At 72.3% G+C, this 43,343-nt stretch carries 35 protein-coding genes and 4 pseudogenes; 25 read left to right on the top strand and 14 right to left on the bottom strand.

Annotated elements, in window-relative coordinates; genetic code table 11:
* Positions 1-1,201, top strand: a pseudogene (locus C3486_RS25580) (AAA family ATPase); the annotation flags it as partial.
* 232 nt (positions 1,202-1,433) lie between these two features.
* A complete protein-coding gene (locus C3486_RS25575; protein ID WP_103835116.1) occupies positions 1,434-2,852 on the top strand; it encodes a sugar porter family MFS transporter in 1,419 nt (472 codons plus the stop codon).
* A gap of 93 nt (positions 2,853-2,945) precedes the next feature.
* Here the strand turns inward: C3486_RS25575 and C3486_RS25570 are convergent, their stop codons facing one another.
* The 3 genes from C3486_RS25570 to C3486_RS25560 form a co-directional block, all read right to left on the bottom strand.
* Positions 2,946-3,941 carry an LLM class flavin-dependent oxidoreductase gene (locus C3486_RS25570; RefSeq protein WP_103835115.1) on the bottom strand — a complete coding sequence of 332 codons (996 nt, stop codon included), beginning with the start codon at positions 3,939-3,941 and terminating at the stop codon, positions 2,946-2,948.
* 85 nt (positions 3,942-4,026) lie between these two features.
* The gene (locus C3486_RS25565) at positions 4,027-5,490 is read right to left on the bottom strand and encodes a cytosine permease (RefSeq protein ID WP_103835114.1); all 1,464 of its coding nucleotides are present in this window, start codon (positions 5,488-5,490) and stop codon (positions 4,027-4,029) included.
* A 278-nt stretch (positions 5,491-5,768) separates the two neighbouring features.
* The gene (locus C3486_RS25560) at positions 5,769-6,992 is read right to left on the bottom strand and encodes an NAD(P)/FAD-dependent oxidoreductase (RefSeq protein WP_103835113.1); all 1,224 of its coding nucleotides are present in this window, start codon (positions 6,990-6,992) and stop codon (positions 5,769-5,771) included.
* A gap of 174 nt (positions 6,993-7,166) precedes the next feature.
* Between C3486_RS25560 and ftsY the strand changes: the two genes are divergently transcribed.
* Positions 7,167-8,396, top strand: a complete 1,230-nt coding sequence (gene ftsY, locus C3486_RS25555; RefSeq protein ID WP_103835112.1) for a signal recognition particle-docking protein FtsY — start codon at positions 7,167-7,169, stop codon at positions 8,394-8,396.
* A gap of 276 nt (positions 8,397-8,672) precedes the next feature.
* Here ftsY and C3486_RS25550 read toward each other — a convergent pair whose 3' ends face one another.
* Positions 8,673-9,350 carry a bifunctional DNA primase/polymerase gene (locus C3486_RS25550; protein ID WP_103835111.1) on the bottom strand — a complete coding sequence of 226 codons (678 nt, stop codon included), beginning with the start codon at positions 9,348-9,350 and terminating at the stop codon, positions 8,673-8,675.
* A 442-nt stretch (positions 9,351-9,792) separates the two neighbouring features.
* Between C3486_RS25550 and C3486_RS25545 the strand changes: the two are divergent.
* The 5 genes and pseudogenes from C3486_RS25545 (at position 9,793) to ffh (ending at position 18,625) form a co-directional block, all read left to right on the top strand.
* Positions 9,793-11,281: pseudogene (locus C3486_RS25545) on the top strand (hypothetical protein).
* A gap of 311 nt (positions 11,282-11,592) precedes the next feature.
* A complete protein-coding gene (locus C3486_RS25540; RefSeq protein WP_103835110.1) occupies positions 11,593-13,050 on the top strand; it encodes an ammonium transporter in 1,458 nt (485 codons plus the stop codon).
* Positions 13,047-13,385, top strand: coding sequence for a P-II family nitrogen regulator (locus C3486_RS25535; RefSeq protein ID WP_030267115.1), 339 nt, complete (start codon positions 13,047-13,049; stop codon positions 13,383-13,385). The genes C3486_RS25540 and C3486_RS25535 overlap by 4 nt, the downstream gene beginning before the upstream one ends.
* 376 nt (positions 13,386-13,761) lie before the next feature.
* Positions 13,762-16,779, top strand: coding sequence for a [protein-PII] uridylyltransferase (locus C3486_RS25525; protein ID WP_308461265.1), 3,018 nt, complete (start codon positions 13,762-13,764; stop codon positions 16,777-16,779).
* Positions 16,780-17,065: 286 nt separating this feature from the next.
* On the top strand, positions 17,066-18,625 hold the full coding sequence (ffh, locus tag C3486_RS25515) for a signal recognition particle protein (protein WP_103835108.1): 1,560 nt from the start codon (positions 17,066-17,068) through the stop codon (positions 18,623-18,625).
* Between the two features lie 183 nt (positions 18,626-18,808).
* Here ffh and C3486_RS25510 read toward each other — a convergent pair whose 3' ends face one another.
* The 10 genes and pseudogenes from C3486_RS25510 to C3486_RS25465 form a co-directional block, all read right to left on the bottom strand.
* Positions 18,809-20,107 carry a phosphopentomutase gene (locus tag C3486_RS25510; protein WP_103835107.1) on the bottom strand — a complete coding sequence of 433 codons (1,299 nt, stop codon included), beginning with the start codon at positions 20,105-20,107 and terminating at the stop codon, positions 18,809-18,811.
* Between the two features lie 72 nt (positions 20,108-20,179).
* Positions 20,180-20,821 (bottom strand): annotated as a pseudogene (locus C3486_RS25505) (YhfX family PLP-dependent enzyme); the annotation flags it as partial.
* Between the two features lie 486 nt (positions 20,822-21,307).
* Positions 21,308-21,652, bottom strand: a pseudogene (locus C3486_RS25500) (alanine racemase); the annotation flags it as partial.
* 98 nt (positions 21,653-21,750) lie between these two features.
* Entirely contained in the window at positions 21,751-22,872 is a 1,122-nt protein-coding gene (locus C3486_RS25495; RefSeq protein WP_103835106.1) for an aminotransferase class V-fold PLP-dependent enzyme, read from the bottom strand.
* A 1-nt stretch (position 22,873) separates the two neighbouring features.
* Positions 22,874-23,815, bottom strand: a complete 942-nt coding sequence (locus C3486_RS25490) for a phosphotriesterase (RefSeq protein WP_103835105.1) — start codon at positions 23,813-23,815, stop codon at positions 22,874-22,876.
* A 140-nt stretch (positions 23,816-23,955) separates the two neighbouring features.
* On the bottom strand, positions 23,956-25,323 hold the full coding sequence (locus C3486_RS25485; protein ID WP_258052987.1) for a YhfT family protein: 1,368 nt from the start codon (positions 25,321-25,323) through the stop codon (positions 23,956-23,958).
* Between the two features lie 26 nt (positions 25,324-25,349).
* Positions 25,350-25,709 (bottom strand): DUF2620 domain-containing protein, encoded by a 360-nt coding sequence (locus C3486_RS25480; RefSeq protein WP_103835104.1) that lies wholly within the window; start codon positions 25,707-25,709, stop codon positions 25,350-25,352.
* Entirely contained in the window at positions 25,706-26,092 is a 387-nt protein-coding gene (locus C3486_RS25475; protein ID WP_103835103.1) for a PRD domain-containing protein, read from the bottom strand. Before C3486_RS25475 ends, C3486_RS25480 begins: the two co-directional genes overlap by 4 nt.
* A 233-nt stretch (positions 26,093-26,325) precedes the next feature.
* A complete protein-coding gene (yhfZ, locus tag C3486_RS25470) occupies positions 26,326-27,264 on the bottom strand; it encodes a GntR family transcriptional regulator YhfZ (RefSeq protein ID WP_103835102.1) in 939 nt (312 codons plus the stop codon).
* A gap of 286 nt (positions 27,265-27,550) precedes the next feature.
* Positions 27,551-28,453 (bottom strand): class I SAM-dependent methyltransferase, encoded by a 903-nt coding sequence (locus tag C3486_RS25465; protein ID WP_103835101.1) that lies wholly within the window; start codon positions 28,451-28,453, stop codon positions 27,551-27,553.
* 599 nt (positions 28,454-29,052) lie between these two features.
* Here C3486_RS25465 and C3486_RS25460 point away from each other — a divergent pair.
* The 17 genes from C3486_RS25460 (at position 29,053) to C3486_RS25380 (ending at position 43,299) form a co-directional block, all read left to right on the top strand.
* Positions 29,053-29,640 (top strand): hypothetical protein, encoded by a 588-nt coding sequence (locus C3486_RS25460; protein ID WP_103835100.1) that lies wholly within the window; start codon positions 29,053-29,055, stop codon positions 29,638-29,640.
* A 266-nt stretch (positions 29,641-29,906) separates the two neighbouring features.
* Entirely contained in the window at positions 29,907-30,350 is a 444-nt protein-coding gene (gene rpsP / locus C3486_RS25455; protein WP_103835099.1) for a 30S ribosomal protein S16, read from the top strand.
* Between the two features lie 2 nt (positions 30,351-30,352).
* Positions 30,353-30,592, top strand: a complete 240-nt coding sequence (locus C3486_RS25450) for an RNA-binding protein (RefSeq protein ID WP_030267150.1) — start codon at positions 30,353-30,355, stop codon at positions 30,590-30,592.
* A 168-nt stretch (positions 30,593-30,760) separates the two neighbouring features.
* Positions 30,761-31,417 carry a ribosome maturation factor RimM gene (gene rimM / locus C3486_RS25445; protein WP_103835098.1) on the top strand — a complete coding sequence of 219 codons (657 nt, stop codon included), beginning with the start codon at positions 30,761-30,763 and terminating at the stop codon, positions 31,415-31,417.
* A 1-nt stretch (position 31,418) separates the two neighbouring features.
* Complete coding sequence (gene trmD, locus C3486_RS25440; RefSeq protein WP_103835097.1) at positions 31,419-32,234, top strand: tRNA (guanosine(37)-N1)-methyltransferase TrmD; 816 nt, start codon at positions 31,419-31,421, stop codon at positions 32,232-32,234.
* A 151-nt stretch (positions 32,235-32,385) separates the two neighbouring features.
* Positions 32,386-32,733 carry a 50S ribosomal protein L19 gene (gene rplS / locus C3486_RS25435; RefSeq protein WP_103835096.1) on the top strand — a complete coding sequence of 116 codons (348 nt, stop codon included), beginning with the start codon at positions 32,386-32,388 and terminating at the stop codon, positions 32,731-32,733.
* Positions 32,734-32,781: 48 nt separating this feature from the next.
* Positions 32,782-33,630, top strand: a complete 849-nt coding sequence (gene lepB / locus C3486_RS25430; RefSeq protein ID WP_103835095.1) for a signal peptidase I — start codon at positions 32,782-32,784, stop codon at positions 33,628-33,630.
* Positions 33,623-34,744, top strand: coding sequence for a signal peptidase I (lepB, locus tag C3486_RS25425; RefSeq protein WP_258052986.1), 1,122 nt, complete (start codon positions 33,623-33,625; stop codon positions 34,742-34,744). Before lepB (C3486_RS25430) ends, lepB (C3486_RS25425) begins: the two co-directional genes overlap by 8 nt.
* Positions 34,677-35,633, top strand: coding sequence for a signal peptidase I (gene lepB / locus C3486_RS25420; protein ID WP_374936915.1), 957 nt, complete (start codon positions 34,677-34,679; stop codon positions 35,631-35,633). Before lepB (C3486_RS25425) ends, lepB (C3486_RS25420) begins: the two co-directional genes overlap by 68 nt.
* Before the next feature lie 191 nt (positions 35,634-35,824).
* Complete coding sequence (gene lepB, locus C3486_RS25415) at positions 35,825-36,553, top strand: signal peptidase I (protein ID WP_103835092.1); 729 nt, start codon at positions 35,825-35,827, stop codon at positions 36,551-36,553.
* Positions 36,546-37,079 (top strand): NUDIX hydrolase, encoded by a 534-nt coding sequence (locus C3486_RS25410; protein ID WP_103835091.1) that lies wholly within the window; start codon positions 36,546-36,548, stop codon positions 37,077-37,079. The genes lepB (C3486_RS25415) and C3486_RS25410 overlap by 8 nt, the downstream gene beginning before the upstream one ends.
* A 38-nt stretch (positions 37,080-37,117) precedes the next feature.
* The gene (locus C3486_RS25405) at positions 37,118-37,426 is read left to right on the top strand and encodes a DUF2469 domain-containing protein (protein ID WP_003965949.1); all 309 of its coding nucleotides are present in this window, start codon (positions 37,118-37,120) and stop codon (positions 37,424-37,426) included.
* Between the two features lie 351 nt (positions 37,427-37,777).
* Positions 37,778-38,227, top strand: a complete 450-nt coding sequence (locus tag C3486_RS25400; protein ID WP_103835119.1) for a YraN family protein — start codon at positions 37,778-37,780, stop codon at positions 38,225-38,227.
* The gene (locus tag C3486_RS25395) at positions 38,227-39,837 is read left to right on the top strand and encodes a YifB family Mg chelatase-like AAA ATPase (protein WP_103835090.1); all 1,611 of its coding nucleotides are present in this window, start codon (positions 38,227-38,229) and stop codon (positions 39,835-39,837) included. Before C3486_RS25400 ends, C3486_RS25395 begins: the two co-directional genes overlap by 1 nt.
* A complete protein-coding gene (gene dprA, locus C3486_RS25390) occupies positions 39,834-41,063 on the top strand; it encodes a DNA-processing protein DprA (protein WP_181138690.1) in 1,230 nt (409 codons plus the stop codon). The genes C3486_RS25395 and dprA overlap by 4 nt, the downstream gene beginning before the upstream one ends.
* Positions 41,064-41,323: 260 nt before the next feature.
* Complete coding sequence (gene whiG, locus C3486_RS25385) at positions 41,324-42,160, top strand: RNA polymerase sigma factor WhiG (RefSeq protein ID WP_103835089.1); 837 nt, start codon at positions 41,324-41,326, stop codon at positions 42,158-42,160.
* A gap of 599 nt (positions 42,161-42,759) precedes the next feature.
* Positions 42,760-43,299, top strand: coding sequence for a TetR/AcrR family transcriptional regulator (locus C3486_RS25380; protein WP_103835117.1), 540 nt, complete (start codon positions 42,760-42,762; stop codon positions 43,297-43,299).
* The last annotated feature ends 44 nt before the right edge of the window (positions 43,300-43,343 follow it).

Genomic DNA, 43,343 nt, shown 5'->3' with positions numbered 1-43,343 from the left:
GCGCGGCAGACCGAGATGGAGGCGCGCCTCCAGGTCCGTACGCACGAGGAGCGGGTGAAGGGGCTTGCGGGCCGGGCGGACGGGCTGGACCGCGCGGCGCGTGCCGAGCGGGAAGCGCGGGCGCGGGCCGAGCAGCGGCGCGACCCGGCTGCGCCACGAGGCGCGGGTCGCGTCGGCGGTCGCGGACGGCGCGCGGCAGCTGCTCGCGCACATCGAGGTCTCGCTGGTCCGGGCCGAGGAGGAGCGCGCTGCGGCCGAGGCGGCCAAGGCCGAGCGGGAGCAGGCGCTGGTCGCCGAGCGGGAGCGGGGCCGTGAGCTGAAGGACGCGCTGGACAAGCTGACGGACTCGGTGCACCGGGGCGAGGTGCTGGGCGCCGAGAAGCGCATGAAGATCGAGCAGCTGGAGACCAAGGCGCTGGAGGAGCTGGGCGTGGAGCCGGCCGGGCTGGTCGCCGAGTACGGCCCCGACCAGCTCGTGCCGCCGTCGCCGCCGGCCGAGGGCGAGGAGCTGCCGGCCGATCCGGAGCACCCGCGGAACCAGCCGGTGCCGTTCGTGCGGGCCGAGCAGGAGAAGCGGCTGAAGGCAGCCGAGCGGGCGTATCAGCAGCTCGGGAAGGTGAACCCGCTTGCGCTGGAGGAGTTCGCCGCGCTGGAGGAGCGGCACAAGTTCCTCAGTGAGCAGCTTGAAGACTTGAAGAAGACCCGCGCGGATCTGCTCCAGGTGGTGAAGGAGGTCGACGAGCGCGTCGAGCAGGTGTTCACCGAGGCGTTCTGGGACACCGCGCGTGAGTTCGAGGGCGTCTTCGCGCGGCTCTTCCCGGGCGGCGAGGGGCGCCTGGTGCTGACCGACCCGGACAACATGCTGACCACCGGCGTGGACGTCGAGGCGCGGCCGCCGGGCAAGAAGGTCAAGCGGCTGTCGCTGCTCTCGGGCGGCGAGCGGTCGCTGACCGCCGTTGCCCTGCTGGTGTCGATCTTCAAGGCGCGGCCGAGCCCGTTCTACGTCATGGACGAGGTCGAGGCGGCGCTGGACGACACCAACCTGCAGCGGCTCATCCGGATCATGGAAGAGCTGCAGGAGAGCTCCCAGCTGATCGTCATCACGCACCAGAAGCGGACGATGGAGGTCGCCGACGCGCTGTACGGCGTGTCCATGCAGGGAGACGGGGTATCCAAGGTCATCAGTCAGCGACTGCACTGAGCCGACTGCGGAGGTGATCAAGGCACCTACCTGCGATTGTTCACAACCTGAACTCAGCTCCCCAGAGTGACCGCTCAGATCACTTCAGTGCCCCCTATTGACTTAGAAACTTGAAGGCATAGTCTCTGCAACGTTGCTTTTACCTTCAAGTGGTGGGTGCCGTGTTCGTATGCGCCACTGGAAGAGCCAGCCCCCTACGCCCGGCAGCGCAGCCGGGCCACTGGAGTACACGTTGACCAGCACCGCGCAGCCGGCGGTCCCCGAGGGCCGCAAGGCCCATCCGGACCATCTCGGCCATGTCATCTTCATCACCGCGGCTGCCGCGATGGGCGGCTTCCTGTTCGGTTACGACAGCTCCGTGATCAACGGTGCCGTCGAGGCGATCCGGCACCGGTACGACGTCGGTTCCGCCGGCCTCGCCCAGGTGATCGCCATCGCCCTGATCGGCTGCGCCATCGGCGCCGCCACCGCGGGCCGGATCGCCGACCGCATCGGCCGCATCCGCGTCATGCAGATCGCGTCCGTGCTGTTCACGGTCAGCGCCATCGGCTCCGCGCTGCCCTTCGCGATCTGGGACCTGGCCATCTGGCGCGTCGTCGGCGGCTTCGCCATCGGCATGGCCTCGGTCATCGGCCCCGCCTACATCGCCGAGGTCGCGCCGCCCGCGTACCGCGGCCGGCTGGGCTCCTTCCAGCAGGGTGCGATCGTCATCGGCATCGCCATCTCCCAGCTGGTCAACTGGGGCATCCTGAACCTCGCCGACGGCGACCAGCGCGGCAAGCTCGCCGGCCTGGAGGCCTGGCAGTGGATGCTCGGCGTCATGGTCGTCCCGGCCGTCCTCTACGGCCTGCTCTCCTTCGCCATCCCCGAGTCGCCCCGCTTCCTGATCAGCGTCGGCCGCCGTGACAAGGCCAAGGAGGTGCTCGCCGAGGTCGAGGGCACGAGCGTGGACCTCGACGTCCGGGTGGACGAGATCGAGCAGGCGATGCGCCGCGAGCACAAGTCCACCTTCAAGGACCTGCTCGGCAGCAGGGCGGGCTTCCTGCCCATCGTCTGGGTCGGCATCGGCCTGTCGGTCTTCCAGCAGCTGGTCGGCATCAACGTCGCGTTCTACTACTCCTCGACGCTGTGGCAGTCGGTGGGCATCAACCCCGAGAGCTCGTTCTTCTACAGCTTCACCACGTCGATCATCAACATCATCGGCACCGTGATCGCGATGGTCTTCGTCGACAAGATCGGCCGCCGCCCGCTGGCGCTGATCGGCTCCGCCGGCATGGCGGTCGCGCTGGCCCTGGAGGCATGGGCCTTCGCGTCCAAGACCGCGGCCGGCACCCTGCCGTCCACCGAGGGCACCGTCGCCCTGATCGCCGCGCACTTCTTCGTGCTCTTCTTCGCCCTCTCCTGGGGCGTGGTGGTCTGGGTCTTCCTCGGCGAGATGTTCCCGAACAAGATCCGTGCCGCGGCGCTCGGTGTCGCCGCCTCGGCCCAGTGGATCGCCAACTGGGCGATCACGGCCAGCTTCCCGAGCCTGTCGGACTGGAACCTCTCCGGCACGTACGTGATCTACATGATCTTCGCCCTGCTCTCCATCCCCTTCGTGCTCAAGTTCGTGAAGGAGACGAAGGGCAAGGCGTTGGAGGAGATGGGCTAACCCCCCCGCCAGCCTTTCTCCTCGCCACGGATCTGCCCCGGCTCCCCGATGGAGCCGGGGCAGCCGCATGCCCGGGCCCGGACGCGCGGGCCCTCAGCCGGCCGTGCCGAGCGCCGGCAGCACCCGCTCCGCGAACAGGTGCAGCGACCGCCACCCCTCGTCCACCGGCATCCCGCCGCACAGGGGGTGCAGGACCAGCGGGTCCGAGGCCTCCGCCTTCCCCGCGTACGCCACGCACTCCTCGGGCGTGAGCACCCGGTACACGCCCTCCTCGCGCAGCGCCGCCACGTCGTCCGTGGCCCGTGAGCGCACCGCCGAGCGGATGTCCGCCGACTGCCAGCCCGCGTAGGTGCGCGCCTCGTACAGGAAGTGCTCGCCGTAGCGCTCCCAGGCCCGGTCCGGGTCCTCCGCGACGTGCAGCAGCGCGGTGGTGGCCGGCGGGTCCATCACCCAGCCCTCGTGCCCGTGCGCGGCGCACTGCTCGTGGTAGTACGCGACGAGCTCCGGCAGGTGGGCGCTGGGGAAGAACGGCAGGCCGAGCCGGGCGGCCCGGCGCGCGGCCGGGCGCGAGCCGCCGCCCACCAGGAGGAGCGGGTGCGGCTGCGTGGCCGGGCGCGGCGTGACGCGTACCGTGCGCCCCCGGTACGTGAACGGCTCGCCGGTCCATGCCCGCAGCAGCGTCTCCAGCGCCTCGTCCTGCAGCGCGCCGCGCCGCTCCCACGCCACGCCGTGCGCCGCGTACTCCTCGGGCCGGTAGCCGATGCCCGCGACGGTCACCAGCCGGCCGCCGCCGAGCAGGTCCAGTACGGCGAGGTCCTCGGCCAGCCGCAGCGGGTCGTGCAGCGGGGTGATCAGCGCGGAGACCGTGACGGTGATCCGCCGGGTGGCGCCGAGCACGGCTCCGGCGAAGGTGAGCGGTGAGGGCATCCAGCCGTTGCCGGTGGCGTGGTGCTCCTCGGTCTGGACCGTGCTGAGGCCCATGTCGTCGGCGTACCGGGCCATCGCGACGGCCGCCCGGTAGCGCGCTCTCAGGCCCTCCGGGGTGGGCGCGGGGTCGACCAGGTTGAAGCGCAGGACCGTGACGGGCATGAGAACGTCCCCTTCGCCGGGAGGTGGCGAAGGGGACGTTAGCTGATGCTGTGTCAGTTGTGGAGAGGGCGGGCGCCCGCCGCGGCTACCGCCCGGCCGGTATCGGCTGCGGCGCCGCGTCACCCTTCGCGGGGGCGTTCTCGCGCGGCGTGGGCAGCACCGCGAAGACCACGGCGGCGACCACGATGGTGACGGCCCAGCCCAGCCCGTGCGTGCCGAGCCAGGTGCCGGCCAGCGGGCCGGTGAACCACTGGACCTTGGTCAGGCAGAGCCCGATGGCCAGGGCCACGCCCCAGGCGGTCAGCGCCTGCCAGCAGAAGCCGCCGGCGTACCAGTAGCGGCCGGTGCGGGTGGTGTCCATCAGGGCCTCGGCGTCGTACCGGACGGTGCGCCGGGCGCGGCGCGCCATGTCGATGGCGTACACCCCGACCCAGGCGGAGAAGGAGACCGCGAGCAGCGTCAGGAAGGCGATGAACTGGCTGATGAAGCTGGACGCCACCAGCATCATGAAGGCGCCGCCGACCAGGCTGATGACGGCGTTGATGCTGACCGCCAGCGGGCGCGGCAGCTTCACGCCCATGGTCTGCGCGGTGAAGCCCGCCGAGTACATCGACAGGCTGTTGATCAGCAGCATGCCGACCAGCGCGGTGATCAGGTACGGCACGGCCAGCCAGGCGGGCAGCACGTCGCCGAGGAACGCGACCGGGTCGCTGGCCTTGGCCAGGTCGGGCGTGCGGGAGGACATCACGCCGCCCATCAGCACCATCGGCACCATGACCAGCCCTGCGCCCGACATGGTGGTGACGACGATCTTCTTGCCGGACGCGGCGTGCGGGAGGTACCGGGTGAAGTCCGGGCCCGACGGGATCCAGCTGATGCCGCCGGCCGCTATCGTGCCGATGCCCGCGATCATCATCGCCGTGGAACCGGCCTTCTGGGCGAAGACCTGGTGCCAGTCCATCTTGGCGATCAGGTAGACCAGCACCATCACGCTGAAGATGCCGAAGAGGTACGTCGACCACTTGTTGCAGACGTTCAGCGCCTTCCGGCCGAGACCGGAGACCAGGAACGTGGTCGCCACGAAGGCGAACAGGGTGAGCACGGTCAGGAAGTCGTTGCTCTGGATGCCGAAGAGCAGCTTCAGGACCGTGAGCAGCGCGAACGCGCCGGTGACCGCGTTGATCGTCTCCCAGCCGAAGCGGGCGACCCACAGGATCATGCCGGGGAAGTAGTTGCCCCGTACGCCGAAGGTGGCGCGCGAGAGCATCAGGCCGGGCGCGCCGCCCCACTTGCCGGTGACGGACAGCAGGCCGGTGAGGCCGAAGGAGACCGCGGCGGCGATCAGCGCGACGACGAGCACCTGCCAGAAGTTCAGGCCGTTGAAGACCACCAGCGAGGCGCCCATGGTCAGGAGCAGCACGCTGATGTTGGCGGCGACCCAGGTGGGGAAGAGCTCGCGGACGCGGCCGCGGCGTTCGTCGTCGGGGACCGGTTCGATGCCTCGGGTCTCGACGGTTCCTTCGGTCTCGGGGGAGGCCGTGGTGTCCATGGTGCAGGTGTCTCTCGTGCGCTGGGGCAAGGGCACCCCCACAGGGGGCAGTCGGCAGCGGCGGTGGTGCCTGGCTGCGGGGCGCGGTGGCCGACGAGGACTCTACGCGCGTTGCGCGGCCGTCCACCATCGTACTTTGCACCAACTTCCTGCCGTAAGACCCGTTGGACCCTCCGACGAGTCGGGCGCGTCACATTTCTCGTCGGAGGGTCCAGCCGGGTCCCGGAGCCGCTGGCCGGCCGGTGGCTTTCCGGCCGGTATGCGCCCGGAGGCGCCGGTCAGCCCGCGGGCGCCGGCACCGGCCGGCGCTGGCTCACCCGGTGGTCGGCGGCGCGCAGGATCTCCTCGGCGTCGTCCACCGGGGGGTAGATCCAGCTCTCGTTGATCGCCCGCTTCCTGGCCTTGGCCTCCGCGGCCGGCAGGTCGTTCAGCACCCGGTCGAAGCCCTTGGTCAGCACCGCGCCCGCGCCGCCGAGGTCGAGACAGGTGACGTACGGGTCGGGCGCGAACGGCGCCCGGTCCAGCCCGAGCAGGTCGGCCGCCGCGTTGTGCCCGGCGGTCTTCCCCAGCGGCGTCGCGTGCTGGCAGGACTGCGTCACCGTGTGGCCGTCCTCGGCGGGCGCGGCCGCCGTGTCCCCGGCCGCGTACACCTCCGGCACCCCGCGCACCCGCAGCCACTCGTCGACCGCCAGCCGCCCCAGCTCATCGCGCGCGGCCGGGACCTGCGCCGTGAGGCCGTCGGCGCGCACCCCGGCCGTCCAGACGGCCGTACGGGCCGGTATCGCGGTGCCGTCGGAGAGGTGCACGGCTCCCTCGTCCACGCGCGTCACCGTGATGCCCAGCCGCCGCGCCACGCCCAGCTCGTCCAGCGCCCCCTCGATCACCGGGCGCGCGGCCTCGCCGAGCCCGCGCCCGACGGCCTCGTCCCGCTCCACCAGGACGACCTCGACCTCGTCGGCGCGCCCGTGCGGCGCGGCGACGGCGCGCAGCCGGCCCGCCAGCTCCGCCGCGATCTCCAGCCCGGTGAACCCGGCGCCGATCACGACCGCCGTGAACCGTCCCGGCCCCTCCGGTGCCTCCGGCAGCGCGTGGAGGTGCTCCTCCAGGGCGACGGCCGCTTCCATCGTGTCGACGTCGTGCAGCAGGCCGGCGCCGGGGAGGTCCGGGCGGACCAGCACGCTGCCGGTGGCCAGCACCAGCCGCTCGTACGGGTACTCGGCGCGGCCCCCGGGGCCGTCGGCGACGACGCGCCGGCGGGTGGTGTCGATGCCGGTCGCCGAGGCCGCGATGCGCCGCACCCCGATGGGGCCGAGGACGCGGTCCAGCGGGACCCGGTACGCCGCCGGGTCCGCCTGGTACAGCCGGGGGCGGATCACCAGGTCCTGGCCGGGGGTGAGCAGGGCGACGGTGTGCGCGGCGCCGTGGGCGCGCAGCAGGCGGGCGGCGCCGGCGGCGGCCCAGGTCCCGGCGAAACCGCCGCCCACAATCAGGATGTCAGGCATCCAGATTCTCCTTCCAGCGCCCCGCGGTCCGTTTCCGCGGGGAGTGAACCCGGATAGTACACATCCAGATTCAATTCTGGATAGCCCGCATCCTGATTATCGGCCGGGCGGTGCGCTTGCGGAATCTGTGCCGTGCGGCCCCGCGGGCGGTGCGTGCCCGATACTGAGGGGGTTATGGAAATCGTCATCCTTGCTGTAGTCATCGCTGTGGTCGCGCTCGGCGCGATCAGCGGGCTCGTCGTCAGCAGCCGCCGCAAGAAGCAGCTGCCGCCGCCCCCGCCGACCACCCCGTCCGTCACCGCGCCCCCTGCGGAACCGCAGGTCGGTGAGGACGCCGAGACCCCCCGCGACGAGGAACGTCGCACCATCGAAGAGGTCGGGCTGCCGGACTCCGGCGCCACCCTCGTCGAGGAACCGCCCGTCGCCGAGCCCGAGGCGCCCGCCGCGCCCGAGGTCGAGGTGCCGGAGCCGACCGCAGGCCGGCTCGTCCGGCTGCGCGCCCGGCTCTCCCGCTCGCAGAACTCCCTGGGCAAGGGCCTGCTCACGCTGCTCTCCCGGGAACACCTGGACGAGGACACCTGGGAGGAGATCGAGGACACCCTGCTCACCGCCGACGTCGGTGTGCAGCCCACCCAGGAGCTGGTCGAGCGGCTGCGCGAGCGCGTGAAGGTGCTCGGTACCCGCACCCCCGAAGAGCTGCGCGGCCTGCTCCGCGAGGAGCTGGTCAAGCTCATCGGCACCGAGGCCGACCGCTCCGTGAACACCGCGAACGCCCTCGGCGCGAACGGTCAGGAGATCCCCGGCGTCGTCATGGTCGTCGGCGTCAACGGCACCGGCAAGACCACCACCACCGGCAAGCTCGCCCGCGTACTGGTCGCCGACGGCAAGTCCGTCGTGCTGGGCGCTGCCGACACCTTCCGCGCCGCCGCAGCCGACCAGCTGCAGACCTGGGGCGAGCGGGTCGGCGCCCGTACGGTGCGCGGCCCCGAGGGCGGCGACCCCGCCTCGGTCGCCTTCGACGCGGTGAAGGAAGGTATCTCCGAGGGCGCGGACGTCGTCCTCATCGACACCGCCGGCCGGCTGCACACCAAGACCGGCCTCATGGACGAGCTGGGCAAGGTCAAGCGGGTCGTGGAGAAGCACGGTCCGGTCGGCGAGGTGCTGCTCGTCCTGGACGCCACCACCGGCCAGAACGGCCTGGTGCAGGCCCGGGTCTTCGCCGAGGTCGTGGACATCACCGGCGTGGTCCTGACCAAGCTGGACGGCACGGCCAAGGGCGGCATCATCGTCGCCGTCCAGCGCGAGCTGGGCGTCCCGGTGAAGCTCGTGGGCCTGGGCGAAGGCGCTGACGACCTCGCGCCCTTCGAGCCCGAGGCGTTCGTCGACGCACTGATCGGCGACTGACCGGAGCGTGAACGGGTTAACCCGGGCACCGGCACCCCTACCGATACACCGAGCCCCGCCGCACACGGAGTGCGGCGGGGCTCGGCGCGTGCGCCCGGCGGCACGGCGCGGGGATGACGCGCCCGGCGGCCGGGCGCGGGGGATGGATTTCGGGCGGGTGCGCGCGGGGGCGGCGCGCTCCCGCGGCCGGAACGCGGCGCGCGGCCGGGGCACGGTGTCGTACGGACGGATCGCGGCGCGCGGCCGGGGGCGTGGCGCACGGCCGGGGCGCGCGGGTCAGGCGCACACCCGGTGGCAGACGTACGCCAGCGTGCCGAGCAGCAGCTTCGCCTCCGGGGGGTGACCCGCGCTGTCCAGCGTCGGCGGCCGCAGCCAGCGCATCGGGCCCAGGCCCGCCAGGTCGCACGGCGGCGCGACGACGTGGTCGCCGGGGCCCAGGCATCGCAGGTCCAGCGAGGCGTCGTCCCAGCCCATGCGGTACAGCAGCGTCGGCAGCCCGGCGGCGGCGCCCGGCGCCACGAAGAACAGCGCCCGCCCGGTCGGGGTGGCGGCCACGGGCCCGAGGGGCAGGCCCATCCGTTCGAGCCGGACCAGGGCCGTACGGCCCGCAGCGACCGGTACGTCGAGGACGTCGAAGCTGCGTCCGACCGGCAGCAGCACCGCGGCGCCCGGCGTCTCGGCCCAGGCGGCGGCCGCCTTCTCCAGCGTGGTGCCGGCGGGCAGGGTGCCGGCGAAGGCGAGGGGGTGGGCGCCGGGTGCCGGGCAGTCGTCGGCGCCGCAGGAGCAGACGGTGCGGCCGTCGCCGCCCCGTGCCGCGCGGGCGCCGGGCACGACGTCCCAGCCCCACAGCCCGGTGTACTCCGCCACCGCGGACCCCTCGGCGGGGCGGACGCGCTTCCTGGTGCCGTGGCGGATGTCCCGGAACTCCCGGATGCCGCCGATCGTGAAGCCCATGCCCCCTCCAACGGGTCCTGCGTGCCAGTGGTTACGTGCCGGAGTTTTACCGTGACTCTCCGTCGAGAGTCGTCGCCGCCGACGGTGTGACGTAGTGCTCGGGGTTGCGCGGCGTGGCAGGTGCGCCCTCAAGTGCTCCTCTCCGCCCAACCCTTCGCGACCTGTGTCAAGTCAAGCGCGCTGAGCCGCGGAGGAGTTCATTCAAAGGGGTGGCGAATGGTGGCGTTTCCTGGACCGGCCTCGCGGGAGGCGTGATCGTAGGATTACTTTCGGTGCACGAACCGGGAGGGGTATCCGCCACGCGGGTATGCCAACGGCAAGCAGAGTGACCGTCCGGCGGCTTTCCGGCGGCCGGAATCCGTGGTCGGCTGGGGTCACTCCAGGACAGGCGCCGCGAAGGAGCGGCATCCTGTCGGGGTTCGTGACAGAGAGACAGATCCGGATGGGGGCGTTCGAGTTGGGCGGCAACGGCGGCACGTGCGCTGACAAGCGCCCGAACGAGCAACTGGGCTCGTGGTTCGTGCGCAGCGGCTGGTCCAAGGGCGAACTCGCCCGACAGGTCAACCGCCGCGCCAGGCAGCTGGGCGCGCACCACATCAGTACGGACACCTCACGGGTCCGCCGCTGGCTGGACGGCGAGCAGCCCCGGGAGCCGATCCCGCGGATCCTGTCCGAGCTGTTCTCCGAGCGCTTCGGGTGCGTCGTGGGCGTGGAGGACCTGGGCCTGCGCAGCGCGCACCAGTCCCCGTCGGTCTCCGGCGTCGACCTCCCCTGGGCCGGGCCCCAGACGGTCTCGCTCATCGGCGAGTTCTCGCGCAGCGACCTGATGCTGGCGCGGCGCGGCTTCCTCGGGACGTCACTGGCGCTGGCGGCGGGTCCCGCCCTCATCGAACCGATGCAGCGCTGGCTCGTGCCCACCCCCGCCGGCGCGGCGGACGAGGCGCGGGCCGAGGGCGGGCGCCGCCGCAGCGGCCGGCTCTCGCAGCCCGAGCTGGAGCTGCTGGAGTCCACGACCATGATGTTCCGGCAGTGGGACGCCCAGTGCGGCGGCGGACTGCGCCGCAAGGCCGTCGTCGGGCAGCTCCACGAGGTCACCGACCTGCTCCAGGAGGCGCACCCCGAGGCGGTCTCCAAGCGGCTGTTCAAGGTCGCCGCCGAGCTGGCCGAGCTGGCGGGCTGGATGAGCTACGACATCGGCCTGCAGCCCACGGCGCAGAAGTACTTCGTCCTCGCGCTGCACGCCGCCAAGGAGGCCGGTGACAAGCCCCTCGGCTCGTACATCCTCTCCAGCATGAGCCGCCAGATGATCCACCTCGGGCGGCCCGAGGACGCCCTGGAGCTGATCCATCTCGCGCAGTACGGCAGCCGGGAAATGGCCACGCCCCGCACCCAGTCCATGCTGTATGCGATCGGAGGCCCGTGCGTACGCCGGCATGGGCCAGCCCAGCAAGGTCAAGCGGGCCGTGCGGATGGCCGAGGACACCTTCGCCGACGTCGAGCCCGGCGAGGGGCCCGAGCCGGACTGGATCCGCTTCTTCTCCGAGGCCGAGCTGAACGCCGAGAACGCCCACTCGTACCGCGACCTCGCCTACGTCGCGGGCCGCAGCCCCACGTACGCCTCGCTGGCGCACCCCGTGATGGAGCGCGCCGTCGAGCTGTTCGGGAAGGACCCCGAGCACCAGCGCTCCTACGCCCTCAACCTCATCGGCATGGCCACCGTCCACCTGCTGCAGCGCGAGCCCGAGCAGTGCGCGGACATGGCCCAGAAGGCCATACCGTTCGCCAAGCAGGTCCGCTCGGAGCGGGTCAACACCCGGCTGCGCAAGACCGTGGACACCGCGGCGCGCGACTTCTCCGACGTCGCCGAGGTGATCCAGCTGACCGAGGAACTGCAGCACCACCTGCCGGAGACCGCAGCGGAGGCCGTCTGACGACAGCCCCACGACCGCTCCTGCGGTACCGCGAAGACCCCGGCCGCGGCCCACGCCCCGTACAGTCCGACTCGGCTCCCCCATCGCCAGTCTGCGGGCACAGGTCGCGGCCGGTTCGCGCTTTCGCGCCCCCCGCAGGCGTTCCGTGGCCCTCACAGGCGTTCATCCGGGCGTAACACCGCCGTCGCCTTCGTCACTCCGGCGAAACACCGGGGCGCTCCACCGGAAACGGCGCTGCGTCAATCTCGTGGCGAAAGCCGGCCCATCAGCACCACGCCCGCACGGGCCGCATCGACGACGAGGAGACGCCGATGCCCCCAGGCATCCTTACGGTCGCAGCGAACCTCTCGGCCGAGAAAGCCGAGCTGAGCCCCGCCGACACCGGATTCATGCTGATCGCCACCGCCCTGGTGATGGTGATGACCCCCGCGCTCGCGTTCTTCTACGGCGGCATGGTCCGCGTGAAGAGCGTCCTGAACATGCTGATGATGAGCTTCATCAGCCTCGGCCTGGTGACCATCCTGTGGGTGCTCTACGGCTTCAGCCTCGCCTTCGGCACCGACCACGGTGCGGTCATCGGCTTCAGCGGTGACTACGTCGGACTCAGCGGCATCGGGCTCACCGAGCTGTGGGACGGCTACTCCATCCCGGTCTACGTCTTCGCCGCCTTCCAGCTGATGTTCGCGGTCCTCACCCCCGCCCTGATCAGCGGAGCGCTCGCCGACCGGGTCAAGTTCACCGCCTGGGCGCTGTTCGTCGTCCTGTGGGCGACGGTCGTGTACTTCCCGGTCGCCCACTGGGTGTGGGGCGCCGGCGGCTGGCTCTACGAGCTCGGCGTGATCGACTTCGCGGGCGGTACGGCCGTCCACATCAACGCCGGCGCCGCGGCCCTCGGCGTGATCTTCGTCGTGGGCAAGCGCATCGGCTTCAAGAAGGACCCGATGCGGCCGCACAGCCTGCCGCTGGTCATGCTCGGCGCCGGCCTGCTGTGGTTCGGCTGGTTCGGCTTCAACGCCGGCTCCTGGCTCGGCAACGACGACGGCGTCGGCGCGGTCGCCTTCCTGAACACCCAGGTCGCCACGGCCGCCGCGATGCTCGGCTGGCTCGGCTACGAGAAGCTGCGACACGGCTCCTTCACCACCCTGGGCGCCGCGTCCGGCGCGGTCGCGGGACTGGTCGCCATCACCCCGGCCTGCGGCTCGGTCAGCCCGCTCGGCTCCATCGCGATCGGCGTGATCGCCGGCGTGCTGTGCGCCATGGCCGTCGGCCTGAAGTACCGGTTCGGCTACGACGACTCCCTCGACGTCGTCGGCGTCCACCTGGTCGGCGGTGTCGTCGGCTCCCTGCTCATCGGCTTCTTCGCCACCGGCGGCGTGCAGAGCGACGCCAAGGGCCTGTTCTACGGCGGCGGCCTGGCCCAGCTGGGCAAGCAGTCCGTCGGCGTGGTCTGCGTCCTGCTGTACTCCCTCGTCGTCTCGTTCGTCCTTGCCAAGGTCATCGACCTGGTGATGGGCTTCCGGATCAGCGAGGACGAGGAGCTGGCGGGCGTGGACCAGGCCGCCCACGCGGAGACGGCGTACGACTACGGCGGCACCGGCGGCGGCACGGCCCTGCCCCGTTCGGCGGCCCCGGCCCCCGGCCCGGCACCGGCATCCGGTGAGACTCCGGAGACGGAGGACGACGGGTCCGGCTCCCGGGCCCCGCAGGCAGGATCATCGGCTCAGGCCCAGGACGGCACTCCGGGCAAGGCGAAGAAGGTGGACGCGTGAAGCTCATCACGGCAGTAATCAAGCCGCACCGGCTGGACGAGGTGAAGGAGGCCCTGCAGGCGTTCGGCGTGCACGGTCTGACGGTCACCGAGGCCAGCGGATACGGCCGGCAGCGCGGCCACACGGAGGTGTACCGCGGCGCCGAGTACACCGTGGACCTGGTGCCCAAGATCCGCATCGAGGTGTTGGTCGAGGACGCGGACGCCGAACAGCTCGTCGAGGTCGTCGTGAAGGCGGCCCGCACCGGCAAGATCGGCGACGGCAAGGTCTGGAGCGTCCCCGTGGACGAGGCGGTACGCGTCCGCACGGGGGAGCGCGGACCGGACGCGCTCTGAGGGACACCGCTGTCACCCGGGCGCACGCACCTGCGGGTGCGGCGCCCGGCCGCGCGTACGCGCTCGGGCGCGGTGCCTGGCCGTGGGTACGTGCGGGTGTGGTGCCCGGCCGTTCGGGCGTGCGGGTGTGGAGCCTGGCCGTGCGTGCTCGGGCGCGGCTGTCCCTGTTGGCCGGTGCCGAGGGGGCTCGGTGGCGGGGGCCGCGCGTGGCCGTTGCGGCCGTCCCGGCCGTCCTGGCCAGGGGGCGAGTGGGCGGCCCGTGCGGGCTGGTGAGCGGGCAGACCGTGCGGGCGAGGGGCGAGTGGGCGGCCTGTGGGGGGCGAGGGGCGGAAACGATCACTGGGGGCTGGACCGAGACGACCGAGGAGCGCCTGAGGTGACGGACAGCGTGGAGGAAACGGCGAGGCCGGAGGGGCCGGGAACGGCTGCGGGGCCGGGCAAGGCTGAGGGGGCGGGGCCCGCGGGGCCGCCTTCCGGTGCGTCGGCCGAGGGCGGTGCGTCGGCCGCCGGGGCTGGTGCGGCGACGGCCGAGGGCGGTGCGACGAAGGCTGACGGCGGTGCGTCGGCCGAGGGCGGTAGGGCGGCCGAGCGCGGTACGGCGCAGGCCGAGGGCGGTGCGCCGGCCGCCGAGGGCGGTGCGGCGAAGGGCGACGGTGGCGCCGATGAGGAGGGGTACGCGGCCGCCCGGCTGCGGCTGCTCCAGGACCCCGCGCAGACCGGCCCCGAACGCCGTACGGCCCTGGCCCGGCTGACCGACCAGTGGCTGGCCGGACTGTTCGAGAGCGCCGCCGCGCGCAGCGGCGTCGGCGATGCGGCGCTCGTCGCCGTCGGCGGCTACGGCCGCGGCGAACTCTCCCCCCGCAGCGACCTCGACCTGCTCCTCCTCCACGACGGCAAGGCATCGGCGCAGGAGGTCGCGGCCCTCGCCGACCACCTCTGGTATCCGCTGTGGGACCTCGGCCTGGACCTGGACCACTCCGTCCGCACCCTCGCCGAGGCCCGCCGCACCGCCCGCGACGACCTCAAGGCCCAGCTCGGCCTGCTCGACGCCCGCCACCTCGCGGGCAGCGCCGACCTCACCGCCGCCCTGCGCACCGCGAGCTTCGCCGACTGGCGCGAGGCGGCGCCCAAACGCCTCCCCGAACTCCACGCCCTCTGCCTGGACCGGGCCGACCGCCAGGGCGAACTGCAGTACCTCCTCGAACCCGACCTGAAAGAGGCCCGCGGCGGCCTCCGTGACGTCACCGCCCTGCGCGCGGTCGCCGCCTCCTGGCTCGCCGACGCCCCGCGAGCCGGCCTGGAAGCCGCCCGCGGCTGCCTGCTGGACGTGCGCGACGCCCTGCACCTCGTCACCGGCCGGGCCACCGACCGGCTCGCGCTCCAGGAGCAGGACCAGGTCGCGGAGGCCCTCGGCCTGCTCGACGCCGACGCGCTGCTGCGCCAGGTGTACGAGTCGGCCCGCACCATCTCGTACGCCGGTGACGTCACCTGGCGCGAGGTCGGCCGCGTGCTCCGCGCCCGCTCCGTACGGCCCTCGCTGCGCGGTCTGATCAGCGGCCGGGGCGGGCGGACCGCGAGCCGGGGCGAGCGTTCGCCGCTGGCCGAGGGCGTCGTCGAGCACGACGGCGAGGCCGTGCTGGCCCGCACGGCCCGCCCGGAGCGTGATGCCGTGCTGCCGCTGCGCGCAGCGGCCGCCGCCGCCCAGGCCGGCCTGCCGCTGTCCCCGCACGCCGTGCGCAGGCTGGCCGCCGCTGCCCGGCCGCTGCCCGTGCCCTGGCCCGCCGAGGCCCGCGAGGAGCTGCTGACGCTGCTGGGCGCCGGCGCGCGCACCGTGCCCGTGTGGGAGGCGCTGGAGGCCGAGGGGATCATCACCCGGCTGCTGCCGGACTGGGAGCGCGTCCGCTGCCGCCCGCAGCGCAACGCCGTGCACCGCTGGACCGTCGACCGGCACCTCGTCGAGACGGCCGTACGCGCCTCCGCACTGACCCGCCGCGTCCACCGCCCCGACCTGCTGCTGATGGCCGCGCTGCTGCACGACATCGGCAAGGGCTGGCCCGGCGACCACTCGGTGTCCGGCGAGACCATCGCCCGCGACGTGGCCGCCCGGCTCGGCTTCGACGCCAGGGACACGGACGTCATCGCCACCCTCGTCCGGCACCACCTCCTCCTCGTCGACACCGCAACCCGTCGCGACTTGGACGATCCCGCGACGGTCGCCTCGGTCGCCCGGGTCGTGCGCAGCGCCGGCACGCTGGAGCTGCTGCACGCGCTCACCGAGGCCGACGCGCTGGCCACCGGCCCGGCGGCCTGGAGCCGCTGGCGCGAGGGGCTGGTCGCCGACCTGGTGCGACGGGTCGGCGGACTGCTGGCGGGGGAGCCGGACGCGGCCACGCCGACTCCGTGGGAGCCCACCGCGGAACAGGAACGCCTCGCCATCGAGGCATGGCGCACCGGCGAACCCGTACTCGCCCTGCACACCCGCCTCGAACCGCCCGGCGTCCCCAAGCCCGCCGGCGCCCGCGGAACGGCGGACGGGTCGTATGGGCCGGACGGGGCGTATGGGCCGGACGGGGCGTATGGGCCGGACGCGGCTCGTGCGGCGGGCTCCGCGGGAAAGCCGGGGGCCGCGACCGAGGGCGGCCCGGGAGCCGGGGGAGGCGGACCGGAGTCCGGAGGAGAACCGGAGCCGGTCGGCGTCGAACTCCTGCTCGCCGTGCCGGACCGCCCTGGTGTCCTCCCCGCCACCGCGGGCGTACTCGCCGTGCACCGCCTCACCGTCCGCGCCGCCGACCTGCGCGTCATGCCGCTGCCGGGGGAGCTGTACGGGACGGACGACGGGGACGCGGTACGGCGGCCGGCCGCAGGTACCGAAGCCTCGGACTCGGACACCGGCGCGGGCGTGGGCACGGGCACGGGCGAGGGCGCGGGCTCCGCGTCCCCGTCCGCGTCTGTGACCGCCCGCCGCCCGGTGCTGCTCCTCAGCTGGCGGGTGGCCGCCGAGTACGGCTCGCTCCCGCAGGTGACCCGGCTCCGCGCCGACCTCGTACGCGCCTTGGACGGCACGCTCGACATCCCCGCACGCCTCGCCGAGCGCGAACGCGCCTACGCACGCCGCTCGCGCGGCCTGCAGGCACCGCCGCCCCGCGTGACGGTGGCGCCCGGCGGCTCCCGCTCCGCCACCGTGATCGAGGTGCGTGCCCAGGACGCCCAGGGTCTGCTGTACCGGATCGGCCGGGCGCTGGAGGACGCGGGCGTCACCGTACGCAGCGCCCACGTCAGCACGCTTGGCGCCAACGCGGTCGATGCCTTCTACGTCACCGACGCCGACGGCTCCCCCCTCCCACCGACCACCGCCACCGAGGTGGCCCAGGCGGTAGAACGCGCCCTGAAGTGACCGGTCAGGTCCCGGAGCCTCGGCAGGGGCCGTGACCGCGGCCGAACCCGTCGCCTCGGCCGGCCCGGACGCTGCCGGCCCTGCGGCGGGCGGGACGGACCGGGGCCGCGGGACGCCGGCGGCGGGCGTGACCGGCTCGGCCTGCGGTCCCCCGTGGGGCGCCCCGCGCAGCCGGGGACCGCGGCCCCGTCCGCCTCTTCGGGTGGGCCGGGACGTTCTGTACCGTGGGGCGGATACTCTAGAAGCCGATTGACTCCACCCCCGACCCCGAGGATCGACGACCGCCGTGTTCGATACGCTTTCCGACCGCCTGGCGAGTACTTTCAAAAATCTCCGGGGCAAGGGGCGCCTCTCCGAGGCGGACATCGACGCCACCGCGCGCGAGATCCGTATCGCCCTGCTCGAGGCGGATGTCGCGCTCCCCGTCGTCCGTGCCTTCATCAAGCAGGTGAAGGAGCGGGCGCTGGGCGCCGAGGTCTCGCAGGCGCTGAACCCCGCCCAGCAGGTCATCAAGATCGTCAACGAGGAGCTCATCGGCATCCTCGGCGGCGAGACCCGCCGGCTCCGCTTCGCCAAGCAGCCGCCGACGGTCATCATGCTCGCGGGTCTGCAGGGTGCCGGTAAGACCACGCTGGCCGGCAAGCTCGGCCGCTGGCTCAAGGCGCAGGGCCACGCCCCGCTGCTGGTCGCCTGTGACCTCCAGCGTCCGAACGCGGTGAACCAGCTCACCGTCGTCGCCGAGCGCGCCGGCGTGGCGATCTTCGCCCCGGAGCCGGGCAACGGCGTCGGCGACCCGGTCAAGGTCGCCCAGGACTCGGTCGAGTTCGCCCGCACGAAGCAGCACGACGTCGTGATCGTCGACACCGCCGGCCGCCTGGGCATCGACCAGGAGCTGATGCAGCAGGCCGCGGACATCCGCGACGCGGTCAAGCCCGACGAGGTCCTCTTCGTCGTCGACGCCATGATCGGCCAGGACGCGGTCAACACCGCAGAGGCCTTCCGCGACGGCGTCGGCTTCGACGGCGTCGTGCTCTCCAAGCTCGACGGCGACGCCCGTGGTGGTGCCGCGCTCTCCATCGCGCACGTCACCGGCAAGCAGATCATGTTCGCCTCCAACGGCGAGAAGCTGGACGACTTCGACGCGTTCCACCCGGACCGCATGGCGTCCCGCATCCTCGGCATGGGCGACATGCTGTCGCTCATCGAGAAGGCCGAGCAGACCTTCAGCCAGGCCGAGGCCGAGAAGATGGCGGCCAAGCTGCAGAAGGGCCCGAAGGAGTTCACGCTCGACGACTTCCTGGCCCAGATGGAGCAGGTCCGCAAGATGGGCTCCATCTCCAAGCTGCTCGGCATGCTGCCCGGCATGGCGCAGATGAAGGACCAGATCAACAACCTCGACGAGCGGGACGTCGACCGCACCGCCGCGATCATCAAGTCGATGACCCCGGCCGAGCGCCAGGACCCGACGATCATCAACGGCTCGCGCCGGGCCCGTATCGCGCGCGGTTCCGGTGTCGACGTCAGCGCCGTGAAGAGCCTGGTCGAGCGCTTCTTCGACGCCCGCAAGATGATGTCGAAGATGGCCCAGGGCGGCGGCATGCCGGGGATGCCGGGCATGCCCGGGATGCCGGGGATGGGCGGCGGCGCCAAGAAGAAGAAGCAGCAGAAGAAGGCCAAGGGCAAGCAGCGCAGCGGCAACCCCATGAAGCGCAAGGCCGAGGAGCAGGCCGCAGCGGCCCGCCGCGAGGCCGCCCAGAACGGCAACCCGCTCGGCCTCCCGCAGGGCGGCCAGGACGACCCGCAGAACTTCGAACTCCCGGAGGAGTTCAAGAAGTTCATGGGCTGACGCGCGGCCGACCGTCGCCGTCCGCCCCCACGGCCCCGCCCGGCCCCGTCCGGCCGGGGCCGTACGTGTACGCGGGGTCGTCCATGTACCGGGAGCCGTGCGAGTACTCGGTGACGTACGCGCACCCGGTGCGGGGAGGGCCGCGTCTCCGCCCGCAACCGGGGGCGGGCAGGAGCCTGCGCGTCAGGGCATCGCGCGCCCCGTGCGGGCGGCGTCGGCTGCGCCACGTATAGGGCACTCCACATGGAGCGGAGCGCCGTTGGCGAGCCCGGCCGGGCTCAGCCCCAGCGTCACGGCAGCGGTGGCGCCCACGTCTGCCAGCGACACGGCGTCCGGAAGGCGCTCGGCGGCTTCCGCGCCGGGACGGTGGATCAGCACCGGCACGTACTCCCGGGTGTGGAAGGCGTGCCCGATCGTCGGATCGTTGCCGTGGTCACCCGTGACGATCAGCCGGTCCCCGGGCGCGGTGAGCAGCGGCAGCAGCCTCGCGATCCCCTCGTCCACCTGCCGCAGCACCGCCGCGTAACGCCCCGGGTCCTGCTGGTGCCCGGCCAGATCGGTCTCCTGCACATTGCTGACCACCAGCGCCGCCCCCTCCGTACCGTCCGCTCCACCCGGCCCGGCCGCCCGGACCGCGTCCACCGTCAGCTGCAGCACTTCACCCGTGTCCACCGCCGGCCGCCGCACCGCCGCCCCGCAGGCCAGGATGTCGGCCGCCTTGCCGACGAGGGTCACCGGAACGCCCGCGCGGGCGGCCGCCTCCGGCAGCTGGCGGGTGTGGTCCAGCGGCGCGCCCAGGTGCTGCACCTCCAGCCCGCCGTTGCGGTAGAAGCCGCTGGCAGGAGTGTCCAGCCCGACCGTGCCGGCCTCCCCGTGCCGTACGAACCCGGTCAGCGGTCCGTCGGCGTTGCCGCCCACCGCGATCACCCGGGCCACCGGCGCGACCTCCCTGACCACCTGCGCCACCGCCAGGACCTGCGCGAACGGCGCCTCCGCCAGCCGCCCCGAGGCGTTCCAGTTGATACCCGGATCGGCCTCCAGGTTGTCGTGCACCAGCACCCGGCCGTCGACCACCACCAGCGGCTTGCCGTCGAGCAGTTCGGTACGGTGCCCGGCCGCCCGCAGGGCAGCCGTCACCTCCTGCAGGTGCTCGGCCAGCCGCGCCACCGTCACCCGGCTGAAGTCGGCGCCCATCATGGTCTGATGGCCCGCGTAGGTGTCCGCGCCCGGGTACCCCAGTGCCGCCCGGCCGGCCGCGACCGGCAGCGAGGGGCACGGCGCGAGGTCCGGGTGCGGATGGACGGCGCCCAGTCCGAGCGCCCCGAACGCGGGCAGCTCCAGCGGGCGGCCGGTGGCCGCACGGTGGTGGTCGAGGAGGTGGCCCAGGGTGTCGGCTTCGGCGTCGCCGGGGCGCAGGGCTCCGGCGTCCGGCATCGCGCCGATGCCGAAGCCGTCGACGACGAGAATGACGATCTTGCTCATGGCGGTTCCTGGCGTCCGGAGGGAAAGTGTGCGGTACGGGCTCCTCTGCTGCGGTTGCTCAATTGCGGTTGCTCAATAGGGCCTCCCCAGCGGGTCGTAGAGGCCGGTGAGCTTCGGCGTGCCCGAGGACAGCCCGGAGACCACCGCGACGGTGCTGCGGGTGACGAAGACCTGCGTACGGAACGCCAGCACCGCGGTATCGCCCACCCGCGCATCGCCGGGCGCGAGCAGCCGGTAATAGTCGATGTTCGCCGCGGGCGCGTCCTCGACCCGCAGCCGTGCCCCGGTACGCGGGATCAGCGCCTCCCTGGCCCCGCCCCGTGCGTAGAAACCGCCGCCGTACAGCGCGGGCCGGCCGTCGGCGAGGGTGTGGGCGACCTCGCTCACGTACACGTACGCGGGCCGCTCCGGCTGCCCGTGGTCCACCGCATGCAGCGGCGTCGTGCCGGTCAGCGCGTGGCCCGGCTCGCCGTGCGTCGCGCCCAGCCGGGCCAGCAGCGGCAGGGTGGCCATCGAGGTGGCGCTCGGCGCGCTCAGCTTGAGGTCGGTGTGACCGCGGGCCGCGAGCCGGTCGACAGCCCTCAGGGCCAGCGCGAAGTTGGGCGTGGGCCGTGGCTCCCCGGTCTCCGGATCGCACAGCACGCACGGAAACGCCGTCACCCCGGCCACCCGGATCCCCGGCAACCGCTCGGCCTCATCGAGAAAGGCATCCAGCCCGTCCGTCCCGACATAGCGGTCGTCGCGGTCGTCGTGGTAGCCGTCGTCGACCGCGGCCTCGGTGCCGCCCATGGCGCCCGGGCCGCGCGCCCCACCGGCGCGGCTTGCCTCATCGGCGCGGCTTGCCTCATCGGCATTGCTCGGCCCCGCGGTGCCGCGCGTGCCACTCAGGTCGCCCGCGGCACGGGAGCCGCTCATGGCCCTGGAGCCGCCCGTGGCACTCGGGCCGCCCGTGGCATCCGTGCTTCCCAGGAAGTCCGGCCCGTACGGCCCCGCCATGGCATCGGTGGCATCCGGACCCACCGGCCCCCCGGACTGGCCGCCACCAACGAGCCGCCCGTTGCCTCCCGGCCGTACATCCCCGTCGAGCCGGAAGCCATCCCCCAGCCGCGCCCCGCCATCGAGCCGTGCCCCGCCGCCGAGCCGAACCCCGCCCTCCTGCCCCGGATAGACCGCGCCGCTCGCGCCTTCCAGCCGGATCAGTACGTCCTGGACGAAGCCGAGGCGGGTGGCGGCGTCCGAGACGGCGCGGGCGTTCGCCAGGTCGTAGACGGTGACGGTCTCCGGGCGCCAGGCGAGCATCTCGGGCAGCGCACGGGCCGGGATCTGCACGAGATGGCCGAGGTTCCCGGCCTGCGCGCCCGCCGCATGCAGGATGCGGGCCTCGGGCGGGTCGATGGCCGCGAAGCGGGGGATGTGCCGGGCGATGGCCTCGATCAGCTCCGGATTGCGGCCGATCTGCTTGACCACGAACCACAGTGACAGTCCGAGCCGGTCCGCCTCCCCGGCCAGCAGCGCGGCGTTGTACTCGATGGCGTCCCGGTCCATGACGTACGTGTCCGGCGGGATGGCCCCGGAGTCGTGCAACTCGGCAGCGAAGGCGACCAGTTCCGGGTTGCGGTGGAGGACGGCGTCGAGGAACACGGTCAGTCCCCTGTCTCACGGAGGTCGTGCAGCGATCGGCGGAGGATGTCCAGGACGAGGTCGGCGCCGGCACGCATGGGATTGATCCGTACGGTCCACTCCGCGAGCTCCGGCGCGGCCTCCAGGGACGAGCTCGACATGCGGTAGAACAACGGGGCGATCTCATAACGGGAGTTGGAGCCCACGGGGTAGGGCGCGGCGCCGTATCGCGCCGCCACGGCGGGCAGCTCGCGGGCCACCGGCCGGTCCAGCCGCACCAGCAGGCAGCGGTCCTGCGCGTTCGCGATGCGGACCTCGGCGACCCCCGGAACCTCACCGGCGGCCAGCCGCTCGGCCACCTCCGCGCCCACGGCGGACTGCAGCGCCCACATCACCGGTACGTGCGTGAGGGCGCGCAGCGCGTCGAGCGCCTGGTGCCCCTGCACCTGTCCGCCCCCGGAGTAGTTGTCCGCGTGGACGCGCGCCACGAGGTCGGCGGCGCCCACGACGGCCCCGACGCCCTCGGGGCCGTGCAGCTTGAACAGCGAGAAGCAGGAGGCGTCGGCGCCCAGCTCCACCCCGCTCCGCGGGACCCGCATGACCGCGTAGTTGTCGTCGACGACCGTACGGACGCCCGCGGCCCGGCACGCCGCCAGTACCTCGCCCGGGTCGTAGGAGTCGGCGAGCCGCTGCCGGGTGTGCTGCACGTACGCCCAGGAGAACCGGCCGCTCGCCAGCGCCTCCGCCAGCGCCGCACGGTCGTTGAAGTCCACCTCGGCCACCGCCACGCCCAGGCCCCGCAGCGTGACGGCGGTGGTGCGGTAGACCGGCGCCCGGTGGATGAGCAGCGGGTCGCCCGCCGTCAGTACCGCGGAGAGCGCTGCACGGATCGCCCCGGTGCCCGCGCCCTGGACGAGGGCCGCGGCCTCGGCCCCGAAGAAGTCGGCGAGTACGGCCTCCACCCCGGTGGTCGTACGCGGCCGGCCGAGCCCCGGAACGACCCCGGCGTCCGCCGTGAACAGCTCCTCTCCCTCGAAGTGCCGCGCGACGCACTTCATCAGGCGGTACTGGCGCGCGACGGCCTCCTCCAGCGGCACGGTCGGCAACGGGAATGTCTCCGGCAGCCGGCATCCCTGTGCGGTCATCTCAGGCCGCCTCCTCTGTGCGCGTGCCGGTGAGGAAGCGGAGCGGATTGCGGCGGGTCATCAGGTCGATCGTGTCGTCGTCCACGCCCGCCGCCCTGAGCCGCGGCAGGAACGACCGGAACAGATGGCCGTACCCCTGGCCGCCCTCCGCCCGCAGATAGCCGTGCCGGGAGACGTCGCAGCTGAGCAGTACCCGGTCCGCGTGCCCGGCCGCCAGCAGCGCGAGCAGCAGCCGCAACCGGGTCGCGTCGCTCTGGTAGCTCTCCTTGCCCACGGTGTCGAAGGCGACGTACGCGCCCTGCTCCGCCAGCTCCCGGTGCGCGGCCGGATCGTCCAGCAGGTCCTGGTGCCCGATGCAGACGCGGTGCGGGGGCAGGCCCTCGGCGGCGAGCAGCGCCAGCTGGGCCCTGCCGCCCCGGCCGAGCTGCGCGTGCGTGCTGACGGACAGCCCGGTGGCCACCGCCGCGCGCGCCGCCGCCGTGAGCGTACGGACCTCCGGCTCGCTGGGCCGGTCACCGTGGCTCCCGACCTCACCGATCACTCCGGGAAGGACCTTCTCCGGGCCGATGCCGTCGGTGATCTCCCGTACCAGCGTGCCGGTCAGCTCCTCGACGCCGGCCCCGCCGACCTCGGCGGGGTGGAACGGCTCGTAGTACCAGCCGGTGGCCGCGACGACCGGCACGCCGGAGTCCTTGGAGATCCGGGCCAGCCCTGCCACGTCGCGGCCCATGCCCCGGCAGCTCAGCTCGACGACCAGCGCGAGCCCGAACTCCTCGCGCAGGTTCGCCAGTTCGCCCGTGACCGCGTCGGCGTGCCGGCCGTCGAGCACCGCCGCTCCGTCGGCGTCCCGGCGCAGGTCGAGCGCCAGGTGCTCGTGCGCGAGCGCGGGGCCCCGTACGGCGGCGGGGGAGAGGGGACCGGTGACGGTCCGGATGTCGTGCATGGTGCTGCCTTGCTTCCTTCCTGCCGGAGGACCGCCCCCGGGGGGGGGCAGGCCGTGGGCCTCTGGGGGCGGCTGCCGGTCGGTCGGCCGGCCCGCCCCGTCCCCGTACGCCGCTTCCGCGCGCCGCGTACGGAACCGCCTCAGCTCTTGACGGGTATGAAGAGGTCCAGCCAGTACAGGACGTTGAGGATGATCCCGCCGACGAGCACGGCTGCGGGGGCCGCTGCCATGCGGACCACGACCCGGCCCATCGCCTCGTTCAGCAGGTAGAGCCCGCCGACGATGAGGATGCCGAGGCCGCCGCCCATGGCGTTGGCCGCCATCAGCGAGCCGAAGAGGATGGCCAGCTGCAGTGAGTCGCTGATCGCGCCGCGCAGGTGCTCCGAGGAGTCCCGGACCGACGGCAGTCTGCCCAGCACCCGGCCGATCCAGGACAGTGCTAGCACCTCGACGGCGAAGACCAGGGCTCCGCACACCACCGCCAGCCAGGGGTTCGGCAGGAGATAGCCGATCGGGTAGACCAGGGTGAAGCCGGCGATGCCGTACGCGCCCGAAGCCAGCGCCGTGGTGGCGATCAGCGGGACGAAGCCGAACACGCGGTAGAAGTCCACCTGGGCCGCGCCGCCGTAGTCACCCTTGGCGATCAGGAAGCTGGTCGCCTCGCCGCCGCCGAAGATGTGCATCTGGGCCAGCAGGCACACCCCGGCACCCAGCAGCATGAACAGCGGCAGGTGCTTGCGGAGCCGGGTCGCGCTCGCGCTGAACAGTGAGGCCATCGGATCGTCCGCATCGGCCTCCTCCGCCGGGTCGTCGCCCTGCGCGGCCCGCTCGGCGCGCTCCGCCCGGCGCTGCCGCAGGTCCTTGGCGACGGCGAAGCCGATCAGCATCAGCACGCCCACCGCCATGGCGACGGCTCCCGCGAAGACGTTCGGCCACAGCTTCATCGTGGCGACGACCAGGGCCAGCTCGACCACGCCCGCGATGCCGCCGCGCACCTTGCCGAACTGCTTGGTGATGGCCAGCACCGGAAAGAGCGTGAAGAGGAAGAGGATCGGCGTCGACATCTGCTGCATCGCGGTGAGGAAGTCGACCGGCAGGTCGTGCGCGAGGCCGTTGGCGCCGTTGAGACCGAAGACGATGACCGCGCCCCACACGGCGCCGAGGAGCGGGGCCAGCCACTTCTTCGGGGAGAGGATGCCGAGGATGTCGGTGGGCAGGAACACCAGCCAGGGGTTCAGCACTCCGGTGGACAGCGCCATCGGCGCGCCCAGCCCGAAGATGAAGCCCGCGGAGAGGCCGAACGACACGGCCGTGGTGGCGCTGCGGGTCGTGCGCCCCTGGATGAAGTCCAGCATGAAGGGGCGCACGCCGTCATTGAAGACGGCCAGGGCCAGGTGCGAGATGAAGGCGGTCAGCGCGCAGAGGACGATGACGGTCAGCTGCTGCGGCAGTGACAGGCCGAGCTCCGTGCTGCTGCCCGCGGCTGCGGCGGCGAGGTTCCCACTCACGGCTCACTCCTCAATGCCGGTGCGGATCAGGCGCCGTGTGCCGCGATGGCGCGGGCGATGACGGGGGTGACGGCGTCGATCCGGTCCATGCCGAACCCGAAGACCTTCTTTCCGGCGCCGAGGAGCGCGCTCACCTCGTCCTCGGTGGGGACGGAGCGGCCGAAGGTGTGGCAGGCGGCGCTGCCCATCAGCCCCAGCAGGACCCCGAGCGAGGCGCCGGCGCCGGTGTGGCAGGTGCCGAGGTAGTAGTCGGCCTGTCCGGCGCGCAGCTTCATCGCCGCGTCCATGTCGCTGGAGACGGCGACGTCGACGCCGTCCAGAGCCAGCTTCTTCACCGTCTCGGCGACCTCGTTCTTGCCGACACCGCCGGTGAGGATCTTCGTCATGGCACGTCCCTTCTGGGTGCGTTCTTGCGGAGCACGGCGAGGTGCATCGCCAGAAAATTGATCTCGGAGTCGGGCAGCCCGGCGCCCAGCTCCCGCTCGGCGCGCACGGACACGGCGCGGGCCCGCCCGACGGCGTCGGGATGGCCGGCCAACTCCGCCGCCACCTCCTCGTCGGTGAGGAACTGCTCGATCGGCTCGCCGTTCAGCAGCCGGGTGAGCGCCATCACGAGGTGGCTCGTCAGCATCCCGGCGGTGTCCTCGGTGACGGCGTGCCCCTCGGCGGCCAGGGCGGCCAGCTCCTCCTCGACGAAGCGCGTCACCCGCTGAGGTGCCTGACCGCTGTCCCGGAAGAGCTGGATGCGGAGGGCGAGTCTGTCCTCCATGGGCCGTCCTTTCCTCGCGATGCCCGGGGTGTCCGTGGTATCGACAGTAACCAGGATTCTGGATATTGACGAGAGTCGTGGCACTCTTTTTCGAATGAGTGAAGAAGTCTCGTGCGGTTGACGTTCTGTTCGACTGTGCGGGCGCGGCGGCGTCAGGCCCGCTGCCCGACGGCTGACCGGCTGGGGCTATCGGGACGGAAGCGCCGAGGTGCGCCCGGCGCCGTCACCCGTACTCAGTACGAAGGCAGGTACTCGCCCCGCAGGACCTTCTCCTGTAGATCAGTGACGAGGGACAGGTCCAGTCCGTCCCGCACCGCACTCAGCGCTCCGGCTCCCTGCGCGCGCCCTATGAGTGCGGCGCTGGAGTTGCGCAGGGACAGATCGCGGGTGATCTCGTCACCCAGCGGCAGTACGTCCACGTCCGGTCCGAGGTGGTCCTGGACCTCGTCGAGATTCCATACCGTGGCGTCCACCTCGCCGCGGGCGAAGAGGTCACGCAACTGCATGTACGACGACTCCACCCACTGGATGTCCTCGCGTCCGGCGAACGCACGGCCGGCCAGCATGCGAAGGTCCTCCGACGCGGAGTCGACGGCCACCCGCAGACCCGGCGTCTCGGGGTCGACGCCGTGCCGCAGCAGCAGGCCGTGGGCACCGACATAGGTCGCCGGGCCCAGATCCGCGACCAGCTCCAGGGGAAGCTCGTCGAGGAACCGGTCGGCGGCGAACCGGGACAGCACCACCAGGTCGACCTTGCTCTCCAGCAGGGCTTCGACCCGGGTGGCCGCGCCCCGCATGAAGGTGATGGCGAACGGGGCGCCGGCCCCCTCGAACGCGGTGCGCAGACCGGTGGCCAGCCCTTCGTACCGCCGTGAATAGGGGAGGGGCATGGCGGCGAGGAGGGTGCCCAGCCCCGACAGGCGCCACAGTATGGTCCGGTCGGCCCGGACGAGGAACGTGCCGAGGTGCCCGCGGGCGACGGTCTCGATCGCGCCGGCCTCCTCCAGCAGCTGGAGGGCCGCTTGAACCGTGCCGTTGCCCACGCCCAGCTCCTCGGCGAAGTCGCGCACGCGCGGGAGGCGGGTGTCCTCGTCATGATGGAGCAGCAGGACCGCGAGCTGCCGGGCAGCCAGTCCGTTGCGGGTGAGGAACCGCTCGTCGACACTGTTCACGCAAATGACAGTAACCAGGATTCTGGATTCTGCCAACTGATTTTTCCGGACCGGACCGGCGAACGGCGCAGAGCGAGCGGTACGGGTGCGGGAGGCCGAACACGTCGGGAGCCGGAACCACGACCTGCGCGGTACGCAGGCCGCGGACGTCGTTCGGCGGCACTCGCGATCGTTCACCGGCACCATGTCGACTCATCGACACCATGCCGGGCGCCTCGGCGAACGACGTCCGCCCCTCTCCGGCAGCTGTGGTGGGAAACCGGCGCCGCGGACGGGCCGGCCGCGCTCAGCGCGTCCGCGCGATCAGATAGCGGAAGACGTTGGGCATCCAGACCGTGCCGTCCGGGCGCTGGTACGGGTGCAGCGCCTCCGCCAGCTCCTTCTCCACCTGAGACGGGTCCGCGACCTCCAGTGCCGCGTCGAACAGCCCCGTCGACAGCAGCCCGCGCATCGCGCTCGGCAGATCGGCGTACCCGAACGGGCAGGCCACCCGCCCCGAGCCGTCCGGCCGCAGCCCCGCGCGCTCCGCCAGCTCCTCCAGGTCGTCACGGCTGCTCGGACGCCAGCCGCCCGGCCCGGGCGGGGTAGTCCGCTCGAGCGAGAGCGAAGGATCCGCCAGCCGTTGCGCCACTCGGAGTACCCCGACCGTCGCGCACCTCTCCACCGGGCCCCAGCCGCCCAGCACCACCGGGCTGCCGCGCTCGGCCAGCGCCGTCGCGGTCTGCAGGGAAGGGGCCAGCCCCTCCACGCTGCTGGCGCAGCCCACCGGGTGGAACGCCGTCACCAGGTTGAAGCGGCGCACCTCGGCGGACTCCATGCACTCCGGCCCGCCGTGCACCAGCCGGGCGGCGGGATCGCCGGTCCGCAGGGCCCCGTCCAGGCCCGACTCCGGAGTCAGCCGCTCACGCGCCAGCCGCAGGCGGGGCTCGTCCACGTCCACGCCGCTCACCTGCGCGCCGCGGGTGGCCGCCATCAGGAGTGCGAGCCCCGATCCACAGCCCAGTGCCAGGAGGCGCGTGTGCGGGCCGACGTCCAGACGCTGGTACACGGCCTCATACAGCGGCACCAGCATCCGTTCCTGGATTTCGGCCCAGTCACGGGCGCGCGCCCGCGAACCCGTGCCGTCCGGTACAGGGTGACCGGAAGGGCCGGAACGCTGGAGGCCGTGCTGTACGAGCGTGGGTGTCATGGAAAGCGCCCCTATCCGCCGAGAGCCCGAGCATGGGAATGATCTTCCGCCCCCGTTTTGTCGCGCTGTTCCCCCCGATCCAGACAACCCCCCATCGATCCCAGAGTCCAGGGGTTGCGCCCGGTTGTCTACCGCGCGCCCCCGTTTGCGCCCTCAGGCCGCCACCCGGCCGGCCGCGCATGCGGAGCCGGCCGTTGTGTGACGCGGTTCATCCGGTTCGCGGCACCCCTCACCCGGGTGGCGTACGGCTTCTCGTACCCCCGTCCGTAGGGCGTCCGGAACGCCGTGGACGGGGCGGCGCCGGGCGCTCGTGCCCGCACGGGTAGCATCACGGTGATCACCGCCCGCCCATGAGGCGGAGCGGCTCTCCCGGGGCCCGCGGGGCTCCGGTCACGTGGTGACCCGCGCACCGTCCACCCCTCGGGGTGCGCCGGTCGTAGCCCCCGTACGGGCCGGACGGGCGCCCGTCGCGCCTCTCCTCCGGAGAACTGCGCACCCGCCCTCCGTGCGGCGCATGACCGGAAACTGACCGGTACGTGCAAATTATTTGAGATGCCCCGGAATCGGAACACTGAGCGGCACCGGCTCGTTGTCACGACGTGAGCACGACACCTGTTCTCGCCGCCGAGCTGGCGCTCGCTTGGGCCGACATTCAACGGCACCATCCCGAGCTGCCGGACTTGGCCGCGCCCGAATCCCTGATCGGAGAGTCGTCGTCCGCCTGCGGCGCCGAACTCTCCTTCGAACGGCTGCTCCATGAGGCAGTGCACGGCATCGCCGCGTCCCGCGGCGTCCGCGACACCTCACGCGCCGGTCGCTACCACAACCGCCGATTCCTGGCGATCGCCGAGGAGCTGGGCCTGGACCACGCCGACGAGCCGCACCCCAGCAGCGGCTTCTCCCTGGTGACGCTCAGCCCCGAAGCCAGAAGGCGGTACCGCCCCACCATCGAGCGGCTCGGCAGAGCCCTCAAGGCGCACACCGTCGCCACCGCGGCCGACAGCAGCCGGAGCTTCCGCGGCCCGGCGGCGCGGCACGGCTCCTCCGGTGGCGGCGTGCGGGTCAAGGCCGTCTGCGACTGCGGACGCAACGTCCGGGTCGTCCCCTCCGTGCTCGCCCAGGCCCCCATCATGTGCGGCGGCTGCGGCAAGCCGTTCCGTATCCCCGAGGTGGCCGCTGTCGGCTGACCGGAACGGCCCGGCCGGCCGCCCGCAGCGGCCGCGGCCGGCCGGGGTTCCGGGTGGGCGAGGCGCCCCGGCCCCGGCCAGTACGGGGACGAGGTGCCCGAGGTCGGTCCCTCCGTGCGCGTATGGCACAATGACTAGCTGTACTCGACAGCCGCACAGGACCCCTCTCTCCTCCGGCTGACGCGTCCATCGGGCACTCGGGTACCGCAACCCCACGTGGCATCTCGTTGTGCCCAACCACGTCAACACCAGGAGACACCACTCCCGTGGCAGTCAAGATCAAGCTGAAGCGTCTGGGCAAGATCCGTTCGCCTCACTACCGCATCGTCGTTGCCGACTCCCGCACCCGCCGTGACGGCCGGGCCATCGAGGAGATCGGCCTGTACCACCCGGTGCAGAACCCCTCGCGCATCGAGGTCGACTCCGAGCGTGTCCAGTACTGGCTGGGTGTCGGCGCGCAGCCGACCGAGCCCGTCATGGCCATCCTCAAGGTCACCGGCGACTGGCAGAAGTTCAAGGGCCTGCCGGCCCCGGCTCCGATGAAGGTCGCCGAGCCCAAGGCCGACAAGCGCGCCCTCTTCGAGGCCGCCGCCAAGGAGGCCGGTGACGAGCCCAAGGGTGAGGCCATCACCCCCAAGGCCAAGAAGGCTGACAAGAAGGCGGACGAGGCCGAGGCCGAGACGGCCAAGTCCGAGTCGACCGAGGCCTGAGCATGCTCGAGGAGGCTCTTGAGCACCTCGTCAAAGGCATCGTTGACAACCCCGACGACGTTCAGGTGGCCTCGCGCAACCTGCGCCGCGGGCGCGTCCTGGAGGTCCGGGTCCACCCGGACGACCTCGGCAAGGTGATCGGCCGCAACGGCCGCACCGCGCGCGCTCTGCGTACCGTCGTGGGTGCCCTCGGCGGCCGCGGCATCCGCGTCGACCTCGTCGACGTGGACCAGGTGCGCTGAGCATCGGAACACCGGCACGGGCCGGGGAGGGCTTCGGCCCGCCCCGGCCCGTGCCGGTTTGCGGCGGCCTCCGGCCCGCCGCGACCCTCAATCGAGAAACCACGATGGCGAACACCACCTCCGCGTGAGCGGCGGGGGAGCAGCCGCAAGGAAAGGCAAGGCGCAATCGTGCAGCTGGTTGTCGCGCGAATCGGGCGCGCCCACGGCATCAAGGGCGAGGTCACGGTGGAGGTGCGCACCGACGAGCCCGAGCTGCGGCTCGCGCCGGGCGCGGTCCTGACCACCGACCCGGCCTCCGCCGGCCCGCTGACCATCGAGACCGGCCGCGTGCACAGCGGCCGGCTGCTGCTGCGCTTCGAGGGCGTGAAGGACCGCACGGCCGCAGAGGCGCTGCGCAACACCCTCCTGATCGCCGAGGTGGACCCGCAGGAACTTCCGGAGGACCCCGAGGAGTTCTACGACCACCAGCTCATCGACCTCGACGTGGTGACCGAGTCCGGCGAGGAGGTCGGCCGCATCGCGGAGATCTCCCACCTGCCGTACCACGACCTGTTGATCGTCGACCGCCCCGACGGCAGCCAGGTCATGATCCCGTTCGTCGCGGAGATCGTGCCGGAGATCGACCTCGAGGAGCAGCGCGCGGTGATCACCCCGCCGCCCGGGCTGCTCGACGACGCCCGCGCGGAGGTCGCCTCCAGCCGCGAGGCGGCGGCCGAAGCGGATTCCGCCGCGGCCGGAGACGGTGCGGCGGACGAAGCCGCCCCGGCGGCCGGGGGCGGCGAGGACGCGGAAGGCGGCCGGGCGCCGCGCGGTGAGGACGCCTGACATGCGCCTCGACGTCGTCACGATCTTCCCCGAGTACCTCGAACCGCTGAACGTCTCCCTGGTCGGCAAGGCACGGGCCAGAGGCCAGCTGGACGTACGCATCCACGACCTGCGCGAGTTCACGTACGACAAGCACAACACCGTGGACGACACCCCCTACGGGGGCGGCCCCGGCATGGTCATGAAGCCCGAGCCGTGGGGCGAAGCACTGGACTCGATCATCGAATCCGGCGCCGAGGGCGAGCAGCCGGTGATCGTCGTTCCGACGCCCAGCGGCCGCCCCTTCACCCAGCAGCTCGCCGTCGAGCTGTCCGAGAAGCCCTGGCTGGTCTTCACCCCGGCCCGCTACGAGGGCATCGACCGCCGCGTCATCGAGGAGTACGGCGACCGGCTGGACGTCCGTGAGGTCTCCATCGGCGACTACGTGCTGGCCGGCGGCGAGGCTCCGGTACTGGTGATGGTCGAGGCCATCGCCCGGCTCCTCCCGGGGGTGCTCGGCAACGCCGCGTCCCACCAGGACGACTCCTTCGCCCCCGGGGCGATGGCAGACCTCCTGGAGGGCCCGGTCTACACCAAGCCCCCGGAGTGGCGCGGCCGCGGCATCCCCGAGGTGCTGCTCAGCGGCCACCACGGCAAGATCGCCCGCTGGCGGCGCGACGAAGCCTTCCGCCGTACCGACCGCAACCGCCCGGACCTCATCGAGCGCGCCGACCCCGACGCCTTCGACAAGAAGGACCGCGAGATCCTCTCCATCCTGGGGTGGGCTCCCGGACCGGACGGCCGATTTGGGCGGACGACCGGGCCCGTGGAAGAATAGGCCGCTGCTGTGCGTCCGGCGTGCGCCCCTGCCACAGGGGGAACGACGCCCGCCCGACGGACCGGCACCCGAACGGCTTCCGTTCGGCCTCCGAACCATCATCACGAATTCCGCTGATGACCTGTGGCATCAGCGAAGAAAGCAGTAGGTCATGCACCTTCTCGACTCCGTCGACGCCGCGTCGCTGCGCGAGGACATCCCCGCGTTCCGCCCGGGTGACACCGTCAACGTCCACGTCCGCGTCATCGAGGGCAACCGCTCCCGTGTGCAGCAGTTCAAGGGCGTCGTCATCCGCCGCCAGGGCGCCGGCGTGCGCGAGACCTTCACGGTCCGCAAGGTCAGCTTCTCCGTCGGCGTCGAGCGTACCTTCCCGGTGCACACCCCGATCGTCGAGAAGATCGAGGTCGTGACCCGCGGTGACGTCCGTCGCGCCAAGCTGTACTACCTCCGCGAGCTGCGCGGCAAGGCCGCCAAGATCAAGGAGAAGCGCGAGAGCTGAGCAGCCGTACGGTGTCCTTACACCCCGGCCGGATAGGCTCTGGGCCCGATGGACACCGACGCACAGCCTTCTACGCTTCCGGAGCGCGACTCCTCTCCCACCCCTGACCGAGGGGCGGTGCAGGGGTCGCGCTCCGCGCGTTTTTTCCGGCGGCGGCAGCGGCCCGGCGAAGGCCCGTCGGCGGAGCCCGCCACGAGCCGCGAGGAAGGCCCCGAGGCGGCCGCTGAGCGCCCGCTGCCGCGGCGCGGCCCGGTGCTGCTGGTGCTGGCCTGCCTGGCGTTCGTGGGGCTGCTCAGTGCCTTCGTCGTCCAGCCGTTCCTCATCCCGAGCTCGTCGATGGAGAACACCCTCCAGGTCGGCGACCGGGTGCTGGTGAACAAGCTGGCGTACCGGTTCGGCGGCGAGCCGCGGCGGGGCGACGCCATCGTGTTCGACGGCACCGGCTCGTTTGTTCAGGACGCGCCCGCGGGGAACCCGGTGACGCGTGTGCTGCGCGGGGCCGGCGCCGCGGTGGGCCTGGTGCCGGCCGCGGAGACGGACTACATCAAGCGCGTGATCGGCGTCGGCGGGGACCGGGTGACCTGCTGCGACGAACGGGGGCGGATCAAGGTGAACGGCAAACCGGTGGACGAGCCCTATATCCACCCCGGGGACAGCCCCTCGGAGGTGCCCTTCGACGTGGTCGTCCCCGAAGGCAAGCTGTGGGTCATGGGGGACCACCGCGCCCGGTCGAGCGACTCCCGTGACCACCTCGGGGACCCGGGCGGCGGCACCGTACCCCTGGACAAGGTGATCGGCCGCGCCGACTGGATCGGCTGGCCCGTCGGCCGCTGGACCTCTTTGGAACGGCCCCGCGCGTTCGACGGCATACCGGCTGCGGCAGGGGCCCATGGGTAACAGAGGGCGCCCGCGCCACGGTCACCACAGAGACGGCGCACCACAGGGGACACGGGGTGCGGACACGTACGGCACGGCGGACGGCGCGCACGGTACCGCCATGCCCGGCGACGACCCCTACGGCACGGACGTCCGTACCGGTGACGGCGCCACACGGACGACCCTGCCGGCGACCGGCGGCCGCGCCGAACGGAGACGCCAGGCGAAGCGCATCAAGAGGCGCAGACAGCGGTCGTACCTGAAGGAGATCCCGATCCTCATCGGGGTGGCGCTGGCGATCGCGCTGGTCCTGAAGACGTTCCTCGTACAGGCGTTCGTCATCCCCTCGGGCTCCATGGAACAGACGATCCAGATCGGCGACCGGGTGCTCGTCGACAAGCTGACCCCGTGGTTCGGCGCCGAGCCGCACCGGGGGGACGTGGTCGTCTTCAAGGACCCGAACCACTGGCTGGCGGGGGAGCGCACCACCGTGGCCGACGACCCGGTCGGCGTGAAGCAGGTCAAGGAAGCGCTCACCTTCATCGGGCTGCTGCCGTCGGCGGACGAACAGGACCTGATCAAGCGGGTGGTCGCGGTCGGCGGCGACACCGTCAAGTGCTGCGACAAGAGCGGCCGGGTCACCGTGAACGGCACCCCGCTGAGCGAGCCGTACGTGCACCCGGGCAATCCGCCCTCGCAGCTGAAGTTCCAGGTCACCGTGCCGACCGGGCGGCTCTTCATGATGGGGGACCACCGGTCCGACTCCGCCGACTCCCGCTTCCACCTGGACGAGCCGTACCGCGGCACGGTGGCGGAGAGCAGCGTCGTCGGCCGCGCCGTGGTGATCGCCTGGCCGTTCAAACACTGGCGGCGCCTGGAAGAGCCCGATACGTACGCTTCTGTGCGCGACGCGCCGGGTGCACCGGCGACGGCGGCGGTAGCGCCGCATAGTGTGTCACCCGAAGGTTTGACCGTACTCCCGACCCCTGCGGAACTCCCGCTCGTTATGGGAGTGGTGGGCCTGCACCGTTTGACGAGCAGGCGGCGGCTTGGAGTAAGGAGTGAATGTGGGGGACTTGGCGGTCGGCGCGCGGTCCGGAACCGAAGAGCCCGAAGAACCAGAGGGGCGCGGTAGGTCCCCCGAAGCGGACGCGGCGTATCAGGAGCAGCCGCGCGACGCGCGACAGGAGAGGGAAGAGGAGAACGGCGGCGTGACGACGGAGAAGAAGCCGCGTTCCTTCTGGAAGGAGCTGCCGCTCCTGATCCTCATCGCGCTGGCGCTGGCACTGGTGATCAAGACCTTCCTGGTGCAGGCGTTCTCGATCCCGTCCGACTCGATGCAGAACACCCTGCAGCGTGGCGACCGGGTGCTGGTGGACAAGCTGACCCCGTGGTTCGGCTCGAAGCCGGAGCGCGGCGAGGTGGTCGTGTTCCACGACCCGGGCGGCTGGCTCAACGAGGTGCCGACCCCGGCGCCGAACCCCGTGCAGAAGGTCCTCAGCTGGATCGGCCTGATGCCGTCCGCCGAGGAGAAGGACCTGATCAAGCGGGTCATCGCGGTCGGCGGCGACACGGTGGAGTGCAAGGGCACCGGGCCGGTGAAGGTCAACGGCAAGGCTCTCAAGGAGGACGCGTACCTCTTCCCGGGCAACACCCCGTGCGGTGACCGGCCCTTCGGCCCGATCAAGGTCCCCGAGGGCCGGATCTGGGTGATGGGCGACCACCGCCAGGACTCCCTGGACTCGCGCTACCACCAGGATCTCAAGGGCAACGGCACGGTGTCGGAGGACGAGGTCGTGGGCCGCGCGTTCACGATTGCCTGGCCGGTCAACCGGTGGTCGCTGCTGCCGGTGCCGGACACCTTCGACCGGCCGGGCCTGAGTCAGGCCATGGCCGCGGCGCCGGCGGCGCTGGGCCTGGCCGGTGCGGTGCCGATCGTGCTCTGGCGGCGCCGCCGGGTGCTCGCCAAGGTGCCCGCGAACGTGGCGGTGGGCGCGACCGGCAAGGAGCCCCGCGACAGCTGATCCACTGCCGCACGTGAGGGATGTGTGTGCTTCCGGCGGACGGAGCGTCGACACGTGGCGGACGTCCGGCAACGGCGTCCGGGATGCCCGGATCGGGCCGTCGGCCGGAGGCTGACTGGGGCATGTAACCCCAGGTAATGTGCCGTCCCGGATCTTCGACGCGGGACGTTCCCGCGGGGTGGGAGCGCGGGATGAGCAGGAGCGCAGTGCGTACGAGCGACGGCCACGTCCGGACCGCCGGCAGCGTGCTGTCCGGGCTGGCGGTGGCCCTCGGCTGTGTGCTGTTCCTCGGCGGATTCATATGGGGGGCGGTGCTCTACCGCCCGTACACCGTGCCGACCGACTCGATGGCGCCCACCATCGGGGCCGGTGACCGCGTCCTGGCGCAGCGCGTCGACGGCTCCGAGGTGCACCGCGGCGACATCGTCGTCTTCCAGGACTCCGTATGGGGCGACGTGCCCATGGTGAAGCGGGTCGTCGGGGTCGGCGGCGACAAGGTCGCCTGCTGCAACGCCGACGGCAAGCTCACCGTCGACGGCAAGCCCATCGACGAGCCGTACCTCCAGGGCAGCGGACCGGCCTCCCCCGTGGGCTTCAAGGCCGAGGTCCCCAAGGGCCAGCTCTTCCTCCTCGGTGATCACCGCAGCGACTCCATGGACTCCCGGGTGCACCTCACGGACGGCGACCACGGTGCCGTCCCGCGCGGCGCGGTCACCGCACGCGTGGACGCCAAGGCCTGGCCGATCAGCAGTTTCGGCATGATGCAGCGCCCCACGGGTTTCGAGACGCTGCCGGGCGGTACTTCCCAGCCGGGGCCCCTGCGGCCCATCGTGGTGGCCATCGTGGCCGGCGCGGTACTGATACTGGGGGGAGCGGCCTACGGGCCGGTCGCGAACCGGAGGAGGCGAGCGCGTGTCTGAGGCGGACACCGGCATACAGGAGCAGCCCGGAGCACCAGAAGGCGCCGCGCTGCGGCGCGTCTCCCGGGTGATCCTGCTCGACGCCGAGAACCGGGTCCTGCTGATGCACGGCTTCGAACCGGACGAACCGACGCGGACCTGGTGGTTCACGCCGGGCGGCGGCCTGGAGGGCACGGAGAGCCGGGAAGAGGCGGCCCTGCGGGAGCTCGCCGAGGAGACCGGGATCACGGACGCCGAGCTGGGCCCCGTCCTGTGGCGCCGGCACTGCTCGTTCCCGTTCGACGGCCGCCGCTGGGACCAGGACGAGTGGTACTTCCTGGCCCGTACCCGGAGCACCGCGACACGGCTCAGCGGGCTGACGGAGCTGGAACGGCGCAGCGTGGCGGGTCTGCGGTGGTGGACGGTGGCGGAACTTTCCGCAACCCATGAGACGGTGTACCCGACCAGACTCGCCGAGCTGCTGCGCACACTGCTCGACGAAGGACCCCCTAGTGCGCCGGTGGTCCTGGAGACCGAGTGCGCCTGACGCACAATAGGGGGACGCACGGCTGAAGGGGATCTGCCATGAGCGCCGAGGACCTCGAAAAGTACGAGACCGAGATGGAGCTGAAGCTCTACCGGGAGTACCGCGACGTCGTCGGACTGTTCAAATACGTGATTGAAACCGAGCGCCGGTTCTACCTCACCAACGACTACGAGATGCAGGTGCACTCCGTTCAGGGTGAGGTCTTTTTCGAAGTCTCCATGGCAGACGCGTGGGTCTGGGACATGTACCGCCCGGCCAGGTTCGTGAAGCAGGTCCGGGTTCTCACGTTCAAGGACGTGAACATCGAGGAGCTGAACAAGAGCGACCTCGAACTGCCGGGCGGCTGAGTGACCGTTTCCCCGTGAGCGACCGGGGGCGGGGCATTTCCCTCTCACGGGTGACGGGGTTATCCACAGTCGCTGAGTTGTCCACCAAGATCCAATACTTGGTGGCGTACGCGTCACAGTCGGTGCCGGAGGTGGTGCCGAATGAACGCCACAGCAGAGAACACCGCGGTCGGAAGCGGTGCGCGAGGACCAGCGGAGGGGTGGCCGGAGCCCTGCGAAACGGGACCGACCGGCCCGACGGGGCGGACCGCATCGACCGGTGCGACGAGCCCGGCAGGAGCTACCGGTCCGACGAGTCCGGCAGGCCCCACCGGCCCGACGCACCCGACCGGCCCGACGCACCCGACCGGCCTGGCGAGCCTCGCCGGACCGGCCGGACCGGCGAAGAAGCGACGCAGGCGCCCGCGGAGCCGGGGTGGCCCCGCCGGCCGCGCTCGGAGCGGCAGCCGCCGGTCCGGACTCGGCAGGTACGGCGAAGACCTCGCTGCCCGCCGGCTGACGGCCCAGGGCATGCGCATCCTCGACCGCAACTGGCGCTGCCGCTTCGGAGAGATCGACATCGTCGCCGCCGACGCCGACGCGTACGTCGTGTGCGAGGTCAAGACCCGGCGCGCCGGGCCGTACGAACACCCCATGGCGGCCGTCACGCCGACCAAGGCCCGCCGCCTCTGCCTCCTCGCCGAGCACTGGGCCTCGGCGCACGGCGGCCCGCCCCCGGGCGGCGTACGCATCGACGTGATCGGCGTCCAGCTCCCCGCCCGCGGCGCGCCCGTCGTGACCCACGTCCGGGGGGTGACCTGATGGGATTCGCCCGCACGTGCTCGGTCGCGCTGGTCGGCGTCGAAGGCGTGGTCGTCGAGGTGCAGGCCGACCTCGAACCAGGCGTCGCCGCCTTCACCCTCGTCGGCCTCCCCGACAAGAGCCTCGTCGAATCGCGCGACCGGGTGCGCGCTGCCGTGGTCAACAGCGGATCCGAATGGCCGCAGAAGAAGCTGACCGTCGGGCTCAGCCCGGCCTCCGTACCCAAGGGCGGCAGCGGCTTCGACCTGGCCGTCGCCTGCGCCGTCCTGGGCGCTGCCGAACTCATCGACCCACGGGAGCTCACCGACCTCGTCATGATCGGCGAACTGGGCCTGGACGGCCGCGTCCGCCCCGTACGCGGCGTGCTCCCCGCCGTCCTCGCCGCCGCCGACGCCGGATACCGCCAGGTCGTCGTCCCCGAGCGCACCGCGGCCGAGGCCTCGCTCGTCCCGGGTGTCTCCGTCCTCGGCGTCCGCAGCCTGCGGCAGCTCATCGCCGTCCTCACCGACGGGCCCGTCCCCGAGGAGGACGAGGAGCGCGACGAGCCGGGCCGCCCGGACCCACTGCTCGCCGGGCTGGTCGTACCGGGCGCAGGATCGTGCGCCGGGCTGCCTCCCGACGCGCGCCCACCGGACCTGGCCGAGGTCGCGGGCCAGCACGGTGCCCGGCGGGCCCTGGAAGTCGCCGCCGCCGGACGGCACCACATCTTCCTCAAGGGGCCACCGGGAGCCGGCAAGACCATGCTCGCCGAGCGGCTCCCCGGGCTCCTGCCGCCCCTGTCCTCCAAGGAGTCCCTGGAGGTCACCGCGGTGCACTCGGTCGCGGGCATGCTCCCGCCCGGCCAGCCCCTGGTCAGCCGTCCGCCGTACTGCGCACCGCACCACTCGGCGACCATGGCCTCCCTCGTGGGCGGCGGCAGCGGACTGCCCCGCCCGGGAGCGGTCTCCCTGGCCCACCGCGGCGTCCTGTTCATCGACGAGGCCGCCGAATGCAACGCCAAGGTGCTCGACGCGCTGCGCCAGCCCCTGGAGTCCGGACACGTCGTGGTCGCCCGCGCCGCCGGAATGATGCGCCTCCCGGCCTCCTTCCTGCTCGTACTGGCCGCCAACCCCTGCCCCTGCGGACGCCACGGCACCACCGCGGGCGGCTGCGAATGCCGCCCCTCATCGATCACGCGCTACCGCGCCCGGCTCTCGGGACCGCTCATGGACCGGATCGACCTCCGTATCGCCGTGGAACCCGTCGCCCGCAGCGAACTGGTCGCGGGAGCGCGCGGGGAATCCACCGCCGAGGTCGCCGACCGGATCGCCGCCGCCAGGGAACGCGCGGCGCACCGCTTCGCCGGCACCCCCTGGCGGACCAACAGCGAAGTCCCGGGTCACGAGCTGCGCACCCGGTGGTCCGTCGCCCCCGGCGCACTCCTCCAGGCCGAGCGCGACCTGGAGAACGGCCAGCTCACCGCCCGCGGCCTGGACCGCGTCCTGCGCGTCGCCTGGACCGCGGCGGACCTCGCGGGCCGCGACCGGCCGACGGCCGAGGACGTCGACTGGGCCCTGGAGCTGCGCACCGGAGTCCGCCGCGGTGTGCCCATGGCGGTGAGCCGGTCATGACCCGCTTCGACGGCGATCCGGGGCGCGGGCCGGCGCCTCCGCAGCCACGTGATGCGTACCCCGGCGCACGCAACGGCCCCGTTCCCGACGCCGAGCGCCTGGCCCGGGCAGCCCTCACCCGCGTTCTCGAACCGGGCGACGACGTCACCGGCGGATGGCTGCGGAAGATGGGCCCGCTCGCCCTCTGGCGCTCACTCACCGGCGCTGACGACCCGCCCCCAGGCGCCCGCGCGGCCAAAGTGGCGGGCCTGCGGCTGCGCGCCGAGCGTGCTTCGCCCGAGGCCGACCTGGCCGCCGTCGCCGCACTCGGAGGCCGCTTCGTCTGCCCCGGCGACGAGGAATGGCCCCGGCAGCTGGACGACCTGGGTGACGCCCGCCCCGTCGGCCTGTGGGTACGCGGTACGGCGAACCTGCGCCTGTGGGCCCTGCGCTCCGTCGCCCTCGTCGGCGCCCGCGCCTGCACGGAGTACGGCGCGCACGTGGCGGCCACCCTGGGCGCCGGCCTCGCCGAACGCGGCTGGACGGTGGTGTCGGGCGCCGCATACGGCGTGGACGGCGCGGCCCACCGGGGCACCCTGGCGGCAGGCGGCGCGACCGTGGCCGTACTCGCCTCCGGCGTCGACCGCGTCTACCCCAGCGGGCACACCGAACTGATCGGACGCATCGCCGAACAGGGGCTGATCCTCGCGGAACTGCCACCCGGTGACCATCCGACCCGCAGCCGGTTCATCCAGCGCAACCGCGTGATCGCCGCCCTCACCCGGGGCACGGTCGTCATCGAGGCCGCGCTGCGCAGCGGATCACTGGCCACCGCCCGCCGCGCCGCCGAGCTGGGACGGTTCACGATGGGCGTGCCGGGGCCGGTCACCAGCAGCCTCTCGGCCGGCGTGCACCAGCTGCTCCGGGGAGAAGCCGCGGTGGTCACCGACGCCGCCGAGGTCGTCGAACTGGTCGGCAGCATCGGTGACCTCGCTCCCGAACGCCGCGGGCCCGTACTGGCACGCGACCTGCTGGACCCGACGGCCGCACGTCTGCTCGAAGTACTTCCGTTACGAGGGACGGCCGACACCTCGCAGATCGCCCGCGACGCCGCGACCGCCCTGGAAGTGACCCAAGTGAAGCTCTTCGAATTGCAGGCGCTCGGATTCGTTCAAAGATGCGGTTCGCGCTGGGAGTTACCACCTTGCGGCCATTCGGCGGGAAGTTACCGGCGAGGCGGTTCTTGACCTGGGACGAACGGGTGAAAAGGTGAGGGGGATGACCGCAGAATGCATCTTTGCGAGTTTCGCGCGGACGGCTGCGAAGCAGGCCGACGTCATCCGAGGGTGCGGACTACCGGACGAATCTGCGCACACCCGAACACGCTCTGATCGCACACTGCGACACCGTAGTCACGCTACGCTCGCAAGGCATCCGCCCTCCACGGACCACACGACCCTCACGCACCTCCTCACCAGCGTTTCGGCAGAACGGCTCAAGGCGACGAATGCCCCAGCACACTTCCGGGTCTGACCGCGCGGCGGTACCCCCCGCCGCCCGCGGCAGCGTGCGCCCGGCAGCGCCCACCTCGCTAGAGGAGCTCTGGCGCTCCTACAAGGCGTCGGGCGACGAACGGCTGCGGGAGCAGCTGATCCTGCACTACTCGCCGCTGGTCAAATACGTCGCGGGCCGCGTCAGCGTCGGCCTGCCGCCCAACGTCGAGCAGGCCGACTTTGTCTCCTCCGGCGTCTTCGGGCTGATCGACGCCATCGAGAAGTTCGAACCGGAACGGTCCATCAAGTTCGAGACGTACGCCATCACCCGCATCCGCGGCGCGATGATCGACGAGCTGCGCGCCCTGGACTGGATCCCCCGCTCGGTCCGCCAGAAGGCGCGGGCCGTCGAGCGCGCGTACGCCACCCTCGAGGCGAAGCTGCGCCGCACTCCCTCGGAGGCCGAGGTCGCCGCGGAGATGGGCATCGCCCTCGAAGAACTCCACGCCGTCTTCAGCCAGTTGTCCCTGGCCAACGTCGTCGCCCTGGAAGAACTGCTGCACGCCGGCAACGAGGGCGGCGACCGGCTGAGCCTGATGGACACCCTCGAGGACACGGCGGCCGAGAACCCGGTCGAGATCGCCGAGGACCGCGAACTGCGCCGGCTCCTTGCCCGTGCCATCAACACGCTCCCCGAACGCGAGAAGACCGTCGTCACCCTCTACTACTACGAAGGACTCACCCTCGCCGAGATCGGCAACGTCCTGGGCGTCACCGAGAGCCGGGTCAGCCAGATCCACACCAAGTCCGTCCTCCAGCTGCGAGCCAAACTGGCCGACGTGGGGCGGTAACGGTCGGCGACGGATCGAGGCGAGGCTGGTGCTGTACGCGTTGTGCTTCCTGGCTGTGCGCGTGGAGGTGCACGGCCGTGGGAGCCGAGGTTCCTGGCCGTACGGCGTCAAGGGGGGTGTGAGCGTCGAGCCTTTCGGCCGCACGGGGCGAGCGTTGCGCAGTAGGGGCAGAGGCCGGGGCGGTAATCGTCGAGGTCCGTGGCGTACGTGTCGAGCTTCGCGGTCGTCTCGTCGAGCGCCGTGTCCGTATGTGTCACGGGCCGGGGCGGTGCTCGCCCAGGTGCGCAGCGTATGCGTCGAGCACGGCGACGGCACGAGGCGAGGTTGCGGCGGCGCGAGCTGAGACTGCGACGGTGCGCGGCGAGACGGTGCAGGCCCCGGGCGGGACTGCGACGCGACGGTGAGAGGCGAGACCGCGGGGGACCTGGTCGAGCACTGGGGAGGGGCGTGGACCCTGAGATCGCGGGTGGGACGTGGCCAGCCCCTAAGTGATCGTGCCGGGCTTTACGCCGTGCCGCGGAGTGCCGCTGCCGAGGGCAGATCCGTACAGTGGTGGCGTGCCCAGGATTCGAGCGGCCTCAGTGGCCGAGCACCGGACCATGCAGCGCGACGCCCTGTTGGACGCTGCTCGTACCTTGCTGTCCGAAGGCGGTACGGACGCCCTGTCCTTCCCCGCCCTCGCCGAGCGAACGGGCCTCGCGCGCTCCTCCGTGTACGAGTACTTCCGTTCCCGCGCGGCCGTCGTCGAAGAGCTCTGCGCCGTCGACTTCCCGGTGTGGGCCGCGGAGGTCGAAGCCGCGATGGAGCGCGTCGAGACGCCCGAGGAGAAGGTCGAGGCGTACGTACGACAGCAGCTCGCCCTCGTCGGCGACCGCCGGCACCGCGCCGTCGTGGCCATTTCGGCGGGCGAGCTGGACGCCGGTGCGCGCGAGAAGATCCGCGCGGCCCATGGCGGCCTCATCGCCATGATCGTCGAGGCGCTTGCCGCATTGGGCCACGAGCAGCCGAGGCTCGCTGCGATGCTCCTGCAGGGCGTTGTCGACGCGGCGGTCCGCCGGATCGAACTGGGCGCGGCGGAGAACCCGGAGGAGATCACGGAGGCGGCGGTGGCGATGGTCCTCCGCGGCGTCCGAGGCTGACTTCCCCCTTCTCCCTCCCCCCCGGCCACCCACCTCCTCCTCCT

The sequence above is a fragment of the Streptomyces sp. Ru73 genome (assembly GCF_002920575.1).
GTDB lineage: Bacteria > Actinomycetota > Actinomycetes > Streptomycetales > Streptomycetaceae > Streptomyces.
The sequence above is the reverse complement of the archived record's forward strand: the minus strand, read 5'-3'. Positions and strand labels throughout refer to the sequence as shown.

Bases quoted from the DNA above. Each gene is read 5' to 3' on its own strand.
- C3486_RS25570 (WP_103835115.1), bottom strand. From the start codon at position 3,941: ATGCCCGTCACGGTCCTGCGCTTCAACCTGGTCGACCCCGCGCCCACC.
- C3486_RS25565 (WP_103835114.1), bottom strand. From the start codon at position 5,490: ATGGACACCACGGCCTCCCCCGAGACCGAAGGAACCGTCGAGACCCGA.
- C3486_RS25560 (WP_103835113.1), bottom strand. From the start codon at position 6,992: ATGCCTGACATCCTGATTGTGGGCGGCGGTTTCGCCGGGACCTGGGCC.
- ftsY (WP_103835112.1), top strand. From the start codon at position 7,167: ATGGAAATCGTCATCCTTGCTGTAGTCATCGCTGTGGTCGCGCTCGGC.
- C3486_RS25550 (WP_103835111.1), bottom strand. From the start codon at position 9,350: ATGGGCTTCACGATCGGCGGCATCCGGGAGTTCCGGGACATCCGCCAC.
- C3486_RS25540 (WP_103835110.1), top strand. From the start codon at position 11,593: ATGCCCCCAGGCATCCTTACGGTCGCAGCGAACCTCTCGGCCGAGAAA.
- C3486_RS25510 (WP_103835107.1), bottom strand. From the start codon at position 20,107: ATGAGCAAGATCGTCATTCTCGTCGTCGACGGCTTCGGCATCGGCGCG.
- C3486_RS25495 (WP_103835106.1), bottom strand. From the start codon at position 22,872: ATGACCGCACAGGGATGCCGGCTGCCGGAGACATTCCCGTTGCCGACC.
- C3486_RS25490 (WP_103835105.1), bottom strand. From the start codon at position 23,815: ATGCACGACATCCGGACCGTCACCGGTCCCCTCTCCCCCGCCGCCGTA.
- C3486_RS25480 (WP_103835104.1), bottom strand. From the start codon at position 25,709: ATGACGAAGATCCTCACCGGCGGTGTCGGCAAGAACGAGGTCGCCGAG.
- C3486_RS25475 (WP_103835103.1), bottom strand. From the start codon at position 26,092: ATGGAGGACAGACTCGCCCTCCGCATCCAGCTCTTCCGGGACAGCGGT.
- C3486_RS25465 (WP_103835101.1), bottom strand. From the start codon at position 28,453: ATGACACCCACGCTCGTACAGCACGGCCTCCAGCGTTCCGGCCCTTCC.
- C3486_RS25450 (WP_030267150.1), top strand. From the start codon at position 30,353: ATGCTCGAGGAGGCTCTTGAGCACCTCGTCAAAGGCATCGTTGACAAC.
- trmD (WP_103835097.1), top strand. From the start codon at position 31,419: ATGCGCCTCGACGTCGTCACGATCTTCCCCGAGTACCTCGAACCGCTG.
- rplS (WP_103835096.1), top strand. From the start codon at position 32,386: ATGCACCTTCTCGACTCCGTCGACGCCGCGTCGCTGCGCGAGGACATC.
- lepB (WP_103835095.1), top strand. From the start codon at position 32,782: ATGGACACCGACGCACAGCCTTCTACGCTTCCGGAGCGCGACTCCTCT.
- lepB (WP_258052986.1), top strand. From the start codon at position 33,623: ATGGGTAACAGAGGGCGCCCGCGCCACGGTCACCACAGAGACGGCGCA.
- lepB (WP_103835092.1), top strand. From the start codon at position 35,825: ATGAGCAGGAGCGCAGTGCGTACGAGCGACGGCCACGTCCGGACCGCC.
- C3486_RS25405 (WP_003965949.1), top strand. From the start codon at position 37,118: ATGAGCGCCGAGGACCTCGAAAAGTACGAGACCGAGATGGAGCTGAAG.
- C3486_RS25395 (WP_103835090.1), top strand. From the start codon at position 38,227: ATGGGATTCGCCCGCACGTGCTCGGTCGCGCTGGTCGGCGTCGAAGGC.
- dprA (WP_181138690.1), top strand. From the start codon at position 39,834: ATGACCCGCTTCGACGGCGATCCGGGGCGCGGGCCGGCGCCTCCGCAG.
- whiG (WP_103835089.1), top strand. From the start codon at position 41,324: ATGCCCCAGCACACTTCCGGGTCTGACCGCGCGGCGGTACCCCCCGCC.
- C3486_RS25380 (WP_103835117.1), top strand. From the start codon at position 42,760: ATGCAGCGCGACGCCCTGTTGGACGCTGCTCGTACCTTGCTGTCCGAA.